Source organism: Pantoea endophytica, from assembly GCF_002858935.1.
Classification (GTDB): Bacteria; Pseudomonadota; Gammaproteobacteria; order Enterobacterales; family Enterobacteriaceae; genus Pantoea; species Pantoea leporis.
In genome coordinates this window covers 113,627-171,297 of record NZ_PJRT01000029.1, presented here as the reverse complement: position 1 = coordinate 171,297, position 57,671 = coordinate 113,627, and the positions used below count along the sequence as shown (strand labels likewise).

General features: G+C 54.3%; 46 protein-coding genes (1 of these 46 cut by a window edge). 16 read left to right on the top strand and 30 right to left on the bottom strand.

The features are described from left to right. Nucleotides 1-740 carry the 5' portion of an FAD:protein FMN transferase ApbE gene (apbE, locus tag PZBJ_RS18420; RefSeq protein WP_101763678.1) on the bottom strand. Its footprint begins 298 nt before the window's first position, so 740 of the gene's 1,038 nt are visible here — the first part of the coding sequence; its start codon is at nt 738-740; its stop codon lies off the left edge, out of view. 402 nt (nt 741-1,142) lie between these two features. Between apbE and PZBJ_RS24240 the strand changes: the two genes are divergently transcribed. Continuing rightward, entirely contained in the window at nt 1,143-1,301 is a 159-nt protein-coding gene (locus PZBJ_RS24240) for a hypothetical protein (protein ID WP_167391201.1), read from the top strand. Between the two features lie 3 nt (nt 1,302-1,304). Here PZBJ_RS24240 and PZBJ_RS18415 read toward each other — a convergent pair whose 3' ends face one another. Beyond that, on the bottom strand, nt 1,305-1,760 hold the full coding sequence (locus PZBJ_RS18415) for a nuclear transport factor 2 family protein (RefSeq protein WP_101763677.1): 456 nt from the start codon (nt 1,758-1,760) through the stop codon (nt 1,305-1,307). A gap of 93 nt (nt 1,761-1,853) precedes the next feature. On the opposite strand from PZBJ_RS18415, the gene PZBJ_RS18410 reads away from it, so the two are divergent. Then, a complete protein-coding gene (locus PZBJ_RS18410; protein WP_101763676.1) occupies nt 1,854-2,417 on the top strand; it encodes a TetR/AcrR family transcriptional regulator in 564 nt (187 codons plus the stop codon). A gap of 24 nt (nt 2,418-2,441) precedes the next feature. On the opposite strand, the gene ompC is transcribed toward PZBJ_RS18410, so the two are convergent. The 4 genes from ompC to PZBJ_RS18390 all read right to left on the bottom strand — a co-directional run bounded on the left by ompC (nt 2,442) and on the right by PZBJ_RS18390 (nt 9,319). Continuing rightward, entirely contained in the window at nt 2,442-3,566 is a 1,125-nt protein-coding gene (gene ompC, locus PZBJ_RS18405; RefSeq protein WP_101763675.1) for a porin OmpC, read from the bottom strand. Between the two features lie 598 nt (nt 3,567-4,164). Continuing rightward, nucleotides 4,165-5,334, bottom strand: coding sequence for a beta-barrel domain-containing protein (locus tag PZBJ_RS18400; protein WP_101763674.1), 1,170 nt, complete (start codon nt 5,332-5,334; stop codon nt 4,165-4,167). Further along, the gene (locus tag PZBJ_RS18395; protein ID WP_101763673.1) at nt 5,331-7,463 is read right to left on the bottom strand and encodes a type I secretion system permease/ATPase; all 2,133 of its coding nucleotides are present in this window, start codon (nt 7,461-7,463) and stop codon (nt 5,331-5,333) included. Before PZBJ_RS18395 ends, PZBJ_RS18400 begins: the two co-directional genes overlap by 4 nt. Nucleotides 7,464-7,534: 71 nt before the next feature. Next, nucleotides 7,535-9,319 (bottom strand): Ig-like domain-containing protein, encoded by a 1,785-nt coding sequence (locus tag PZBJ_RS18390; RefSeq protein ID WP_101763672.1) that lies wholly within the window; start codon nt 9,317-9,319, stop codon nt 7,535-7,537. Between the two features lie 562 nt (nt 9,320-9,881). On the opposite strand from PZBJ_RS18390, the gene PZBJ_RS18380 reads away from it, so the two are divergent. From PZBJ_RS18380 to rcsB, 3 genes are read left to right on the top strand one after another with little or no spacing between them, the layout of a single operon-like run. Next, the gene (locus PZBJ_RS18380) at nt 9,882-11,036 is read left to right on the top strand and encodes an MFS transporter (RefSeq protein ID WP_101763670.1); all 1,155 of its coding nucleotides are present in this window, start codon (nt 9,882-9,884) and stop codon (nt 11,034-11,036) included. A gap of 23 nt (nt 11,037-11,059) precedes the next feature. Next, entirely contained in the window at nt 11,060-13,723 is a 2,664-nt protein-coding gene (rcsD, locus tag PZBJ_RS18375; protein WP_101763721.1) for a phosphotransferase RcsD, read from the top strand. Nucleotide 13,724: 1 nt separating this feature from the next. Then, the gene (rcsB, locus tag PZBJ_RS18370; RefSeq protein ID WP_007889370.1) at nt 13,725-14,375 is read left to right on the top strand and encodes a response regulator transcription factor RcsB; all 651 of its coding nucleotides are present in this window, start codon (nt 13,725-13,727) and stop codon (nt 14,373-14,375) included. Nucleotides 14,376-14,423: 48 nt separating this feature from the next. Here the strand turns inward: rcsB and rcsC are convergent, their stop codons facing one another. Both rcsC and gyrA read right to left on the bottom strand, forming a co-directional pair. Continuing rightward, complete coding sequence (gene rcsC, locus PZBJ_RS18365) at nt 14,424-17,279, bottom strand: two-component system sensor histidine kinase RcsC (protein WP_101763669.1); 2,856 nt, start codon at nt 17,277-17,279, stop codon at nt 14,424-14,426. Between the two features lie 164 nt (nt 17,280-17,443). Next, complete coding sequence (gyrA, locus tag PZBJ_RS18360; protein WP_101763668.1) at nt 17,444-20,083, bottom strand: DNA topoisomerase (ATP-hydrolyzing) subunit A; 2,640 nt, start codon at nt 20,081-20,083, stop codon at nt 17,444-17,446. A gap of 176 nt (nt 20,084-20,259) precedes the next feature. On the opposite strand from gyrA, the gene ubiG reads away from it, so the two are divergent. The 4 genes from ubiG (at nt 20,260) to yfaE (ending at nt 25,560) form a co-directional block, all read left to right on the top strand. Beyond that, the gene (ubiG, locus tag PZBJ_RS18355) at nt 20,260-20,985 is read left to right on the top strand and encodes a bifunctional 2-polyprenyl-6-hydroxyphenol methylase/3-demethylubiquinol 3-O-methyltransferase UbiG (protein ID WP_101763667.1); all 726 of its coding nucleotides are present in this window, start codon (nt 20,260-20,262) and stop codon (nt 20,983-20,985) included. Nucleotides 20,986-21,827: 842 nt separating this feature from the next. After that, nucleotides 21,828-24,113 (top strand): class 1a ribonucleoside-diphosphate reductase subunit alpha, encoded by a 2,286-nt coding sequence (gene nrdA / locus PZBJ_RS18345; protein ID WP_101763666.1) that lies wholly within the window; start codon nt 21,828-21,830, stop codon nt 24,111-24,113. A 53-nt stretch (nt 24,114-24,166) separates the two neighbouring features. Then, nucleotides 24,167-25,297 (top strand): class Ia ribonucleoside-diphosphate reductase subunit beta, encoded by a 1,131-nt coding sequence (nrdB, locus tag PZBJ_RS18340; RefSeq protein ID WP_101763665.1) that lies wholly within the window; start codon nt 24,167-24,169, stop codon nt 25,295-25,297. Nucleotides 25,298-25,299: 2 nt separating this feature from the next. Then, entirely contained in the window at nt 25,300-25,560 is a 261-nt protein-coding gene (gene yfaE, locus PZBJ_RS18335) for a class I ribonucleotide reductase maintenance protein YfaE (RefSeq protein WP_061717835.1), read from the top strand. 37 nt (nt 25,561-25,597) lie between these two features. Here the strand turns inward: yfaE and PZBJ_RS18330 are convergent, their stop codons facing one another. Continuing rightward, nucleotides 25,598-26,794: a nicotinamide mononucleotide deamidase-related protein YfaY gene (locus PZBJ_RS18330; protein ID WP_101763664.1), complete on the bottom strand. Its 1,197-nt coding sequence runs from the start codon at nt 26,792-26,794 to the stop codon at nt 25,598-25,600. Between the two features lie 144 nt (nt 26,795-26,938). Beyond that, a complete protein-coding gene (gene elaB, locus PZBJ_RS18325) occupies nt 26,939-27,247 on the bottom strand; it encodes a stress response protein ElaB (RefSeq protein WP_101763663.1) in 309 nt (102 codons plus the stop codon). Nucleotides 27,248-27,538: 291 nt separating this feature from the next. Here elaB and PZBJ_RS18320 point away from each other — a divergent pair, with 291 nt between their 5' ends. Then, a complete protein-coding gene (locus tag PZBJ_RS18320; protein WP_101763662.1) occupies nt 27,539-29,197 on the top strand; it encodes a glucan biosynthesis protein D in 1,659 nt (552 codons plus the stop codon). A gap of 29 nt (nt 29,198-29,226) precedes the next feature. Here PZBJ_RS18320 and PZBJ_RS18315 read toward each other — a convergent pair whose 3' ends face one another. The 15 genes from PZBJ_RS18315 to lrhA all read right to left on the bottom strand — a co-directional run bounded on the left by PZBJ_RS18315 (nt 29,227) and on the right by lrhA (nt 46,486). Then, nucleotides 29,227-29,679, bottom strand: a complete 453-nt coding sequence (locus PZBJ_RS18315; protein WP_101763661.1) for a GNAT family N-acetyltransferase — start codon at nt 29,677-29,679, stop codon at nt 29,227-29,229. A 189-nt stretch (nt 29,680-29,868) separates the two neighbouring features. Then, complete coding sequence (gene nuoN / locus PZBJ_RS18310; RefSeq protein WP_008105131.1) at nt 29,869-31,326, bottom strand: NADH-quinone oxidoreductase subunit NuoN; 1,458 nt, start codon at nt 31,324-31,326, stop codon at nt 29,869-29,871. 6 nt (nt 31,327-31,332) lie between these two features. Further along, nucleotides 31,333-32,853: an NADH-quinone oxidoreductase subunit M gene (nuoM, locus tag PZBJ_RS18305; protein WP_101763660.1), complete on the bottom strand. Its 1,521-nt coding sequence runs from the start codon at nt 32,851-32,853 to the stop codon at nt 31,333-31,335. 84 nt (nt 32,854-32,937) lie between these two features. Then, entirely contained in the window at nt 32,938-34,773 is a 1,836-nt protein-coding gene (nuoL, locus tag PZBJ_RS18300; RefSeq protein WP_101763659.1) for an NADH-quinone oxidoreductase subunit L, read from the bottom strand. Continuing rightward, nucleotides 34,770-35,072, bottom strand: coding sequence for an NADH-quinone oxidoreductase subunit NuoK (nuoK, locus tag PZBJ_RS18295; protein ID WP_007889334.1), 303 nt, complete (start codon nt 35,070-35,072; stop codon nt 34,770-34,772). The genes nuoL and nuoK overlap by 4 nt, the downstream gene beginning before the upstream one ends. Next, nucleotides 35,069-35,620 carry an NADH-quinone oxidoreductase subunit J gene (gene nuoJ / locus PZBJ_RS18290; protein WP_101763658.1) on the bottom strand — a complete coding sequence of 184 codons (552 nt, stop codon included), beginning with the start codon at nt 35,618-35,620 and terminating at the stop codon, nt 35,069-35,071. Before nuoJ ends, nuoK begins: the two co-directional genes overlap by 4 nt. A gap of 10 nt (nt 35,621-35,630) precedes the next feature. Continuing rightward, on the bottom strand, nt 35,631-36,173 hold the full coding sequence (gene nuoI, locus PZBJ_RS18285) for an NADH-quinone oxidoreductase subunit NuoI (protein WP_101763657.1): 543 nt from the start codon (nt 36,171-36,173) through the stop codon (nt 35,631-35,633). 11 nt (nt 36,174-36,184) lie between these two features. Next, complete coding sequence (gene nuoH, locus PZBJ_RS18280; RefSeq protein WP_008105140.1) at nt 36,185-37,162, bottom strand: NADH-quinone oxidoreductase subunit NuoH; 978 nt, start codon at nt 37,160-37,162, stop codon at nt 36,185-36,187. Further along, nucleotides 37,159-39,882 (bottom strand): NADH-quinone oxidoreductase subunit NuoG, encoded by a 2,724-nt coding sequence (gene nuoG / locus PZBJ_RS18275; protein WP_101763656.1) that lies wholly within the window; start codon nt 39,880-39,882, stop codon nt 37,159-37,161. The genes nuoH and nuoG overlap by 4 nt, the downstream gene beginning before the upstream one ends. A gap of 103 nt (nt 39,883-39,985) precedes the next feature. Further along, complete coding sequence (gene nuoF / locus PZBJ_RS18270; protein WP_176519213.1) at nt 39,986-41,326, bottom strand: NADH-quinone oxidoreductase subunit NuoF; 1,341 nt, start codon at nt 41,324-41,326, stop codon at nt 39,986-39,988. 2 nt (nt 41,327-41,328) lie between these two features. Continuing rightward, nucleotides 41,329-41,844, bottom strand: a complete 516-nt coding sequence (gene nuoE, locus PZBJ_RS18265; protein ID WP_101763655.1) for an NADH-quinone oxidoreductase subunit NuoE — start codon at nt 41,842-41,844, stop codon at nt 41,329-41,331. A gap of 2 nt (nt 41,845-41,846) precedes the next feature. Continuing rightward, entirely contained in the window at nt 41,847-43,646 is a 1,800-nt protein-coding gene (gene nuoC / locus PZBJ_RS18260) for an NADH-quinone oxidoreductase subunit C/D (RefSeq protein WP_101763654.1), read from the bottom strand. A 116-nt stretch (nt 43,647-43,762) separates the two neighbouring features. Continuing rightward, complete coding sequence (locus PZBJ_RS18255) at nt 43,763-44,443, bottom strand: NuoB/complex I 20 kDa subunit family protein (protein WP_008105151.1); 681 nt, start codon at nt 44,441-44,443, stop codon at nt 43,763-43,765. A 15-nt stretch (nt 44,444-44,458) separates the two neighbouring features. Further along, nucleotides 44,459-44,902 (bottom strand): NADH-quinone oxidoreductase subunit A, encoded by a 444-nt coding sequence (locus PZBJ_RS18250; RefSeq protein ID WP_007889316.1) that lies wholly within the window; start codon nt 44,900-44,902, stop codon nt 44,459-44,461. Nucleotides 44,903-45,562: 660 nt separating this feature from the next. Further along, complete coding sequence (lrhA, locus tag PZBJ_RS18245) at nt 45,563-46,486, bottom strand: transcriptional regulator LrhA (protein ID WP_021509211.1); 924 nt, start codon at nt 46,484-46,486, stop codon at nt 45,563-45,565. A gap of 796 nt (nt 46,487-47,282) precedes the next feature. Here lrhA and PZBJ_RS24155 point away from each other — a divergent pair. The 3 genes from PZBJ_RS24155 (at nt 47,283) to yfbR (ending at nt 49,342) form a co-directional block, all read left to right on the top strand. Then, nucleotides 47,283-47,471, top strand: coding sequence for a hypothetical protein (locus PZBJ_RS24155; protein WP_158238614.1), 189 nt, complete (start codon nt 47,283-47,285; stop codon nt 47,469-47,471). Continuing rightward, a complete protein-coding gene (locus PZBJ_RS18240; RefSeq protein WP_008105154.1) occupies nt 47,455-48,672 on the top strand; it encodes a pyridoxal phosphate-dependent aminotransferase in 1,218 nt (405 codons plus the stop codon). Before PZBJ_RS24155 ends, PZBJ_RS18240 begins: the two co-directional genes overlap by 17 nt. A 70-nt stretch (nt 48,673-48,742) precedes the next feature. After that, nucleotides 48,743-49,342, top strand: coding sequence for a 5'-deoxynucleotidase (gene yfbR, locus PZBJ_RS18235; RefSeq protein ID WP_101763653.1), 600 nt, complete (start codon nt 48,743-48,745; stop codon nt 49,340-49,342). A 27-nt stretch (nt 49,343-49,369) separates the two neighbouring features. Here yfbR and PZBJ_RS18230 read toward each other — a convergent pair whose 3' ends face one another. From PZBJ_RS18230 to yfbV, 3 genes are all read right to left on the bottom strand, one after another. Beyond that, a complete protein-coding gene (locus PZBJ_RS18230) occupies nt 49,370-50,029 on the bottom strand; it encodes a sugar phosphatase (RefSeq protein WP_101763652.1) in 660 nt (219 codons plus the stop codon). Nucleotides 50,030-50,043: 14 nt separating this feature from the next. Then, nucleotides 50,044-50,538, bottom strand: coding sequence for a YfbU family protein (locus tag PZBJ_RS18225; protein ID WP_101763651.1), 495 nt, complete (start codon nt 50,536-50,538; stop codon nt 50,044-50,046). 150 nt (nt 50,539-50,688) lie between these two features. Continuing rightward, nucleotides 50,689-51,141: a terminus macrodomain insulation protein YfbV gene (gene yfbV / locus PZBJ_RS18220; protein WP_101763650.1), complete on the bottom strand. Its 453-nt coding sequence runs from the start codon at nt 51,139-51,141 to the stop codon at nt 50,689-50,691. Between the two features lie 339 nt (nt 51,142-51,480). Between yfbV and ackA the strand changes: the two genes are divergently transcribed. The 3 genes from ackA to PZBJ_RS18205 all read left to right on the top strand — a co-directional run bounded on the left by ackA (nt 51,481) and on the right by PZBJ_RS18205 (nt 56,290). Continuing rightward, nucleotides 51,481-52,683 (top strand): acetate kinase, encoded by a 1,203-nt coding sequence (ackA, locus tag PZBJ_RS18215; protein WP_101763649.1) that lies wholly within the window; start codon nt 51,481-51,483, stop codon nt 52,681-52,683. 73 nt (nt 52,684-52,756) lie between these two features. Next, nucleotides 52,757-54,901, top strand: a complete 2,145-nt coding sequence (gene pta, locus PZBJ_RS18210; protein ID WP_176971183.1) for a phosphate acetyltransferase — start codon at nt 52,757-52,759, stop codon at nt 54,899-54,901. Nucleotides 54,902-55,030: 129 nt separating this feature from the next. Further along, complete coding sequence (locus tag PZBJ_RS18205) at nt 55,031-56,290, top strand: 4-aminobutyrate--2-oxoglutarate transaminase (protein ID WP_101763647.1); 1,260 nt, start codon at nt 55,031-55,033, stop codon at nt 56,288-56,290. Nucleotides 56,291-56,336: 46 nt separating this feature from the next. Here the strand turns inward: PZBJ_RS18205 and yfcD are convergent, their stop codons facing one another. Both yfcD and yfcF read right to left on the bottom strand, forming a co-directional pair. Next, nucleotides 56,337-56,882, bottom strand: coding sequence for an NUDIX hydrolase YfcD (gene yfcD, locus PZBJ_RS18200; protein ID WP_007889295.1), 546 nt, complete (start codon nt 56,880-56,882; stop codon nt 56,337-56,339). A 111-nt stretch (nt 56,883-56,993) separates the two neighbouring features. Continuing rightward, a complete protein-coding gene (yfcF, locus tag PZBJ_RS18195; protein WP_008105173.1) occupies nt 56,994-57,635 on the bottom strand; it encodes a glutathione transferase in 642 nt (213 codons plus the stop codon). Between the last annotated feature and the right edge of the window lie 36 nt (nt 57,636-57,671).

The window sequence follows — 57,671 nt, the reverse complement described above, 5'->3', positions numbered from 1 at the left end:
GTGCTAATGCCGTGTCCTTGCAGATCGACGCGCGCTTCCACCGCATTTTCGCGATCGGTGGGTTTCTGGATCGCCACGCGCCACGGCTGCTGATTAGCATTGACGCCACGGCTCAATACTGCGCCGCCCACTGAAACCACATAATCAGTGATGCCTTGCTGCTCCATCAGACGCGCCAGATGATCGGTGGCATAGCCTTCGCCCATGGTGGAGAGATCGACATACAAGCCGGGCAGATCTTTCTGCAGCCATTGACCGTTAACGCCCTGAATCACGCGCAGATGCTGCAAACCGGTCCGCGCTTTAGCAGCGGCGATTTCTGCCTCGCTGGGGGTATGCGCCGGTTGCTTCGTCGGGCCAAAACCCCACAGATTGACCAGCGGGCCCACGGTGATATCCATCGCACCCGACGTTTTATGCCCGATTTGCAGCGCTTCAGTGACGATGTCCGCCATGTCAGCGCTTACCGGCTGCGGTGCGTTGCCTTGATACTGATTAAAGTGCGACAGCACCGAATCGCTTTTCCACGTCGAGAGTTCGCCGTCATCGCGATCCAGCTGTTGCTGGATCAGCTGTTGCAACGCCGCTTTACGCTGCGGATCAACGCCGGCGACGCTGACGCGCCACACGGTGCCCATGGTTTTGCCTTCCAGCACCATCGCGGGTTGGCTGCTGTTTTTTTCGCAACCGCTGAGTCCTAATGCCAGCAGGCTAATTAGCAGAATGTTCTGAAAACGCATCAATTCCTCATCTGTAACCCATTACTACAGCCAATTACAAAGCATAACTCGCTTGTAAAGCAGTCTAAAGCTGCTTGATGTTCGATAAACGCTGACACAGGATAACCGGTTCCTGCAACGTTATGCCTACAGGAGCATCAGATGATTTATATGATTATTGCCGTAACCGCCGGGCTGTTTATTTATGGCAGTTTCAAATGTTGGCAGACGTACCGCCATCGCCTGATTCAGCACTATCCTGCACGCCGACGTTAAATTATTGCACCAGAAAATCACCCTTCTGCACCGCTTCAGCGCTGGCGCAGTGTAGCAAAGTCGCTGCAAGCCGCGTGGCGCTGAGAGCGGTGCGCTGGCATGAATGCTGCATTGTTGAAGATGAGTTGAACTTCAGCGAGGTGCAGAATGGAAAATAGCAAAACACAAAACAGTAAATGGCAGCACTGGCTGAGCTTCTCGGCCTTTACGCTGGCGGGTGTCGCGATGGAAGGTAGCCTGAGCGCCATCACCAACCCGCCGCCGCAACCGGCGCCCAAAGCCAAAAAATGGCGCGGTATCCAGTAATCCTTACAGTCCCAACTCACTCAGGCCCGGATGATCGTCCGGGCGCGTGCCGGCTGGCCAGTGGAAAAGACGCTGATCTGCGCTGATCGGCAGATCGTTGATGCAGGCAAATCGCTGAATCATCAAACCATCGGCACCAAAGTGCCAGTTCTCATTGCCATAGCTGCGAAAGCAGTTACCGCTGTCATCATGCCATTCATAGGCAAAGCGCACCGCCAGCTTATCTTCATGCCACGCCCATAACTCCTTGATCAGTCGATAATCCAACTCTTTGATCCACTTACGCTGCAGGAAGGTCACGACTTCTGCGCGTCCATTGACGAATTCACTGCGATTGCGCCAGCGCGTATCTTCGCTGTACACCCGCGAAACACGCTGCGCATCGCAGCTGTTCCAGGCATCTTCCGCCATGCGGACTTTCTGTAATGCGGTTTGTTGATTGAACGGTGGCACCAGCATGTTATTTCTCCCTATTATGTAGACAGGTCTGTCTACTTGATCCATCCTGCCGTATGTAGACAATTCTGTCTACATGCAAACACAGGAATTTTTATGCTTGAGCCTCTGATCTTTGATGCCACCGCCTCCGCGCGCGATCGTATCTTGCTATGCGCGCAACAGCTGTTTTACCAACAAGGCATTCGCGCCACCGGTGTGGATAAGGTGATTGCGCAAGCGGGGGTGACCAAAGTGACTTTCTATCGTCACTTTCCGGCGAAGAATGCGCTGGTGCTGGCGTTTTTACAGCAGCGCCATCAGCGCTGGATGCTGGCGTTTCGCCATGCGCTGAATCAGCATGCGGCATTGATCGATGCGCTGCCCGCGGCGTTACTGAGCTGGTTCAGGGATGACGATTATCGCGGCTGTGCGTTTATCAATACCGCCGCGGAGCTGGGCGACACGTTAGCGGAAGCCAGCGAACTGATTCGTCAACATAAGCGTGAGATGGCGCAGGCGATCAGCGACAAGTTGATGCCCGCTCAGCAGGTCAAAACGGCGCAGATTGTGTTGCTGGTTGAGGGCGCGATTGTGCAGGTACAGATTGGCGAGGAGGCGGAACGGGTGGTCGAGGTGCTGCGTGCCGCGCTGGAGGCGCTGCTGAAAACGGGAGCGTGACCGGCAAGTCACGCTCCATCACCCTTAGAACTGGTAAACCAAGCCCAGTGCTACGACGTCATCGGTATTGATACCGGCTGCGTCGGTGAAGTTGTTGTCGTCCAGCAGGTTGATCTGGTAATCAACGTAGGTCGACATGTTTTTGTTGAAGTAGTAAGTTGCGCCTACATCAATGTATTTCTTCAGGTTCTGGCTGCCGTAACCTTCGATGTCAGAGCCGCGAGAAGAGACAAACGCCAGAGATGGACGCAGGCCGAAGTCGAACTGGTACTGTGCCACCAATTCCCAGTTATCCGCTTTGTTGGCGTAACCGTAAACGGTGCCGCTATCGCTGGCGCCGAAACGCGTTGCGTTGTATGAACGGCTGTACATTGCGGCCAGGTAAACGTTGTTAGCGTCATACTTCAGCGCGCCGCTGTAAGCTTCGGCTTTATCACCGCGACCCAGGATGTTGGCGGTACGTGGATTGTTACCGTTCTGGTTATTGGTACGGTCAGACTGGAACATCGCTGCACCAATACCGAAACCTGAACCCAGATCGTAAGTGGTGCTCAGGCCGTAGCCGTCACCGTTCTCGCCCAACACATCACGACCAGAGCCAGTAGATTCGGTTGGGTTATCGTTTTTGCCTTGATACTGAACCGCGAAGTTCCAGCCATCGACTAAACCGAAGAAGTTGGTATTACGATAGGTTGCGAGGCCGTTGCTGCGCTGGAACAGGAAGTTGTCCGCGCCGTAGGTATCGCCACCGAACTCTGGCAGAACGTCAGTCCATGCGCCGAGATCGTACATCACGCCGTAGTTACGGCCGTAATCGAATGAACCCGCATCACCAAATTTCAGACCGGCAAAACCAACACGCGTATAGCTGTTAGCGGTGCCTTCGCTTTCTGCGGTGTTCAGTGCAGCCTGGTATTCCCACTGGCCGTAACCGGTCAGCTGATCGGTCACCTGAGTTTCACCTTTGAAGCCAAAACGCAGGTAAGACTGGTCACCGTCTGAGCCAGAGTTGTCAGAAAAATAATGCAGACCGTCCACTTTGCCGTAGAGGTCTAATTTGTTGCCATCTTTATTGTAAATTTCAGCTGCGCTTGCTGATCCTGCCACCAGCAATGCAGGAATCATCAGGGAGAGAACGCGACGTTTCATTTTTATTACCCTCTTTAATGTGCCTTTATTTTTGCCACTGCGAACTGAATGATTAAAAATTCAGCCGGCAAGCCATTGTTATTTTATGTTGGGCAATAATCTATCACGAAAATGCTACTAAATTTCCAAAACTGTTTCAGTGTATTAAATAGTTATTTCAGGATGTAAATTCAGGGGAACTAATAACCAGCACAGATAGGTAAAAAATATAGCACTTTTTGACAACATATATTTTAATTGTTTAAAAACATCAAATTACATGATTTACATTTCCGCACTGAATGACAAAACTCAAACCCATCCAGAGCATACAATTATCTCCGCTATCATCATTTATTTCATTATTACCTTCATTCACCCCGAATGTTTTGATTTACCCTAATTTCCCGCCGGACCAGATGGTCCGGCATTTTTTTGCCCGCAATTCAGATATCGCCTTATATTGCGTAAAGTTAATTACGCGAGTTAAATTAACCACAATAACTGCCGCGCATTATTTGTCTCTTTTCGCACATTTTGTTCAATTCATAGCCTTAAATCGGCAATGTTAATTTCGGCACGTAACAAAGATCGCTGCAATAATAGCCGGTGCATATTGTTAACGCTCACGCAGTGATTCCCTGGCTTTATTCAGCGGCTTAAGCAAATAATCCATCACGGTTTTCTGACCGGTTTTAATCTCAACATTCGCCACCATGCCGGGCATGATGGCGAACCTGCGGCCGCTTTTATTGGTCAGCTCGGCTTTTTGCGTGCGTACATAGACGCGATAGTAAAACTCGTCGTGCCGCACTTCGTCCTGCAGCGTATCAGGCGATACGGTTTCGACTTCCCCGTGCAGATCGCCATAAATCGACGCGTCGTAGGCGGTGATCTTCACCACCGCGGGTAAACCCGGCCGGATATAGCCGATATCGCGTGGATTGATGCGCGTCTCAATCAGCAATTGATCCTCCAGCGGTACAATCTCCATCAGCTTGCCACCCGGCTCCAGCACGCCGCCCACGGTGGTGACGCGCACATCCTTCACAATGCCGCGCACCGGCGAACTCAGCGTAGTGCGCGTCAGCAGATCCTGCTTGCCTGCCGCCACCTGCAGCTGCGCATCCAGCTCACCGTTGTTCTTCACCTGCTCTTCATGGGCGCGCACGTAATAATCGTTGCGCGCTTCGTCGATTTTGCCGCGCAGATCGCTAACCTGGCGACGCAGGCGAATCACATCCACCTTACCCGCCGCGCCGCGCAGCATCAGCGGCTCCGTCACGTTGAGTTCTGCCTGCACCAGCGCAAGGGATTGCTGCAAATTGCCGATGGTCTCGACAAAATTCTGCCGCCGCGCCTGATAGAGCTGGGTTTCGCGCGCCACCAGTTCGGGATGTTGCAGGATATCGGCGCTGAACCTCAGCGGCGTGTCGCTGAGCTCGGCCTGTAAACGTTCAGAGGAGGCACGCAGCGTGCGCACCCGCGCAATCGCCTCACCAAAGTTGGTTTGAAAGCGCGTGGGATCGAGTGTTGCCAGCACCTCGCCGCGCTGCACGATATTGCCTTCGTGCACATTGAGCTGTTTGACGATGCCGCCATCAAGGCTATCAATGATCTGCGCGCGGCTGGAAGGCGTGACTTTGCCGATGCCGACCGTGACTTCGTCCAGCACCGCAAAGTACGCCCACAGTAGAAACAGCAGCAGCGCCACCACGCACAGCCAGATGATCGCCGAGGTGCGACGTTCACGCCGCGTCAGATCTTTATCCAACAGCACCACGCTCATGCCGCATCTCCTTTTTTACTGGCGGCGTGGCGCAGAATCTCGTCGCGCGCGCCATCGGCCACGATGCGGCCGTTATCCATCACAATGATGCGATCAACCATGCGCAGCAGCGCGGGACGATGCGTGACCAGTACCAGCGTGCGCCCGGTGACCCATTGCGCCAGCTGACGAATCACCTGAGCTTCCAGCTGTTCATCCATCGCCGCGGTCGGTTCGTCCAGCAAAACCACCTGCGGCTGGCGCAGAATCAACCGGCTGAGCAGCACCATTTGCCGCTGGCCGCCGGACAAGCCGCGTCCGCCTTCGTGAATAATGCGATCGAGGCTGGCGGCATCCTGCTGCACCAAAGCTAACGCGCCGCTAATGCGCAGCGCCTGCAGCATCTCCTGCTCGCTGGCGTGCGGATTACCGAGCAGCAGGTTCTGGCGCAGCGTGCCGAAAAACAGCCGCGCATCCTGCGACAGCCAGCCAAGCTGACGCCGCAGATCGACCGGATCGATGCAGGTGAGATCGACGCCGTCCACCAGCACTTTGCCCTGGCTGGCGCGCGCCTGACCGGCCAGCATCTTCAGCAGCGTCGATTTGCCCGCGCCGACTTTACCGAGAATCGCCACGCGTTCGCCGGGCGTGATCTGCAATTGCGGAATGTTGAGCACGCTATTACCGCTCTCCTCTTCGTAGCGGTAATGCACATTTTGCAGCAGATAGTGGCCGCTGAGCACCGGACAGTGCGCCAGCGTGCCGTGATCGGGTTGGTCGAGCGGCTTCTTTAACAGTTCATCCAGCCCTTTCATCGCCGATTTCGCATGCTGCCAGCGCGAAAACACCATGGTGAGCTGCATCAGCGGCGCGATGGTGCGTGATGAGAGCAAGCTGCACGCCACCAGCGTGCCGGTGGTGATCTGATTGTCGAGCACCAGATAGACGCCGAACACCAACATGCCGGCATAGGTGAGCTGCTGCACGCTAGCCGACCAACCGGTGAGGCGCGCGCCCCACAAACGTTGCTGATTGCTGATGGCCGCGCTAACTTCGTGTGTTTGCTCCCACTGGCGTTGAAAATAGGGTTCCGCTTGCAGCGCTTTGATATCCTCTACACCTTCTAAGGTTTCCACCAGCACCGCCTGACGCAGCGCGCTTTCCCGCAACCCTTCCTGCGCCAGCCGCGCCATCGGGATCTGCACCAGCAAGCCAGGAATGACGATCAGCGGAATCGCCAGTAACGGAATCAGCACCAGCCAGCCGCCAATCGACGCCATGATCAGCAGAAACAGCAGCACAAACGGCAGGTCGGCAGCGGCATTCACCGTGGTGGACGTCAGCAGTTCGCGTACCTGGTCAATTTCACGCAATTGGGCAATAAAGGAGCCGGTGGAACGCGGACGCGCTTCGTTGCGGATGTTCATCGCCCGCGCGAACAGCATGGCGGATATTTTCAGGTCGATGCGTTTGCCCATCAGGTCAGAAACCTGGGTGCGCATCAGACGAATCAGATACTCAATGGCGGCCGCCAGCACCACGCCGGCGAACAACACCCACAACGTTGGCAGCGACTGCGCCGGAATCACCCGATCGTACACCTGCATAGAAAACAGAATGCCCGCCAGCGCCAGCACGTTGCCGACCAGCGAGGCCAGGCTGATTTCCGCAATGCGCCGCTTCATGCCACGAAAGTGATGCCAAAACCAGTGCGGCTGATACGGCTGCACAAACTCATCGATGCGCGCATCACGCGCCCGCGCCGCCACACCAACGACGCCGACCTGCATGTCGGCCTGCATGAGCAAATCCTGCAGCTGACCTGCGCGCACCACATCGCCACTTTCACTCAGCCAGTAACGTACGCCACCGTTACTATCCACCTCTTCTATCAACGCCACGCTGCCGTTTTCCAGCAGCAGCAATACCGGCACAATTTCCTGCCGCCAGCGCAGTTTGCTGTGCGGCACCAGCATCAAATGCAGGCCGAGCAGCCCGGCTAAACGTTCTAATTGTTGCGTTGGGGCCAGATGTTGAAACCAGCGCATCTGCTGGCGCAGCGTGCTGCCGTCCGCCGGTTTACCGAAGCGTGCCGCCACGCGCAGCATCGCCGCGATGCCGTTGTCGCTGTTGAAGGGTTGTGCTGTCATCCCTGTTGTCCCGTGAGCAATGAGAGTGGGCTGGCAACCGCTAGCCGATGTTGCTAGCGGTTGATGGCGGATTACGCCAGGTTCTGAACCTGATGTTGCTGCAGATGGTCGCCGAGGGTGTAACTGCTATCGCTGGCGTTGTAGTGACTCTCCGTGGCGCGCGCATCGCTGGGTTGAGCGGCGGCGCTGTCGCCTGCGTCGACCAGTTGCGTATTCAGTGGCTCGCTGCTGACGCTGGCGGCCGCCTCATGGCTATCGATGGTCACCGGCTGCGTCGCCGTCGCCACATTGCCTGCTTTGTCCTGCGCGCTGACCTTCATTTGGTAGCTGCCATCATCCAGCGGTGCCAGCTGACCCGCCAAAATGGTCAGCGCCCAGTTGCCGTCGGCTTTAACCGTGGCGGTGTAACTCTGATCGCCCAGCGTCAACGTCACAAGGCTGCCCTGATCGAGATGGCTACTGCTGCCCTGAATCAGATGCCAGCTATTCAGCTCCGCCGCATCCAGCACCCCGTCGCCAAACGGTTGATTCAGCGTAATGGTCGGCACCTGATGCGTGGCAACGTTGAACAGGTTCTCAATAATCTGAGTGTCGTGGTTGCCGTACTCATCCCAGCGCGTGGCCAGCGCCGACACTTCGCCATCCGGCAGCGCCTGCAGATCTTCGGCGCTGATGGTGACCATGCCGTTGACCGGCGTGTAGTTTTTGCCGTTGAGCGTCAGCTCCTTCACGCCTTCAAGATAGAAACTGAGATCGTGCTGCGCTTCCTGCTGATTCAGCGTGGTATCGCCGCCAATATTGATTTCGTAATAGATGTCTGGCAGTTGGGTGACCACGTTCAGTTCCAGCATTGCGTCAGTGCTGTTGCCAGCGCCATCCTGCGCATAAACGCGGATTTCGCCCAGTGCAATAAAGCTCGCCACTTCACTGGCCGGAATCGTCACCTGCCAGTGACCGTCGCTGCTAATCTGCGCGTGATAAACCGCATCTCCACTGCACAGCAACAGCTGCTGGCCCGGCACCACCACCGAAAGATCGCCGCTAAAGGTGAGATCGTTTTGGCTCTCTTCTTTATTGATCACGTTGTCTGCCGTGACCTTATCGAAACTGATGTGCGGCAGGCTGCTAACGTGGGTAATTAAGGTGACATCCTGCAGATAAGCGGTGGTTTTGCCGTTGGGATCGGTAGCGCTGACTTTCAGGCTGTAGACGCCATCCTGTAACGCCTGAAGATCCTGTGAAGGAATAGCGGCGGTCCATTCGCCTTTATCGTTAACGCCGCCAGAGTATTTTTTCCCGGCTAAAATCACCGTGATATGGCTGTTCGCCGGCATGTGCGTAACACTGCCGTGCACCTCCACGCCGTAAATGCCTTCTGCCACGCTGACCGCGTTATCACCGCTGATCGGATCCACCGTCAGCGTAGGCTTGATGGTTTTATCCACGTAAACCCCAAAGCCCACCTGCGTATCGGTGCTATTACCGGCTTTGTCGGTGAGGGTTAGCGTCAGCGAATAAACACCGTCGGACAATCCGTTGAGCACCGACGGCGGCATCGAAGCATTCCAGTAACCCCATTTATTTACCGTGCTGTGCCAGACTTCGCCGTTAAAGGTCAGCGTTACGGTGGCGCCTGGCTCAGATTCGGCGCGACCGCGCAGGTGAATATTCCTGCCGGATTCCCATGCGGCAATCACGCCATCTTGTGCAATAGGTTCATAAGGACGTAACGGCGCGGGCGGCGTAGTATCCACGCTGCGCGTTTGCAAAGATGATGTGTCGTCTGCCAGCGGATAAAGAGTGACCGCAGAGTGCAGAATCGCCGCTAATTGTTGTTCGGATTGACGTGAAGACATAGGTAACCTCGTTACAGGGAAGGTATTGCAACGGTCATTAAGCTTATTAATGTTTTAAGCGTACCGGTGCGCCATACAGGCCATTAATCAATGGCCCGCTTCGCCTGATGAAAACGGGTTACCCGCAGGTAACAAGGACTAAAATAAGGCACAGCAAAATTCTCCCAAAGGGGGAGAAATAATCTCGATCTCGCTATATTCCGCATCGGGAGCTGATGGGATGACTAACATATCGGTTTTACGTGGTCGCTGCCTATTGGCGAAAATCCGGAAATGCATGCTTTGCGACAGCGCCAAAAAATTGACGTCCAGGCCGCATGTGGCGCGGAATCTTTCATCAGTATACTGCATCATTCGGCAGAAAAAATTTTACTTAAGTCACTCCAGTAATCATTGGCACATGCCAGGAAAGTTCTGGAAAAGCGCAGCGATGCGTAAAAAATCAGTAATATGCCTGTTTCTGGCGTTTAATCGCTGCCATCTGATAGGGTCTGATGCGCGGTGTGACATGCGCTTTGATGCTAAACTTCGTCGCTTCACCCGCTAATGAAAACTACTCTTTATGACAGCACTGGACGCCGCGCCGCAAAATAAATTGCATCACCGTGTCAACCTCGGGACACGTATCGTTTTCCTCATCGCTGGATTGGGCATGTCCGCATGGGCACCGCTGGTGCCGTTCGCCAGCCAGCGTCTGGCATTGAGCGGCGCATCATTGGGTGGTTTGCTGCTGTGTCTGGGAATTGGCTCGCTGGCGGCGATGCCGATTACCGGCGGTTTGATTGCGCGCTTCGGTGGTCGTCGGGTGATGTTGTGCTCCACGCTGGTGGTGCTGGCGATGTTACCGCTGCTGGCGACGCTTGATGTGATGTGGCTGATGGCCGCCACTTTAATGGTGTTTGGTGCCGGACTCGGCATGCTGGATGTCGCGATGAACGTGCAGGCTGTCGAAGTGGAAAAAGCCGCACGCAAGCCGATGATGTCCGGTTTCCACGGCTTCTTTAGCCTCGGCGGGATTATCGGCGCCGGCTCCGTCAGCCTGTTACTCGGCAGCGGCCTGACGCCGTTGCAAGCGGTTGGCGCGGTGATGGCGCTGATTGTGCTGCTGCTGGTGTGGAGCCTGCCAACGCTGATGACCGAACGCCTGCATCAGCCCGATCAGCCGTGGCTGGTTATTCCGCGCGGTTGGGTGGCATTCCTCGGTTTACTCTGCTTTATTCTGTTTCTTGCCGAAGGTGCGGTGCTGGATTGGGGCGCGCTGTTGCTGCTGCAAAGCCCGGAGATGAGTCCGGCGCACGCTGGTTTAGGTTATGCGGTGTTCTCGGTGGCAATGACCATTGGTCGTCTGACCGGCGATAAAGTGATTCAGCGCTTCGGCCGTTATCCGGTGATGTTGACCGGTGCGTTAGCCGCTGCCGCAGGCATGACGCTGGCGGTGTTGCTGCCGTGGCCGCAAATTGCGCTGCTGGCTTTCCTGCTGGTGGGTTTTGGCCTCGCCAATACGGTGCCGATGTTGTTCAATGCTGCCGGGAATCAACACGATATGCCGTCGAATCTGGCGATTTCGGCCATGACAACGTTAGGCTATGCAGGTATTCTTTCAGGTCCGGCTTTAATCGGATTAATTTCCCAGTGGATCAGCCTGAGTGGTGCATTTTTGCTTATCGCTCTGCTGCTGCTGGCCGTCGCTGCCAGTGCCCGACGGGTTGCGCGCTAATTCCATGATCCTGAGACACTATGCTGCCTTATAAATTTCCTCTGACATCCGGCAATGTAACGCGCTTTTTCGTGGTGTTTAACCTGGTGCTTTTTCTGGCGCTCGGCGCGATGGTGCACAACAGCGTGAATGCCTGGATGACAGAGAAGCGCTATGCGATGACCGATTTGGCGCGTGCGATGCAGAAACGCATCGATGCGTCGCGCTTCGCTACGTGGCAGATCTATGAGAACCTGGCCACCAGCGCCGCCGGTTCGTCGCCGAACAGTAATCTTCAGGAAACCCGCCTGCGCCCGGATGTCTATTATCTGGAAAAAACCCGCCGCAAAACCGAAGCACTGATTTTCGGTTCGCACGATAGCAGCACGCTGGATATGACCATGCGCATGTCCAACTATCTCGATACGCTGTGGGGCGCGGAAAATCCGACCTGGTCGATGTACTTCCTCAATGGTCAGGATAACAGCCTGATTATGATCTCCACGCTGCCGCTGAAAGACATGGCGACACGTTATAAAGAGAGTGCGATCAATTCGCTGGTTGATAGCCGCCGCGCCGAGATGCTGCAGCAGGCCAATGCGCTGGATGAGCGCGAAAGCTTCTCGCCGCTGCGTCACTTCGCCTGGCAGAACGATCACTACTTTACCCTGCGCACCACTTTCAATCAGCCGGGCCATTTAGCCACCGTGGTGGCATTTGATTTGCCGGTTAACGATCTGATTCCGCGTAATATGCCGCTGGAGAACTTCCAACTGCGTCAGGACGCGACGCAAACGTCGACCACCACCACCACCAGCGACGATACCAGCAGCGAAAGCACGCACGTGGCGCTGGTAAACCCGAATCTGGAGATCGCCGCCTCGCTGCCTAGCACTTCGCTGCAGCTGGTGTATCGCGTGCCGCTCACCAGCCTGGCGCTGGATACGCTGCATAATCTGATGTGGCCGCTGCTGATCAACCTTGTGCTGTTTTTATTGTCGATTGCGGGCATTACGCTGCTGCGTCAGCAATCGCTGCGCCCGAACGAGAATCAGAGCGCCGAGCTGGATTCGCTGCGCATGCTTAACGAAGAGATCGTCGCCAGTTTGCCGGTCGGCTTGCTGGTGTACGACTTCGCCACTAACCGCACGCTGCTCAGCAATAAAATCGCTGAACATCTATTGCCGCACCTGAATCTGCAGAAAATCATCAATATGTCCGATCAACATCAGGGCGTATTGCAGGCGACCATCAATAATGAAGTGTATGAAATTCGCCACGCGCGCAGCGTGCTGTCGCCGCATACTCAGCTATTTATGATGCGCGATCAGGACCGCGAATTACTGGTAAATAAGAAGTTGCAGAAGGCACAACAGGTGCTGGATCGTAATCACCAGATGCGTCAGCAGTTAATGCATAACCTCGGTCACGCCCTCAATGGTCCACTGCAAAGCATGGTTAAGCAACTAGTACAACTTAGCCAGCGTGACGATGACGAAAGCGTGCTCGATCTGCTCGACGAGAGCCAGGGTTTGGCGCGCCTGGTGGATGACATTGTGCTGCTTAATCGCCTGGAAGCGCATGACTGGTCGCCTGATGCCAGCGTGTTCAACCTGCAGGATATGCTGGACGAAATCGCGCTGGAAAGCCTGCCGCTGCTGCGTCGTAAAGGTTTAGCGCTGGTGGTGAATAACCATTTAGCCAATGACGAGATGCGTTTTGGCGATCGTCGTGCGCTGCGTAAAGTGCTGACCACGCTGATGCACTATTCGCTGACCACCACGCGCTGGGGCAAGATTTCGCTGGAGATCAAAACCAGTGAAGACAAGCCCAATCAGGTCTTACTGCAGCTGGTGGATACCGGCTCCGGCTTGAGCGTCGATGAACTGGCGAATGTCGATTTCCCCTATCTCGGCGACACCACGCAAGATCGTTTTGGCCAGGCGTCCGGCATGGCATTTTTCCTCTGTAAGCAGCTGTGCAAACAGATGGGCGGCCAGCTGGAGATCATCGCTAAACCCGATATCGGCACACGCTACAATATTCAGCTGCCGCTGGCGTTAGAGCAGCAAGGCGAGCAGGAAGAGAAACTGCTGGAAGGCGTGACCGCGTTGGTGGATATCGCCGTAGAAGACGTACACAAGATCGTTTGTCGCCACCTCGAAAACTGGGGAGCGAAATGCCTGACCTCGGATGAGCGTTTAACTGGTCAGGATCATGATGTGCTGGTGACCGACGATCCGGCGCGCCTGACCGGCTGGGCGCTGCTGCTGGCCGGTGACGAAATGGGTCATCACGCGTTGAACGATCAGCAATTCCGGGTCAACTTCAATCTCAGTAATGCACTGCTTGATGCGCTGCTGGCCCTGATTGAAAAGCAACTTTCTCATGATTTGTTAGAGGAGAGTCGCGAAGATGAAGAAGCCACGCCGCTAATGAGCGGAGGCTATTTCCAGCTGTTTACCGAGACAGTACCGCCAGATGTGAAGAGACTGTATACTGAAGCGGCGGAAAAGGATTATCCCTCGCTTGCTCAGACAGCACATCGCCTGAAAGGCGTGTTTGCCATGCTCAATCTGGGTTCAGGTAAACAGCTTTGTGAAGCGTTAGAACAACACATTAAAGTATGTGACGATTTAACCATTAAAAATACCACCAGTGAAATTGACGCTTACGTCAGCCAACTGCTGCAGCAAGGTAACCAATAAGATGAATAACTTGAACGTAATTATTGCCGATGACCATCCGATCGTTCTGTTCGGTATCCGTAAGTCACTGGAACAGATTGAATGGGTTAACGTTGTAGGTGAGTTTGAAGACTCAACAGCACTGGTAAACAGCTTGCCCAAACTGGACGCTAATGTCCTGATTACCGACCTCTCCATGCCAGGCGAGAAGTACGGTGACGGTATCACCCTGATTAAATACATCAAACGTCACTATCCGGACCTCTCGATTATCGTTCTGACCATGAACAATAACCCAGCGATCCTGAGCGCGGTGTTGGATCTGGATATCGAAGGGATCGTACTGAAGCAAGGCGCACCAACCGATCTGCCAAAAGCACTCGCGGCTCTGCAGAAAGGCAAAAAATATACGCCGGAAAGCGTGGCAAAACTGCTGGAGCGCATCAGCGCCGGTGGTTACGGTGACAAACGTCTGTCGCCGAAAGAGAGTGAAGTACTGCGTCTGTTCGCAGAAGGTTTCCTGGTGACTGAGATCGCTAAGAAACTTAACCGCAGTATCAAAACCATCAGTAGCCAGAAGAAATCAGCCATGATGAAACTGGGCGTGGAAAACGATATCGCGCTGCTGAACTATCTCTCTTCTGTCAGCGCCACTCAGGTCGACAAAGAGTAATACGAATGGGCGGCGTCTTCTGACACCGCCCATTTTTTAGTATCCGCTTTACGCCTCTACCCTGCCCTTTCTGACGCGTTCCGCATACACCGCCAGCGTGCTTTTCAACACATCCAGCGTGACCGGCTTCGACAAACAGTTATCCATACCCGCATCCATACAGCGCTGCTTCTCTTCCGCTAACGCATTTGCCGTGACGCCAATCACCGGGAAAGTATGTCCCAGCTGACGCAGACGTTGCGTCAGGCGATAACCATCCATGTTCGGCATGTTCACGTCGCTCAGCACGATATCGATATGGTTGCGACTCAGCACGTTCAGCGCATCAACGCCATCCTGCGCGGTTTTGGTTTGATAGCCGACGGTGCCGAGCTGTTCTGATAGCAGCATGCGGTTGATCGGATGGTCATCAACAATCAGCACGATAATATCCTCGAAGGTCGCGGCGGCTTTTGGCGCGGTTAACGGCAGCGGCGTGGCGGTTTGGCTATTAATGTTGATGCGGTAGATGCGGCCCAGCAGCTGCGGCAGATCGTGGAGCATCGCGCTGCTCTGAATCCATTGCCCCGGCGCGGTTTCGTGCGGCATATCGATGTGCTCACCACAGATACGAATATGTGCGCGTCCAGTTTGCGCGGCAGGCTCATCGTGATCGCTGATGATCACATCATCAGCCGCCGCCTGGCCGTGGTAATACGCTGCCTGAATACCCTGCTGTTGCAGCAGACGCAGCAGGAAGCTGGCGAGATACTCATTACGCATATCCAGCCAGATGGCTTTTTCCTGCAAGCCGTCGAGCAGCGGTGGCGCCGCCAGCTGACCGGAATAGATCGGAATACGCACGATAAACTGGCTGCCCATACCCGGTTCGGAATCGACTTCGATGTCGCCGTCCATCATGTTGATCAGCTTTTCACAAATCGCCAGCCCTAAGCCGGTGCCCTGGAAGTTACGCTGCACGCCAGAACCCACCTGGAAGAACGGATCGAACAGGCGCGTTACCTCTTTGGCCGGAATACCGACGCCGGTATCGCGTACGCGGAATGCCAGATAACCCTCTTTGACGTAAGCATGCAGAATGATGCAGCCGGTATGCGTGAATTTAATGGCGTTGTTAAGCAGGTTGGATATCACCTGCTGCAGACGCATGGCGTCGCCATCCATAATCAGCGGCACATCGTTTTCGATAAACACATACAGCGCCAGGCGCTTACGCACCACCAGCGAGAGATAGTTGCTGGCAATGTGATTGACCACTTCACGCGGCGAGAACGGATGCGGTTCAATTTTCAGCTGTTCGGATTCAATCTTCGAGAAGTCGAGGATGTCGCTGATGATCTTCAGCAGCAGGCTCGACGAGTTGTTCATCGCCGTCACCAGTGAATCGACGCCTTTCGGCAGCACTTTGGTTTGCAGCAGATCGAGGTTACCGATAATGCCGTACAGCGGCGTGCGCAGTTCATGGCTGACGGTGGCGAGGAACATTGATTTCGACTGGCTGGCTTGCTCGGCCGAGTGCGCCATCTCCTGCAGCGACTGCTCCATACGCACGCGCGCCGAAACATCCACCAGCACGCAAATCGCCACGTTTTCATTACGATAACGCGAATGTACAAAGCTGATTTGCAGGTTGGTGTTGCTGCCGGTCAGCACATCGACAAAGTTGACCTGCTGACCGCCAATGATTTCATTCAGACGCTGGCGATCTTCCTGCGTCAGCAGCGTCAGATAGTTATGCGCCAGTTCGTTACTCAGAATGTTGGTGCCGTCGCTGGTGCGCAGGATACAGATGCCGACCGGCGCCGAGGCGACAATCTTGCGGTTGAACTGCTCGTGCTCCTCCAGCCGATGCGCATTCTCCTCGGCCGGCAGGAACATGCGGCGCTCAAAAATCCACGCCAGCGTGAACAAAATCACCGCGGTTAAGATATTGAGTAGCAGCGCGTTGATCAGCATCAGCTTGAGCTGATCGGTTAACACGTCGGTGGAAAGCGACCACACCACATTGAGATTCGACGGCGGCAGCGGCTTTTTCAGCACCAGCTGGCGATAGCTGTCGAGATAGCCGAACCAGGTGCTGTTATCCGGCAGATCGTCGAGCGAGTAGCCCGGCCCGCCGCGACGCGAACTGATCAGCGGACGGTAGTTTTCATCGGTGATGGTGGCCACCAGCGGCAAACCGCCCGGCTGAATAAACTCATCAAGGCGAATATTCTGCTCCACGCCCAGCAACGCCTGCAGCTTGTTCGCCACATATACCGGCATCACCATATAGAAGTTGCCGACGCCCGGCTGCGCGCTGCTAGTGATCCAATACATCGGCTGACGGCGCTCTTCTTCATTGCCGTTGCGATAATGCAGCACGCGTTCGCGCAGCGCTTTTAGGCTACGTTCACGATCGACCGAATTGTTGCTGCCGATAGTGAAATCAGCCAGACACTGATTCTCTCCGCCGATGAAGAACACGCGGTTCAATTCATACGCCGAGGCAAAATTGCTTTTCCAGTAATTGATGTAGTAGCTGAGCGAGTCCAGCGAGTTACGCCAGGTATTGCTCATTGACGTGCAGTCGCCATCGGAAAACAGCGGCGTGAACTGCGGCAACGCACCTTTGCCCGGCGGCAAACCGTTGAGCACATCCAGACCATTAGCGCTGCTGCTCAGGCGATTTTCGGTGATGTATTTCAGCTCGCGCATCACATCCGCCGAATGGCGCACGTACCACTCAGCCTGACCATAATTGGCGGCAAACTCCTGACGCACCGCGTTCTCTTTCTCGTGCAGCACGTTGATGATGTAGAAAGTGGTCAGCAGCGCACCCAGCGCCCAGAGCAGCAACGCCAGCGCACGAAACAGATAGCGCGAAATTCGAAGCGTAGTGCGAAAGGAGACGAGATATTTCAAATGAGGCTCACTGGCGGTAAGAGGTTATCAGGATGTTGAAAAGCTTCCATACACTAGCTTTATCGGCCCTAAAAAGCCAGCTAGCCCGCGCCTTTAGGGGAAAACTCAGATAAAAAAACGGCAGGCCAGTTTCCTGACCTGCCGCTTATTAAAGCCGTTACGAATTACTCTTCGTCGTCAGCTTCTGGTGCATCGTCGTCGCTGTCCACTTCCGGCGCGATATCCTCCTCGCCTTCCGCTACGCTACCGTCGATGGCGTCGAGTTCTTCCTCTTCCACCGGCTCCGCGACGCGTTGCAGACCCACCACGTTTTCATCTTCCGCTGTACGGATCAGAATCACGCCCTGAGTATTACGGCCTACCACGCTGACTTCCGATACGCGAGTACGCACCAGCGTACCGGCATCGGTGATCATCATGATCTGATCGCCATCCACCACCTGTACCGCGCCGATAACCGGTCCGTTACGTTCGGTGACTTTAATCGAGATCACGCCCTGCGTCGCACGCGACTTGGTTGGATACTCGCTGTTGGCAGTACGTTTACCGTAACCGTTCTGCGTCACGGTGAGGATCGCGCCCTCTTCGCGTGGCACAATCAGCGACACCACTTTGTCGCTTTCAGCCAGCTTGATACCGCGAACGCCCGAAGCCGAACGGCCCATCGCACGTACCGCCGTTTCAGCGAAGCGCACCACTTTACCGGCGGCAGAGAACAGCATCGCTTCGTCGCTACCGTTGGTCAGCGCCACGCCAATCAGCTCGTCATCCTCACGCAGGTTGATGGCGATGATGCCCGCGCTACGCGGACGGCTGAACTCCTGCAGCGCGGTTTTCTTCACGGTACCGCTCGCGGTAGCCATGAAGATGTTGAAGCCCTCGGTGTATTCACGCACCGGCAGAATGGCGGTGATACGTTCGTTGGCTTCCAGAGGCAACAGGTTGACGATTGGACGACCGCGCGCACCACGGCTGGCTTCCGGCAGCTGATAGACCTTCATCCAGTAGAGACGGCCGCGGCTGGAGAAGCACAGAATGGTGTCGTGGGTGTTGGCCACCAGCAGACGATCGATAAAGTCTTCTTCTTTAATACGTGCGGCGGATTTGCCTTTACCACCGCGGCGCTGGGCTTCATAGTCGGTCAGCGGTTGGTATTTGACATAACCCTGATGCGACAGCGTCACCACAACGTCTTCCTGATTGATCAGGTCTTCGATGTTGATGTCTGCACTGTTCGCCGTAATTTCAGTACGACGTGCGTCGCCGAACTGATCGCGCATCAGCTCCAGCTCTTCACGGATTACTTCCATCAGGCGCTCAGCGCTTTGCAGGATGTGCAGCAGCTCAGCAATCTGATCCAGCAGCTCTTTGTATTCGTCGAGCAGCTTTTCGTGCTCGAGGCCGGTCAGTTTCTGCAGACGCAGATCCAGAATCGCCTGCGCTTGCTGTTCAGTCAGATAATATTGACCATCGCGAATACCGAACTCGGCTTCCAGCCATTCCGGACGTGCAGCGTCATTACCGGCACGTTCCAGCATCGCGGCAACGTTACCCAGATCCCACGACTGCGCCAGCAGGCCCAGTTTCGCTTCGGCTGGCGTTGGTGCACGACGAATCAGTTCGATGATCGGATCGATGTTGGCCAACGCAATCGCCAGGCCTTCAAGGATGTGAGCACGATCGCGCGCTTTACGCAGTTCGAAAATGGTACGACGCGTAACCACTTCACGACGGTGACGCACGAAGGCTTCGATGATGCCTTTCAGCGTCATGATCTTCGGCTGGCCCTGATGCAGCGCCACCATGTTGATGCCGAAAGAGACCTGCAGCTGTGTCAGCGAGTAGAGGTTGTTGAGAACCACTTCACCCACCGCATCGCGTTTGATCTCAATGACAACACGCATGCCGTCTTTATCAGATTCGTCACGTAGTGCGCTGATGCCTTCCACGCGCTTCTCTTTCACCAGCTCGGCGATCTTCTCGATCAGACGCGCTTTGTTCACCTGATACGGCAGTTCGTGCACGATGATGGTTTCACGGCCGGTCTTGGCATCGGTTTCCACTTCGCCACGTGCGCGAATGTAAATCTTACCGCGCCCGGTGCGATAGGCTTCTTCAATACCACGACGACCATTGATGAAGGCCGCCGTCGGGAAGTCTGGCCCGGTGATGTGCTCCATTAGGCCTTCAACGGTGATGTCTTCATCTTCGATAAACGCCAGACAGCCGTTGATCACTTCCGTCAGGTTGTGCGGTGGAATGTTGGTTGCCATACCAACGGCGATACCGGAAGAACCGTTTACCAGCAGGTTAGGAATTTTAGTTGGCAGGACTTCAGGGATCTGCTCGGTGCCGTCATAGTTCGGCACGAAATCGACGGTTTCCTTTTCCAGGTCAGCCAGCAGCTCCGAAGAGATCTTTGCCATGCGGACTTCGGTATAACGCATCGCTGCGGCGGAGTCGCCGTCGACCGAACCAAAGTTACCCTGACCGTCAACCAGCATGTAGCGCAGGGAGAATGGCTGGGCCATACGCACGATACTTTCGTATACCGCGGAATCGCCGTGCGGGTGATATTTACCGATGACGTCACCGACCACACGGGCGGATTTTTTATAGGGTTTATTCCAGTCGTTGCCCAGTTCGCTCATGGCAAAAAGCACACGGCGGTGTACCGGCTTCAGACCATCACGCACATCGGGTAAGGCTCGGCCAACAATGACCGACATGGCGTAATCGAGGTAGGAGTTTTTCAACTCTTCTTCGATATTGACCGGTGTAATTTCTCTCGCAAGGTCGCTCATGGAGCCGCTATCCCTCTACATAATCCCGGATTTAAAGGTGCGAAAGTATATCACATTGCTTCCCTTCGGTGAACGTTAACCAGGCCTTAATCCCGCTTTTCCTTGAGCGTGAGAGATGCGTTCGCGTGAGTTAAGCGTTTATACTGAGGGAATATTTTGTCTGGAGTGATGATTCAATGAGTGAACAACCGCAGGAAAGCCGCCAGAACGTCGACCACGCCGAGATCGCCAAGTTTGAGGCCGTGGCATCCCGCTGGTGGGATTTAGAGGGTGAATTTAAGCCGTTGCACCGTATTAACCCCCTGCGACTTGGCTGGATAGCGCAGCATAGTAATGGCCTGTTCGGCAAGAAAGTGCTCGATGTCGGCTGCGGCGGCGGCATTCTGGCGGAGAGCATGGCGCGTGAAGGCGCTGAGGTTACCGGCCTGGATATGGGCGCTGAGCCGCTGGAAGTGGCGCGTCTGCATGCGCTGGAGAGCGGCGTTAGCGTTAATTACGTGCAGCAAACCGTGGAAGATCACGCCGCAAGTCACCCCGGGCATTATGATGTGGTGACCTGCATGGAGATGCTGGAGCATGTGCCGGATCCGCGCTCGGTAGTCTTAGCCTGCGCGCAGCTGGTGAAGCCCGGCGGCGAAGTGTTTTTCTCCACCATCAACCGCAATCCAAAAGCCTGGCTGCTGGCGGTATTTGGTGCCGAGTATATGCTGCGCATGGTGCCGCGCGGGACGCACGACGTGAAGAAATTCATCCGTCCCGCCGAGTTGCTGAACTGGGTGGATGAAACCCCGCTGCGTGAAAGAAATATGATTGGCCTGCACTACAATCCGCTGACCAACCAGTTCCGTCTGGGTCGCGGTGTCGATGTGAACTACATGATTCATACGCATCGTCAGGAGTGATGACTGCCAGCTTAGATTTCAGAAAGTACGTTCATCATACGTGCGGGCCCTTGCACATCTGCTTCACGGGCAAATGAGCCCTTTTCAACAACACGCACTGGAGCTTACGAGCAGGCCGGGACCACTTTTGGTCCGGCAATCCGCAGCGCTGAACGAAGCGAGGAAGCCAGGAGAGCCCGCAGGACGCGGGCGAAAGGCGGAGCCGGGACATGGAAGTCCCGTCTCCGCCGGTCCGTCAGGCAGACGAACGAAGTGAAGGTACCGCGCTAGCGGCGCGAGGACCGCCGGCCCAAAAGTGGCCCCGGCCAGCGCACTCGTCGTTGGCTTAACTAACAAACATTACGTCATTCATGGCGACCTCTTATACCCTAATTTTGGCCCTATCCAGATCAATTTCCTTTTAGACGCGTACCAGCCTTTTTTATAGGCTAAGCAAGTCACAAAAAATTCATAAGCACTTTTAGATAAGTTCGCTGCTGGCGGCCTTGTCGGGGCTTTTTTTGTCTAAGAAAATTCCTGAAGCGTGGTGGTTGAGCAAGAAACACGCGTCCGATCATAAAGTGAAAAAAAAGTGTTGAGCGGTTGACACTAAGTGCAGGCCTTGCGGCATGCGGATCCAGGATTTTAGCCAGCCGGTAATGACGATTTTTTAGTGAAAATCAACTCTTGTTAAGAAGAGATTGCTGACTAGAATACTCACCATATTGTTGTTCAAACTTCCCGCACCCCCTATATATAGTGTTTATCCACAGGCTTACTCACAACGAGCGGCTTGTGCATAAACCTTGTGCATAGATGGGGGATAAATACGTCATTCATGCATGGACAGGTAAAAACGCGACATGAACCAAAGTCTGCTCGTTACTAAACGCGATGGCCGCCAGGAGCGCATTGATCTCGACAAAATTCATCGTGTACTGGATTGGGCAGCCGAAGGGCTGAACAATGTTTCAGTTTCACAGGTTGAACTGCGCTCACACATTCAGTTCTACGATGGCATCAGAACTTCTGACATTCATGAGACCATCATCAAGGCTGCCGCAGACCTGATCTCGCGTGATGCGCCGGATTACCAATACCTGGCTGCGCGTCTGGCTATCTTCCACCTGCGTAAAAAAGCCTACGGCCAGTTTGAGCCGCCGAAGCTGTACGATCAGGTGGTGAAAATGGTTGAGATGGGCAAATACGACCGCCATCTGCTGGAAGATTACAGCACCGAAGAGTTCGAGCAGATGGACGCGTTTATCGACCATTGGCGCGACATGAATTTCTCCTACGCAGCGGTTAAGCAGCTGGAAGGGAAATATCTGGTGCAGAACCGCGTCAGCGGCGAAATCTACGAAAGCGCCCAGTTCCTCTACATTCTGGTGGCGGCGTGCCTGTTCTCTGGCTATCCGCGCGAAACCCGTATGGATTACGTGAAGCGTTTCTACGATGCGATCTCAACCTTCAAAATCTCGCTGCCAACGCCAATCATGTCCGGCGTGCGTACCCCAACGCGTCAGTTCAGCTCTTGCGTACTGATCGAGTGCGGCGACAGCCTCGACTCTATCAACGCCACCTCCAGCGCCATTGTGAAATACGTTTCTCAGCGCGCCGGTATCGGCATCAACGCCGGCCGCATTCGTGCGCTGGGTAGCCCGATTCGCGGTGGCGAAGCGTTCCACACCGGTTGTATTCCGTTCTACAAACATTTCCAGACTGCCGTGAAGTCCTGCTCACAAGGCGGCGTACGTGGCGGCGCAGCGACGCTGTTCTACCCAATGTGGCATCTGGAAGTTGAAAGCCTGCTGGTGCTGAAAAACAACCGCGGTGTTGAAGGCAACCGCGTGCGTCACATGGATTACGGCGTACAGATCAACAAACTGATGTACACCCGCCTGCTGAAAGGTGAAGACATCACGCTGTTCAGCCCGTCTGACGTGCCTGGCCTGTACGATGCGTTCTTCGCCGATCAGGACGAGTTCGAGCGTCTGTACACCAAATACGAGAAAGATGACAGCATCCGCAAACAGCGCGTGAAAGCCGTTGAGCTGTTCTCACTGATGATGCAGGAGCGTGCGTCAACTGGCCGTATCTACATTCAGAACGTCGATCACTGCAACACGCACAGCCCGTTCGATCCAAGCATCGCGCCAGTTCGTCAGTCGAATCTGTGCCTCGAGATCGCACTGCCGACCAAACCGCTGAACGACGTCAATGACGAAAGCGGCGAAATCGCCCTGTGTACGCTGTCTGCCTTTAACCTGGGCGCGATTAACAGCCTTGACGATCTGGAAGAGCTGGCCACCCTTGCGGTGCGTGCGCTTGATGCACTGCTGGATTATCAGGATTACCCCATTCCGGCAGCACAACGCGGCGCCATGGGCCGCCGTACGCTGGGTATTGGCGTGATCAACTACGCGTATTACCTGGCGAAAAACGGCGTGCGTTACTCTGATGGCAGCGCCAATAATCTGACGCACAAAACTTTCGAAGCCATTCAGTACTACTTGCTGAAAGCCTCGAACGAATTGGCGAAAGAGCAAGGTGCGTGCCCGTGGTTTAAAGAGACCACTTACTCGCAGGGCATTCTGCCGATCGATACCTATAAAAAGGATCTCGACGCGGTGTGCAACGAGCCGCTGCATCTGGATTGGGAAGGCCTGCGTAAGTCAATCACCACGCACGGTCTGCGCAACTCAACGCTCTCTGCGCTGATGCCGTCTGAAACCTCTTCGCAGATTTCGAACGCCACCAACGGCATTGAGCCGCCGCGCGGACACATCAGCATCAAAGCATCGAAAGACGGCATTCTGCGTCAGGTGGTGCCAGAGTATGAGCGTCTGAAAGACCAGTACGAACTGCTGTGGGAAATGCCGTCCAACGACGGTTATCTGCAGCTGGTTGGCGTGATGCAGAAGTTCATCGATCAGGCGATTTCGTCGAACACCAACTACGATCCGAGCCGCTTTGCGAATGGCAAAGTGCCGATGAAACAGCTGCTGAAAGACCTGCTGACCGCGTACAAGTTCGGCGTGAAAACCCTGTACTATCAAAACACCCGCGACGGTGCAGAAGATGCACAGGACGATCTGGCACCTTCCATTCAGGATGATGGCTGCGAAAGCGGCGCATGTAAGATCTAATCTCATCTTGTCAGGGCCGACATTGGTCGGCCCTCTTCACATTTGGACTCAAAATGGCTTACACCACATTCTCGCAGAACAAAAATGACCAGCTGAAAGAGCCGATGTTCTTTGGCCAGTCCGTCAACGTTGCCCGTTTCGATCAGCAGAAATATGACATCTTTGAAAAGCTGATTGAGAAGCAGCTCTCCTTCTTCTGGCGTCCGGAAGAAGTGGACGTCTCGCGCGATCGCATCGATTACCAGGCGCTGCCGGAGCATGAAAAGCACATCTTCATCAGCAACCTGAAGTATCAAACGCTGCTGGACTCGATTCAGGGCCGTAGCCCGAACGTGGCGCTGCTGCCGTTGATTTCCATCCCTGAGCTGGAAACCTGGATTGAAACCTGGGCGTTCTCCGAGACCATTCACTCGCGCTCCTACACGCACATCATCCGTAACATCGTTAACGATCCGGCGGTGGTGTTTGACGATATCGTCACCAACGAGCAGATTCTGGCGCGCGCCGAAGATATCTCGAAGTACTACGATGACCTGATCGAGATGACCAGTTACTGGCATCTGCTGGGTGAAGGTACGCATCAGGTCAACGGTAAAACCGTTACCGTTAACCTGCGCGATCTGAAAAAGCAGCTCTATATCTGCCTGATGAGCGTCAACGCGCTGGAAGCCATTCGCTTCTACGTCAGCTTCGCCTGTTCATTTGCTTTCGCCGAGCGCGAGCTGATGGAAGGCAACGCCAAAATCATCAAGCTGATTGCACGCGATGAAGCGCTGCATCTGACCGGCACCCAGCATATGCTGAACCTGCTGCGCACCGGTGAAGACGATCCAGAGATGAAAGCCATCGCCGCGGAGTGTCGTGATGAATGCTTCGATCTGTTCAAGAAGGCAGCCGAGCAGGAAAAGGAGTGGGCAGAATACCTGTTCAGCGGCGGCTCGATGATTGGCCTGAACAAAGACATTCTGTGCCAGTATATCGAGTACATCACCAACATCCGTATGCAGGCGGTGGGTCTCGATCTGCCGTTCCAGACGCGTTCCAACCCCATTCCATGGATCAACTCGTGGCTGGTGTCGGACAACGTACAGGTTGCACCGCAGGAAGTTGAAGTGAGCTCGTATTTGGTCGGTCAGATTGATTCTGAAGTGGGCGAAGACGATTTCGACGGCTTCCAGCTGTAAGCATGAGCCGCTCTGTTGTTATTCTGCGTAGCTCCGGCTCCCGGCTGGAGTGCGCAGAAGATCACCCCAATCTGCTGGCGACGCTGGAAGCTAATAATCTGTGCGTTGAGTTTCAGTGTCGCGAAGGCTACTGCGGCTCTTGCCGCATGCGTTTGCTAAAAGGCGAAGTGGATTATGCCGAAACCCCGTTGGCGTTTGTGCAGCAAGGCGAGATTTTGCCGTGCTGCTGTCGCGCCAAAGGGGAGATTGAGATCGAGCTGTGATTGACCAGGCCGCCATTTATGGCGACCTGGTGATCAATCAGCTTTTCACCGTTTCCAGCACATCAATCCAACCGTGACCGGTGCTGACTTCACTGCCGTGTAGCCAGCGACGCAACATGTTCATCGCCATCATTGCCACCACTTTCTGCCGCGTTTCCACGTTATGACGTCCATGAGTGAACTTTACGCGTTGGCCCCAGCTGGCTTCCGGCGTATGCAATGCAATCGATACTTCGCCTTCTACTAAATTTCCCACCGACAACGCCAGCGCCACGCCCTGCTGTTTCGCCCAGTCACGCGTGCGCGCAACCTGCGCTTCCAGATCTTCATCCTGCGGCGGCAGAATCTCTGCTTTGCTGAGCGCCACGTCCGCAGCGGCCAGCTGCCAGTTAAGTAAGCCGGCGGTGAACTGCTCGCTCAGCGCCAAATGGAAGCCACGCTGCTGCAACTCGCGCGCCAGCAGCGCCGGTAAACCTTCGGTGCCCTCAAAGATGGTGCATTCAGCCAGCAACAGTTTTACCTGCTGCCACACTTGCTCCATCGCCACGCGTTGGCTGGCGGGTCCGGTGAGTTTGATTTCAATAATCGGCATCGATGAGCGATAGCCCATCACTACGCCTTCCGGCAGCGGGAGCGGCTCCAGCTCGGCGGCAATGTCACTTTCCCCACGTCCAAAGGTGGTGAGGCGCAAACACAATGGTGGCTCAGGCAGTTCAAAGCGTGCTTTGAGGCGCGGAATAATCTCCTGCTCAACCATCACTTTAAATTCCGACGGCACGCCAGGGGTGAAGAAAATCCAGCAGCGATTGAGCTGCAGCGCGAAGCCGCATGCGGTGCCGACCGGATTATCGAGCATCTCAGCTATGGCGGGGATTTCTGCCTGCTTGCGGTTGCTCGGTGCCATCACACGTCCGCGGCTGGCGAACCAGGCTTCCATTTTTTCCAGCCAGGGTTGCTGGATAACTAACTCGCTGCCGCTGGCAATGGCTGCGGCCTGCGCGCTGAGATCGTCACTGGTCGGTCCTAAACCGCCATTCACGATCAGCACGTCAGCAATCTGGCTGCGGCTCTGCAGCGCCTCCACCAGCGAGGTCATTGCATCACCGACGGTGCTACGGCTGGTCATCGGCAAACCGTGCTGGAACAGCACATTGGCCAGCCACGCGGCGTTGGTATCGACAATCTGCCCATGTAACACTTCATCGCCCGTTGAGAGCATTTCTACACGTATCACGTTGCGTTCTCCTTTTCCCTGTCGCTTTACTGTAGGAAGCGCGCAGGCGAAACACAATCGCGGATGATGCGAAACAGGGATTTAGCGGGAAAAGCGGCGAGGCAATCAGGAAGCGGGCGCGAAGCGTGTCGCGCCCGTTGGAACTTAACGTCGAGCCAGCAGTAAACCGACAAACAGGCCAGCGGCGGCACCGATGCCAATCCCCTGCCACGGTTTTTCATGCACATAATCATCGGCGCGATAGGCCGCGTTTTTGGCACGATAGTAATAGCTGTCTGACGCATGGCTAACGCGCGATTTCACGTCTTCCAGCGCTTGTTCAGCTTTGAGTTTCAGCTCGATATATTTCTGATCGGCCGGATCGCCTGATGCCCGTAACACTTCTTCCAGCGTTTCCGTTAGCAGCGCCAGGTCGTCGTCAAGGTGCGTTTCAAATTGATCTGAAGATGACACTATGTAGTTCCTCCATGTTCCTTGCTCGTTGTGGTTTAACTATAGTCATAAATTGCAGATTTGCTGGGTGGCGACTGCAAGGTTTTCACCGAGTTTCATCCACCGCAGTGCAAAGTTGTGTCATGTACGCTGCCGCTACGCGAATTCTGCTTCGCTTATTTGATTAATCTGATAAATTTTCCGCAGACTGAATTATTTATTTTCACGACTGTCGTAACCCCCTGTAGTCAGACGCTTCTCGTCTTACGAGAGTCAAAATACACCCGAGCAGCTAAGGATTAGATTTCCGGCATGAATCGTAGAAAATTTATGAAAGCGTCCATGGCCCTCTCCGCTGTTAGCGGCATGACGGGTCTCTCCACGCTGTTTGCACAATCCGCCTGGGCCGATGATGGTATCGCCGACGGTACCGCGGTTCGCTTCGATTTCGACTCACTGAAAAAGAAAGCCTCCGCGCTGGCAAAACAGCCCTGGGGCGGCGCCCCCGGCCCCTTGCCCGACACCCTGGCCAATCTCACTCCACAGGCCTATAACGAAATTCAGTACGACGCCAACCACTCGCTGTGGAATAACATCCCCGATCGTCAGCTGGACGTGCAATTCTTCCACGTCGGTATGGGCTTCAAGCGCCGCATCCGCATGTTCTCGGTCGATGCCCAGAGCCGTGAAGCGCGTGAGATCCACTTCCGTCCGGAGCTGTTCAATTATCACAACGCCAACGTTGATACCAGGCAGCTGGTTGGTAAAACCGATCTCGGCTTTGCCGGTTTCCGTGCGTTTAAGAAGCCTGAACTGGCGCGCCGCGATATCGTCTCTTTCCTTGGCGCCAGCTATTTCCGTGCGGTTGATGAAACCTTCCAGTACGGCCTCTCCGCGCGCGGCGTGGCGGTCAACACCTTCAGCAACGGCAAAGAAGAGTTCCCGGACTTCACCGCGTTCTGGTTCGAAACACCAAAAGCGGATGACACTACTTTCGTGGTCTACGCCCTGCTGGATGGCGCGAGCGTCACCGGTGCCTACAAGTTCACCATTCACTGCGAGGAGAAACGCGTCGTGATGGAGGTGGAAAACCACCTGTTTGCGCGTAACGACATTCGCCAGCTTGGCATTGCGCCAATGACCAGCATGTTCAGTTGTGGCACCAACGAGCGCCGCATGTGTAACACTTACCATCCACAAATCCACGACTCCGATCGTCTGGCGATGTGGACCGGTGAAGGCGAATGGATTGCACGTCCGCTGAACAACCCGCAGCGTTTGCAGTTCAACGCCTATCAGGACGAAAACCCGCGTGGTTTTGGCCTGTTGCAGCTCGATCATGACTTCAAAAATTATCAGGATGTGATTGGCTGGTACGACAAACGTCCAAGCCTGTGGGTAGAACCGATTGGTAAATGGGGCAAAGGCGCCATTAACGTGATGGAGATTCCTACCACCGGGGAAACGCTGGATAACGTGGTGTGCTTCTGGCAGCCGTCAGAACCGGTGAAAGCCGGTAGCGAGTTCAGCTTCCAGTACAAACTCTACTGGAGCCAGTTGCCACCAGTGCGCAGTGGTTTGGCGCGTGTCGATGCCACGCGCACCGGTATCGGCGGATTCCCGGAAGGTTGGGCGCCAGGCGAACACTTCCCGGATACCTGGTCACGTCGCTTTGCCATTGATTTTGTTGGTGGCGATCTGAAAGCCGCAGCGCCGAAAGGTATTGAGCCGGTGATTACCGTTTCAGAAGGCACATTTAAGCAGGTTGAGATTCTCTACGTCGAGCCACTCAACGGTTACCGCATTCTGTTTGACTGGTATCCAAACAGCGACTCGACCAAACCGGTTGATATGCGCCTGTTCCTACGTACCAAAGATGAAACGCTGAGTGAAACCTGGCTTTATCAGTACTTCCCGCCGCCGCCAGATCAACGTAAATACGTTGATGACCGGCAGATGACGCCAGGCTGATGATTGACGGCGAGGAGCAATCCTCGCCGTTATGCTTTTTGCATGCCGATGTGCGGAATGTCATCTTCCATGTAGACTTCAGTCACCGCTTTAAAGCCCAGACGACCGTAGAACCCTTCCAGATGTGCCTGCGCAGAGAGATAAATAGCGCGCTGCGACCAATACTTTTCACAGCTCTCCAGCGCCTTCTCCATCAAGCGATAGCCCAGCTTCAAACCGCGTGCTTCTTCAGAAACAATCACACGACCAATCATTACCGGCGCAGAGTCTAGCGCTGGCGTTAACACGCGCGCATAGGCCAGCAGCTTACCGTCGAGAAATCCGAGAATGTGGCGGTTTTCGGCAGCTAAATCCTGGCCATCAATATCCTGATAAGGACAGTTTTGTTCCACGATGAAGACATGATTGCGCAGTGCCAGCAAAGTGTAGAGTTGTTGCGCTGTCAGTTCACTGTGGTGGCAATCAAGCCAAAGCATTTCCATGGTGCTTCCTTGTCTGAGCGAAAAAAGGGATCCGATGAGAATATCACACCGGCTACGCCAAACGCAGTGAGCAGCAGCGGCAGCTGAAAACCTCGTGGTGACTCTGTGCTCAACCTCTCACTACGCTGTGAACTGCAGGCAAAAAAAATCAGGCCCGCAGGCCTGATTCAGTGGTTTCGTAAATCTGAATTACATCAGTGGCTGAGCCATCTGCACCAGTGTAATCAGCGGCTGCGGATAAACACCGAGCAGCAGCACCAGAATCGCAGAGATCAGTACCACAACGCCGCCGGCAGTAAATGCCCAATTGGCTTGCGTATCGCGGTTGTGCAGTTCCGGCGGGCTGAGATACAGACTCACCGTCACACGCAGATAGTAATAAAGCCCAATCGCACTACCCGCTACCACCGCACCACTCAACCACCACAGATGTGCGTTCACACTCGAGGCGATAACGTAGAACTTACCGATGAAGCCGAGCGTCATTGGGATACCCGCCAGTGACAACATCATCACCGTCATTACTGCAGACAGAATCGGACGATGCCAGAACAGACCACGATAGGAATAGAGCGTATCGGCATCCGGACCGCGATAAGGGCTCGACATCAGACTCACTACGCCGAACGCGCCAAGGCTGCTGAACAGGTAACCGGCCAGATAAACGCCTGCGGTTTCCAGCGACAGCTGATGGGTTTTCACCGCAATCAGCGCCACCAACAGATAACCAAGGTGCGCGATAGAGGAGTAACCGAGCAGACGCTTGATGTTGCTCTGGGAAATCGCCATCAGGTTGCCGAACAGAATCGACGCAAACGCAATGATGCCCAGCACGGTACGCACCGCTTCGCTGTCAGTGACGGGCGCGTACATGAACAGGCGCATAATCACACCAAAGATGGCGATCTTGCTGGCGGTAGCGAGGAAGGTTGAAACCGGCGCTGGCGCACCCTGATAAACATCTGGCGTCCACAGGTGGAAAGGAACCAGCGACAGTTTAAAGCCCAGTCCGATAATCATCATGCCCAGACCGAGCAGCAACAGCGGCTCCTGAATCATGCTATCGCTCAGACTTTTGCCCAGCTGCACAAAGCTCAGGCTGCCGGAATCAGCATAAATCAGCGCGATACCGAACAGCAGGAACGATGAGGCCGCCGCCGACAGAATGGTATATTTCAGCGACGCTTCCAGCGAACGTTTCTGGCGGAAAGCATAACCAATCAAACCAAACAGCGGCAGTGACAGCAGTTCGATACCGATGAACAGCGCTGCCAGATGATTGGCGCTCGCCAGCACGATCCCGCCGAGTGCTGCAATCAGCACCAGCAGATAGAACTCATCTTTGTTATCCGGGAAACCGGCCAGCCACGGATAAGCGAAGGTGCAGGTGGCTAAACTCGCCAGCACCACCAGCGCGGTGTAGAACATCGAATAGCCATCAACACGCAGCAGCGGCGTGACGTCCATCGCTCCCGCCTGGCCTACAAACCACAGAGAAAATAGCGCAATGTTAAGTCCGATCACCGTCAGCGTGGCATTAACAAAGTGATTGCGTCGCCACGCAATGGACAGCATCACCACCACCACCGTCAATCCGACGATTAACAGCGGCAGTAACGCGATCAGATGTTGAGGAGTTATTGTCATGGCGAATTACGGCCTTGTAGTTGAAATTGAAGCGGTAAACCACTGCTGAATATTACTCATCGCAGCATGGGATGTGTCGAGGATCGGCTGAGGATAAATCCCCAGCAGTACCAGCAACACCACCAATACGCCGATAGTCATGAACTCACGCGGTGACATGCCTGGCAGCGGATCTTTCGACTTTGCTTCGCCGAAGTAAGCGCGCTGCATCATGATCAGGGAGTAAACCGAAGCAAACACCAGACCAAAGGTTGCAATGACGATAATCACCGGTACCACCTGGAAGCTGCCGGTCAGAATCATAAATTCGCCAACAAAGTTACCGGTGCCCGGCATACCGAGGTTTGCAACCGCGAAGAACAGTGACAGACCCGGAATCCATTTGATACGTGACCACAAGCCGCCCATCTGACGAAGGTCGCGGGTATGCAGACGCTCATACAGCTGACCACACAAGATGAACAGTGCCGCAGCAGAGAGACCGTGCGCAATCATCTGAATCACCGCGCCCTGGAAGGCCAGCTGGCTGCCAGTGTAGATGGCGATGAGCACGAAGCCCATATGCGAAATAGAGGTGTAAGCGATCAGTCGCTTGATATCAGTTTGTGAGAATGCCATCCACGCACCGTAGAAGATGCCGATGATACCCAGCCACATGGCAATCGGTGCGAACTCTGCTGACGCATTCGGGAACAGCGGCAGGCTAAAGCGCAGCAAACCGTAAGCCGCAGTTTTTAGCAAGATACCTGCGAGGTCAACTGAACCAGCGGTTGGTGCCTGGCTATGCGCATCGGGTAACCAACCGTGTAATGGCACCACCGGCATTTTCACCGCAAAGGCAATAAAGAAGCCAAGCATCAGCAGATATTCAACGGTGTGCGACATCGGAGTTTTCAGCAGCTCTTCGTAGCTGAAAGTCCATACGCCGGTGGCGTTGTAATGGACAAAGACCAGCGCCAGAATCGCCACCAACATGATCAGACCCGATGCCTGGGTGTAGATGAAGAACTTGGTCGCCGCGCTGATACGCGTTTTACCGTCGGATGCTTTATGGCCCCACAGTGCGATGAGGAAATACATCGGCACCAGCATCATTTCCCAGAAGAAGAAGAACAGGAACATATCGATGGAGAGGAACACGCCAATCACACCACCGAGAATCCACATCAGGTTGAGGTGGAAAAAGCCCTGATATTTCTCAATTTCGTTCCAGGAACACAGCACCGCCATCAAACCGAGCAGTCCGGTCAGCACCACCATCAGCAGCGACAGACCATCAATTGCCAGATGGAAGTTGATGCCAAAGCGCGGAATCCACGGTACGGAGAAAGTCGATTGCCATTGCGGAATGCCCGCAGCCTGCGTCAGTGAATAGCCTCCCTGCAACCACAGCTGCAGACCAAGCGCTAGCGTCAGGCCCATGGTGATCATGGCAATCCAGCGCGGAACTTTCGCGCCAAGACGCTCCGCAAGCCAGCAGAGCAAGCCACCGACAAAAGGTATGATAATTAGCCAAGGTAATAACACGGCAAACTTCCCTTTTTATTGCCTTACTTCAGGCAATTTTTGACATTCTAATTGGGCGAGCGAACCCGCCCCGCTCATCAATCTTTAAATCACCAGCAGCAGCGCCAGCACCACAACGGCACCCACACTCATCGAGGCCACGTACCAGCGCAGATAACCGTTTTCGCTCACCACCAAACCTTTGTTACCAACACGCGACAGCAGCGCAGGCAGGTTCATCAGTGAGTTAAGCGGATCGCGCTTCAGCAACCAGGCAATGCCGAGATAAGGTTTTACAAACAGCTTGTCATACAGCCAGTCGAAGCCCCAGGCCGCGAACCACCAGGTGCCGAAGAAACGACCCGGCGCGCTGTTAGCAATACTGGTCACCAGTTGACGTTTACCCAGCCACAGAGCTGCTGCGATCAGGATACCGACAATGGCCACCACGCCTGAGGTGATTTCCAGCATCACTTTGCCGCCTTCACCAAACTCGTTCTGCGGCAGAACACCCGCCAGAGGAGGCGTGATCAGCGCACCAATAAAGGTGGAGAGCACCATCAGAACAATCAGCGGCAGGTGATGCGTAATGCCTTTACCGGCGTGAGCATGAATTTTCTCTTCACCGTGGAACACGATAAAGATCATGCGGAAGGTGTAGATCGAAGTGAGGAATGCACCCACCAGACCCGCCACCATCAGATTGATGTGACCATTCGCCATCGCACCAAACAGGATTTCATCTTTACTGTAGAAACCTGCGGTGATCAGCGGCAGCGCAGCCAAGGCGGCACCGCCCACCAGGAAGCAGATATACACCAGCGGGATGCTCTTACGCAGGCCGCCCATTTTGAAAATATTCTGCTCGTGATGGCAGGCCAGAATGACCGAGCCTGAAGAGAGGAACAGCAAGGCTTTGAAGAATGCATGCGTCATCAGGTGGAAAATCGCCGCGTCCCATGCCTGCACGCCAAGCGCGAGGAACATGTAGCCGATCTGACTCATGGTGGAGTAAGCCAGCACGCGTTTGATGTCGGTTTGCACCAGCGCAGCAAAACCTGCCAGCACCAGAGTAATCGCACCAATGATACCCACCAGATGCAGCACTTCCGGCGTCAACAGGAACAGACCGTGGGTACGTGCAATCAGATAAACACCGGCGGTTACCATGGTCGCGGCGTGAATCAGTGCCGAAACCGGAGTTGGACCGGCCATCGCATCCGCCAGCCAGGTTTGTAATGGCAGCTGTGCCGATTTACCAACCGCGCCACCCAACAGCATCAGGGTTGCCCACTGCAGCATGTGGTTGTCTGCAGCGAAGTGCGCGGGTGCCAGTTCCACCAGTTCGCGGAAGTTCAGCGTGCCCAGCTCGTTGTAGAGGATGAACAAGGCGAAAGCGAGGAACACATCACCGACACGGGTGATGATAAAGGCTTTCATCGCCGCTTTGCCGTTCTCTGGATTGCTGTAATAGAAGCCAATCAGCAGATAGGAGCACAGGCCCACGCCTTCCCAGCCGAGATACATCAGCAGCAGGTTATCGGCCAGCACCAACACCACCATGCTCGCGATGAACAGGTTGGTGTAAGCGAAGAAGCGCGAATAACCCTCTTCACCACGCATGTACCATGAAGCGAACATGTGGATGAAGAAGCCAACGCCGGTGACGACGGACAGCATGGTCAGAGAAAGACCATCCAGCACCAGATTCACTTTAATGTCAAAGTTGCCGACGTGAATCCAGGTCCACAGCGCCTGAGTGAACGGCTGCTGCCCCTGATTGAAGAAGTCGAAACCGGCATAAATAGTGGTTAATGCGGCAAGACCAACAGAACCCATACCGATTGCTGCCGACAGGTTCTCCGACCAGCGACCGCGTGAAAACGCCAATAGCAGGAAGCCAATCAGCGGAAATAATACGGTTAAATAGAGAAGATTCATCCGCGCATCTCGCTCACTGTGTCAATGTTCAGCGTCTGACGACGACGATAGAGCTGGAGCAACAGCGCCAGACCAATACTCGCTTCCGCCGCCGCAAGGCTGATCGCCAGGATGTACATCACCTGACCATCAGCTTGTCCCCAATAGCTGCCTGCTACCACCAGCGCTAACGCGGAGGCATTGATCATGATTTCCAGACCAATCAGCATAAACAGGATGTTACGACGCAGCACCACGGAGGTCAGGCCGAGAACAAACAGCACAGCGGCCAGCATCAGGCCGTGTTGTAACGGGATCATGCGTGATCCTCCTTATTTGCTTGCGCATCAGCTTGACGATTGCTCAACACTTCGCCGTGACGCTCTTCACGTCCAATATGGAAGGCCACGACCAGACCCGCGAGCAGCAGCATCGATGCCAACTCAACCGCCAGAACATAGGGACCAAATAAGCTGATACCGACTGCTTTCGCGTCGATGACGGTGCCATCAATACCCTGATCGGTTGCCGTGCTAATCGCGTAAATCATCACTGCCAGCAGCAGTAAAGAGACGATGCCCGGGCCAATCCACAGCGAAGGTTTGAGCCACTCGCGCTCTTGATCCTGCTGAGTTTTGCCGACGTTCAGCATCATCACCACAAAGACGAACAGCACCATGATGGCACCCGCGTAGACGATGATTTCCAGTGCACCGGCAAAGTAGGCGCCCATTGAGAAGAACACGCCGGCAATCGACAGCAGCGAAACGATCAGGTACAGCAGCGCATGTACCGGATTGGTGTGGGTGATGACGCGCAGCGTCGTCAGCACCGCCACCAGTCCGCAAAGATAAAACGCAAATTCCATACCTGGCTCCTTAAGGTAATAACCCTTTGACGTCGATCGGCTTGGCTTCGTTTTCCGCTTCGCCCTTCTCTTTTCCGTTGATCGCCATACCAGCCATACGATAGAAGTTGTACTCCGGATATTTACCCGGACCGGAAATCAGCAAGTCTTCTTTCTCATACACCAGATCCTGACGCTTAAACTCACCCAGTTCGAAATCGGGTGTCAGCTGAATCGCGGTGGTTGGGCAAGCCTCTTCACACAGGCCGCAGAAGATGCAGCGTGAGAAGTTGATGCGGAAGAACTCAGGATACCAACGTCCATCCTGCGTCTCGGCTTTCTGCAGCGAGATACAGCCGACAGGACAAGCTACCGCGCACAAGTTACAGGCAACGCAACGCTCTGCGCCGTCCGGATCGCGCGTCAGCACGATACGGCCACGGTAACGCGGCGGCAGATAAACCGGCTCTTCCGGATACATTTGGGTTTCGCGCTTGGCGAAGGCATGCATGCCTATCATCCAGATACTGCGCACTGTCGTGCCGAAGCCAACGACAATATCTTTTAAAGTCATCTCAATGTCCCTTACTGCGCGGTGTACAGAATCACTGCGGCGGTCGCCAGCAGGTTCAACAGCGTCAACGGCAGACACACTTTCCAGCCGAACGACAGCACCTGGTCATAGCGTGGACGCGGCAGCGCAGCACGAATCAGGATAAACATCACCATAAAGAACGCTGTTTTCAGAGCGAACCAGATGAATGGCGGCAGGAACGGGCCGTGCCAGCCACCAAAGAACAGCGTCACGATCAGCGCTGAAACGGTGGTGATCGCCACGTATTCACCGACGAAGAACAGGCCGAACTTCATACCGGCGTATTCGATGTGGTAACCGTCCGCCAGTTCCTGCTCCGCTTCTGGTTGGTCAAACGGATGACGGTGACATACCGCTACGCCCGCGATGCAGAAGGTAAGGAAGCCGAAGAACTGAGGAATGATGTTCCACAGATGCGCCTGGCTTTCGACAATGGCATTCATATTGAACGAGCCGGCTTGCGCCACCACGCCCATCAGTGAAAGACCAAGGAACACTTCGTAGCTCAGCGTCTGCGCCGATGCACGCATCGCACCCAACAGTGAGTATTTGTTGTTACTCGACCAGCCAGCGAACAGCACTGCATACACCGCCAGACCCGCCATCATCAGGAAGAACAGCAGACCGATGTTCAGGTCGGTGACCATCCAGGTCGGCGAAACTGGCACAATGGCGAAAGCCAGCAGCAGCGATACGAAGGCGATAACCGGTGCCAGCGTAAAGATGAAGCGGTCGGTAAACGGCGGAACCCAGTCCTCTTTAAAGAACATTTTGATCATGTCAGCAGCCAGCTGCAGCGAGCCGCCCCAGCCAACACGGTTTGGTCCATAACGGTTCTGCCACAGGCCGAGCAGACGACGCTCGGCGAAACTCATGAAAGCGCCGCAACCGACAACCACCAATAAGATGACCAGCGCTTTGCCGATGTTGATCAGGATTTCAATAACGTCCGGTGTCAGCCAACTCATTGCGCGGCCTCCTGCAGTTTGTCAATTTGCGCACCTGAGAGGAACGGCGGCACGCCCGGCATACCGAGCGGTAAACCAACCTGCCCTGCTTGCAGCGACGCAGAGAAACGTACCGGCAAGCGCAGTGTTTCACCTGCACATACCAGCTCAACGGAAGCACCGCTATTAACACCCAGTTTCTCAGCATCAGCCGGGTTAATCACCAGCGTGGCCGGGGACATGCGTTTCTGGAAGGTGGTTGAACGCTGTGTCATCTCCTCGCTACCAAACAGCTGGTAGTAAGGTGCGACGCGCCACTGGCTGCCTTCAACGAAGCTTTCAGGAATCGCGGTAAACCACGGCAATGAACGATCGCTGGCTTCAAACAGACGCACGCCCGGATCGCCATGACGCAGTTTGCCGCCCACTTCAGCTTGGAACTTGTTCCATGCCTGCGGTGAGTTCCAGCCCGGCGCCCAGGCAAATGGAATCTGCGAACGCGGTGCGCTGGGCTGGTTGTTACCTTCCATCGAGAAGGCAAACATGGTGTCTTTATCTTGCGGCTGACGCGGTTCATGCACGCTGATATTGGCGCGCATCGCTGTACGGCCACTGTTGCGGTGCGGTGAACGTGCCAGTTTTTGACCGCGGATACGGAAGCTGGCGTCTGGCGCAGCATCCTTGATGCCTTTCAGCTGTGGCAGCGCCGCAACGGTGGCATCAATCACGTGATCCAGTTGAGTCCAGTCGATGTGACGGCTCTCAACGGCGCTGTGCAGAGAACGCAACCAGCGCCAGCTCTCCAGCATCACTACGCTGTCATCGTAATAAGCGGGATCGTAAACCTGGAAGAAGCGCTGCGCGCGGCCTTCGTGGTTGATTGATGTGCCATCGCTCTCCGCAAAGCTGGCGGTTGAAAGTACCAAACCGGCTTTTTCCAGCGTTGCGGTACGTTGATGATCGACCACAATCACGTTAGCGGTGGTATCGAGCGCCGCATCCACGTTGGCTTTCGGCGCATGACGATAGAGATCGTTTTCCAGCACCACCAGCGCATCGGCTTCGCCTTTGCTCAGCTGCTCCAGCGCGTTGTCCAGCGATTGACCGCCCATCAGGCCGAGGCCAAAGCTGTTCGCCGCACCCGCGAGGAAGGTAATACCGACATCGGCACCGCGCGCTTTCAGGGCTTTTGCCACGTTAGCAGCAGCTTCAATCATCGCGATGCTACCGGAATGGGTACCGGAGATAATCAGCGGTTTTTTCGCACCTGCCAGCGCCTGAACCACCACATCAACTTTGCCGTTCAGTTTGCTGTCGAAGCCGCTGACTGCCGGCGCGCTTTCATCCAGCGCATTGGCAATCGCGAAGCCGAGACGCGCCTGATCTTCCACCGGTGCGCGATAGCTCCACGCAGCGATATCATCCAGGCGGGTTTCGTCGACATTGGTTACGAACAGCGGATGTTTGGCATGCTGACCGATGTTAAGGATTGCCGCGATCTGCCAGTCAGCCACTTTCTGTGCCGCAGCCATCTCACGCGCTTTACCTTTTACTGCCTGACGTACAGACAACGCCACGCGCGCGCCAACCTGAGTCAAATCTTCACCCAGCACCAGCACCGCATCGTAGCTCTCAATTTCGCGCAGTGATGGCGTGTAGATGCCGCCGTCCTGCAGGACTTTCAGCATCAGCTCAACGCGAGCCTGCTCACCGGCTGGCATACCGGTTGAGAAGTTTTCTGCGCCAACCAGCTCACGCAACGCGAAGTTGCTTTCAATGCTGGCGCGCGGAGAACCGATACCAATGACTTTTTTCGCCCGACGCAACACATCCGCCGCCGCATTCACCGCTTGTTCAGCATTCAGGCTGACCCAATCGTTGCCGCGTTGCTGTACCGGATGACGTGGACGATCTTTGCGGTTGACGTAGCCGTAACCGAAACGACCACGATCGCACAGGAAATAGTGGTTTACGGTGCCGTTATAGCGGTTTTCGATACGACGCAATTCGCCATAGCGCTCGCCCGGGCTGGTGTTACAACCCACGCTGCACTGCTGACAGATGCTTGGTGCGAACTGCATATCCCATTTACGGTTATAGCGTTCGGAGTGTGTTTTATCGGTGAATACGCCGGTCGGACAGATTTCCACCAGGTTACCGGAGAATTCGCTTTCCAGCGTGCCATCTTCCGGACGACCAAAGTAGACGTTGTCGTGAGCACCATAAACGCCAAGATCTTTGCCGTCGGCATAATCTTTGTAGTAACGCACGCAGCGATAGCAGGCGATACAGCGGTTCATTTCATGCGAAATGAACGGGCCGAGATCCTGATTCTGGTGGGTACGTTTAGTGAAGCGATAACGACGGAAACTGTGTCCGGTCATTACCGTCATATCCTGCAGATGGCAGTTACCGCCCTCTTCGCACACCGGGCAGTCGTGCGGATGGTTGGTCATCAGCCATTCCACCACGCTTTCACGAAACTCTTTCGCTTCGCCATCGTCGATGGAGATAAAGGTGCCGTCCGACGCTGGTGTCATGCAGGACATGACAAGGCGACCGCGGGTATCTTCGGCATTCTGGAATTGCTTCACCGCGCACTGGCGGCAGGCCCCTACGCTTCCCAGCGCCGGATGCCAGCAAAAATAAGGAATATCAAGGCCCAGAGAGAGACACGCCTGTAGCAGGTTGTCCGCTCCGTTCACATCATATTCTTTACCGTCTACATGGATTGTAGCCATAGTGAACATGCTTCCGTAAGGCTCGCCCTAAGACGAGCGTTAAACATCTAATTCTTTCCCCACGCCATGTCGGCATGAGGTGAATTCCGTGTACGGCGGCTGATTACCAGCGCGCTTTCAGCAGGTTGGGCTGAATACCGCCGATGGCTCGGGTATTGCCAAACACCTGCGGCGCAATGCCAGCTTCAAACTCTTCACGGAAATATTTAATCGCGCTCTGCAATGGCTCGACGGCGCCCGGTGCGTGGGCACAGAAGGTTTTACCTGGGCCAAGCTGGCGGCAGAGTTGCTGCAGGGTTTCAATATCACCCGGCTGACCTTTCTTCTGCTCCAGCGCTCGCAGGATCTTCACGCTCCATGGCAATCCATCACGGCACGGCGTACACCAACCACAGGATTCGCGCGCAAAGAATTCTTCCAGGTTACGCACCAGTGAAACCATGTTGATTTCGTGATCGACCGCCATCGCCAGCGCAGTACCTAAACGGCTGCCAGCTTTACCAATACTGGCAAATTCCATCGGCAGATCGAGGTGCTGATCGGTGAGGAAGTCAGTTCCTGCACCGCCTGGCTGCCAGGCTTTGAATTTCAGGCCATCACGCATGCCACCGGCGTAATCCTCAAGGATTTCACGTGCGGTGGTGCCGAACGGCAATTCCCAGACGCCAGGATTTTTCACGCGACCGGAGAAGCCCATCATTTTGGTGCCGGTGTCTTCGCTGGTAGAGATGTTTTTGTACCAGTCAACGCCGTTAAGGAAGATGGCAGGCACGTTCGACAGCGTTTCCACGTTGTTCACGCAGGTCGGCTTGCCCCACACGCCGGCACTGGCCGGGAATGGCGGCTTAGAACGCGGGTTCGCACGACGTCCTTCCAGCGAGTTGATCAGCGCTGTTTCTTCACCGCAGATATAACGACCTGCGCCGGTGTGGACGATCAGCTCGAAATCAAAACCAGTACCAAGAATATTTTTGCCGAGATAGCCCGCTTCGGTGGCTTCAGCAATCGCGCGACGCAGATTAACGGCCGCTTCGATGTACTCACCACGTAAGAAGATATAGCCACGATAGGCTTTCAGCGCGAACGCACTGATCAGCATGCCTTCCACCAGCTGGTGCGGCAGTTGCTCCATCAGCAAGCGGTCTTTGTAAGTGCCCGGCTCCATTTCATCGGCATTACACAGCAGGTAACGGATGTTCATGGATTCGTCTTTCGGCATCAGGCTCCACTTCAGGCCGGTGTTAAAGCCTGCACCACCGCGGCCTTTCAGGCCGGAGTCTTTTACCGCCGCGACGATTTCGTCCTGGCTGAAATCTTTCAACGCTTTTTCTGCGCCGACATAACCGTTTTTACTGCGATATTCATCGATCCAGATCGGCTGCTTGTCGTCACGGAGACGCCAGGTCAGTGGATGCGTTTCGGCAGTACGAATGATCTGTTTAATGGTCATTGATACTGCTCCAGCAAGTTGGCGATGCCTTCAGGCGTCAGATGAACGTGGGTATCTTCATCCACCATCATGGTTGGCCCTTTATCGCAGTTACCCAGGCAGCAAGTTGGCAGCAGCGTAAAGCGTCCATCCGCCGTAGTCTGGCCCGGCTTGATGTTCAGATTTTGCTCCAGCGCATCCTGAATCCCCTGATAACCCGTGATGTGGCACACCACGCTGTCACAGTAGCGAATAACGTGACGGCCAACCGGCGTACGGTAGATTTGGCTATAGAAAGTCGCTACGCCTTCAACATCACTGGCTGGAATCCCTAGAACATCTGCGATGGCGTTAATCGCGCCGTCCGGCACCCAGCCACGCTGTTTCTGCACGATCTTCAACGCTTCGATCGAAGCGGCGCGTGCATCTTCGTAATGGTGTTTCTCGTGCTCGATAGCGTGGTGCTCGGCCTCGCTCAGCACGAAGACCTCAGTAGGGTCGATGGTGTGAATAGCAATTTTTTGATCGTGCATAATTAGCGGTCCACGTCTGACATAACAAAATCGATACTACCGAGGTAAACGATCAAGTCGGATACCAGGCTGCCGCGGATCACCGATGGGATCTGCTGCAGATGCGGGAAGCTCGGCGTACGCACGCGGGTGCGATAGCTCATGGTGCTGCCATCGCTGGTCAGGTAGTAACTGTTGATCCCTTTGGTCGCCTCAATCATCTGGAAGGATTCGTTGGCTGGCATGATTGGGCCCCACGAAACCTGCAGGAAGTGAGTGATCAGGGTTTCAATGTGCTGCAGCGTGCGCTCTTTCGGCGGCGGCGTTGTCAGCGGATGGTCCGCTTTGAACGGGCCTTCAGGCATGTTGTTCAGGCACTGTTCCAGAATGCGCAGTGACTGCCACATCTCTTCCATTTTCAGCTGCACGCGGGTATACGCATCACTGATGCCAGCGCCAACCGGAATTTCGAAATCGAAGTTTTCGTAACCTGAATATGGACGCCATTTGCGCACGTCAAAATCTAAACCAGTGGCGCGCAGACCTGCGCCGGTGGTGCCCCACGCCAGTGCTTCGTCCATGTTGTACGCCGCAACACCTTGCGAACGGCCCATCAACACGGTATTGCGCAGTGCGGCTTTGTCGTACTCTTTCAGACGCTTCGGCATCCAGTCGAGGAAGTCGCGCAGCAGACGTTCCCAGCCTTTCGGCAGGTCATGCGCGACGCCGCCGATGCGGAACCACGCCGGGTGCATACGGAAACCGGTAATCGCTTCCACCACATCATAGATTTTCTGACGATCGGTAAAGGCGAAGAACACCGGCGTCATCGCGCCGACGTCCTGAATAAAGGTGGAGATATAGAGCAGATGGCTGTTGATGCGGAACAGTTCAGACAGCATCACGCGGATCACATTGACGCGATCCGGCACGGTAATGCCCGCCAGTTTTTCCACCGCCAGCACGTAAGGCATTTCGTTCACGCAGCCGCCGAGGTACTCGATACGGTCGGTGTACGGAATGTAGCTGTGCCAGGATTGGCGCTCGCCCATCTTCTCCGCGCCACGATGGTGGTAGCCGACATCGGGAACGCAATCGACGATTTCTTCACCATCTAACTGCAGAATGATGCGGAAAGCACCGTGCGCAGAGGGGTGGTTCGGACCGAGGTTGAGGAACATGAAGTCCTCATTGGTGGTGCTGCGCTTCATGCCCCAATCTTCAGGCTTGAAGGTCAGCGCCTCCATCTCCAGATCTTCTTTCTGCCTGGTCAGCTCGAAGGGATCGAACTCGGTAGCGCGCGCCGGATAATCTTTACGCAGTGGATGGCCTTCCCACGTCTGCGGCATCATGATGCGCGTCAGGTGCGGGTGACCATTGAAAGTGATGCCAAACATCTCCCAGGTTTCGCGCTCATACCAGTTGGCGTTAGCGAAAATTTTGGTGATGGTTGGCACATTCAGATCGTTTTCAGATAAAGCGACCTTGAGCATGATGTCGCGGTTGCGTTCAATGGAAAGCAGGTGATAGAAAACGGAAAAATCCGCGGCGGGCAAACCGGCGCGGTTAGTGCGTAAACGCTCATCAAAACCGTGTAAGTCATACAGCATGACATAGGGCTTTGGCAGCTTGCGCAGGAATTCAACGATTTCTAATAGCTGTTCACGCTTTACCCAGACTACCGGAATCCCGGTGCGGGTAGCCTGAACGGTAAAGGCATCCGGCCCAAAACGGTTACGCAGCTCGCCGACCACTGGGTCATCCAGGTGATCGCGGGTTTGCCATGAAGGCTGAGCGAGATCTTGCGTGGTTAAATCAGTCATACGTTACTCACCATTCCGGCCTGTAATCAGGCGCTCAAAAGAAGGCGTCAGGATGGCGGCGCACATTAAATTGTGATGTTTTGCTGTGGCCGTGGCTCCATCCGTGTACGGGAAGCTTAAACTTCGTCTGGCGATCTCAGGTTGGTGACGGCAATACGCTCGCCACGCTTTCTTTCACGCTCTGGCTGCATATTGGCGCGATAAACACCCTGATCACCGACCACCCAAGACAGTGGACGACGCTCTTTGCCAATCGACTCGCGCAGCAGCAGCAATGCCTGCATATACGCTTCTGGACGTGGCGGGCAGCCAGGAATGTACACGTCAACCGGCAGGAATTTATCCACACCCTGCACCACCGAGTAGATGTCATACATGCCACCCGAGTTAGCGCATGCGCCCATGGAAATCACCCATTTCGGCTCTAGCATTTGGTCATATAAACGCTGAATAACCGGCGCCATTTTGGTAAATGGCGTACCGGCGATCACCATGAAGTCAGCCTGACGTGGCGAGGCGCGCATAACTTCGGCGCCAAAACGTGCCACGTCATGCACTGCGGTGAAGGATGTGGTCATTTCCACGTAGCAACAGGAAAGGCCGAAGTTATACGGCCAGAGTGAGTTTTTACGACCCCAGTTCACCATGTCATGCAGGGCGTGCTCGAGCTTGCCCATGTAGACGCTACGGTGAACGTGTTGCTCCAGCGGATCGGTAACCGTTTCCTGTTTCTGTAGAGGATAACGATCGTTATCGCCGCCCCCGTTCGGGTCTACGCGTGTCAGCGTGTAGTCCATCTTATTGCCTCGCTTTTACTGCTTATGAGGGTTGGTGTGGCTGTGACTGACCGGGACAGATTTGACCACTACGCGACGACGCGCAGGAGCCCAATCCAGCGCACCGATGCGCACCAGATAAACCAGGCCTGCCAAGAGCACCAAAATGAAAATTGCGGCTTCGACAAAGCCGACCCAACCGCTTTCGCGAATGGAAGTCGACCATGCGTATAAATAGAGGGCTTCGACGTCGAATATGACGAAAAACATCGCAACCAGATAGAATTTTGCAGAGAGGCGAATATGAGTGTCACCGACCGACTCAATACCCGATTCGAACGGGGTGTCCTTGTGTCGCGCACGCGCACGACCACCTAACAACCAGCCACCGGTCAACATAAAGGCACACAGGCCGAATGCGATAACGATAAAAACAATAAATGCCCAGTGATGAGCGATCACTTCTGTAGTTGTCGACATACTCTTTGCTTACTCATCAAAAGTGGTGATGGCATCCTGCGCTGTTGCAGCAAACACACCACATCGATTCAAGGGAAGGATAAAAAACCTTATAAATTTTGCTGTCATTAGCAATAAAGCAGCAATTTTATAGGGGTTTTTACTCCTTTCTATAACCTTTTGTCAACTTTGACAAAAGTATCCAAACATTATTTTACAGCTGCATCATATTATTAACATTCAACCCTCTGAGCGCCAGCTAAATCGCTTCAGTTTGTGAGGTTAATTTTAGTGTAGCGGGTATTCACATGCGTGGATCGTGCATTTAACAATCATATTTTGACAGGTCTCGCCCGAGATTCCCCCCCCTTATCAGGGGTATTTTTTTGATCTAAAGCACATAACTGGGTTTTATGCTGCAAAAAACAGCGGATTGGACGGGCAAATGACCTGGGAAAGTTGGCACGAATTGATAAAATCATTCCATGTGGTGCAAAAATGGAACACATTTCATTTTTAAGATGTCGAGTAAAATCTTGTTTGTGAAATCGCTTCAAAAATGACGCGTTAAACAGCATAAAAAAAGCCTTAGCGGGTAATTACCCAACTAAGGCTCATTTATATAGGTTTTAACAATTAACCGATATTCCATTTGCGAGGAATTACCAGTAACTGCAATCCTTACTCTTCGTCATCCAGCAACAAGGTACCGTCTGGATTAGCACTCAGATTATAAGGATCGTTGGTGGACTGCATGGCATTGAAGATCGCCAGCGCCAGTTCGTTATCGCTGTCTGGATTACGGCACAGCAGATACTGGGTATCAGGCAATACTGGCAAACCTTCTGCCGCGCCCATCACACGCAGTTCTGGACTCATCATCTCAACTGGACGCGCTGTCACACCCAAACCGGCTTTAACCGCTGCACGGACGGCAGCCAGCGTTGAAGCAACATAGGAGATGCGCCACGGAATGCCAGCCTCGTTGAGGTGATCAATGGCCATATCACGATACGGGCTTGGCTCATCCAACAGAACCAAAGGAATGGCCTCTCCACGCTGGAAGATATAATCTGCCGCGCAGTACCACAACGTTGGTGAAGTACGCAGTACCTGATAAGTAAAGTTTCCTGGGCTGGACGTGGTCACAACCAGATCGACTTCACCTTGATTAAGCATTTCCATCATGAACGGGTTGCGCTTAACACGCACATCAATGGCCAGCTTCGGATAGACCGACGTTACGCGGTTAAGCAGGAACGGCAGAATGGTATCTGAGGTATCATCTGAAGCGCCGATGGTCAGAACGCCCTGGATGTTGCTGTACATTAAAGAGGTGCAAGCTTCGTCATTAAAACGAAGGATTTTCCTGGCGTAACCCAGCAGTTGAATGCCATGCTCCGTCAGCAATTTATTACGTCCATGTCTGGCAAACAGCTCTTTACCTACCAATTGTTCCAGACGTTGCATCTGCTGGCTCACTGCGGACTGCGTTCTGCACACGGCGGCAGCGGCTGCTGCAAAAGTGTTCAGATCGGCAACGGCAACAAATGTACGCAGCAGATCGAGGTCGAGATTCAGTATCGGACGATTTGCATTAGTCATGTTTTTCTTCACTTATAAGATTTTTTAAAACTACTACCCTGGTGTATTACCCGACTTATCAAAGAGATAAGAGGCAATGGTGCTTAATGACAGCCCTGTGTGGAGCTGCCATGAAAAAAAATTTGTCAGGCGGATGCCGACGATCGCACCACTCTGAGATCAGAGCAGCGTCGTCATTATAGACAGCAGAACTTCTGGGCCGAAAACGTAAGTCGTACAGGTGCTGGAAGCTGCGTAGTTGTCTATGTCTCCCGCACAAAGTCCCTGCGGGTTAAAAAGAAATAACATCATGTTATGTAGATGCGAAGCGATAAAGTGCATCAAATAATAAATTATACTTAATCATTTTTACGCTATAAATGGAAATGTTTTTGTTCAAAACATCGCAATTTTTGACCAAAAGTCTTTTCGCACACATCCTGCCATAATGCTGCTCTTTTTTTAACCCCTCCAGGTTCTGAATCTCAAACACTTACGTTAAAGATACAGCGCAAATGCTATTTTACGCGTGTTTTACACTGAGTTGCAGCTGATGATGGTGCTTAATCCTGCCAATAAAAAGTGTATGAGAATGAACTCTATTTTGTGACGCCAAACAGTGCTTAATCATTACCAGACAATTTTCCGCCATCCAACAAGATTCATTTAACTATTTCGTCTGGTCGCTAATGTTTTTTTAAGCCAGTTTTGACTAAAAAATTTCTGAATAGTCTCGGATGTCGATTGAAGAAGGCATTTACACGTCAGGCACACCTTACCAGCGTTTAATATTAACATTCTTCACATTTGTGGACTAATGAACCAGATTAATCGATTTCCAATGACTTTTACGCCAAGTGAAGGGGGAAAAAATGGCAAACACGCCAAAACCAAGCGCTGCCCTTCTTTTGTTAAGGTGAGAAGAGTAAATTGGGCGAGTTTGATTTTTGGTGGCAGGTTAAAGGACTCTGCCCATAAAGGCGGTAACAATGAATTTTCAAATTGATAAATCCGGCAAGCTGGAAAATGTCTGTTATGACATCCGTGGTCCGGTACTGAAAGAAGCTAAACGTCTCGAAGAAGAAGGCAACAAAGTTCTCAAGCTGAACATCGGCAACCCTGCCCCGTTTGGTTTCGAAGCGCCTGATGAAATTCTGGTCGATGTCATTCGCAATCTGCCAAGCTCGCAGGGTTATTGCGATTCAAAAGGGCTGTATTCGGCGCGTAAAGCGATCATGCAGCATTACCAGGCGCGTGACATGCGCGATGTCACCGTCGAAGACATCTATATTGGTAACGGCGTATCCGAACTGATTGTGCAAGCGATGCAGGCATTGCTCAACAGCGGTGATGAAATGCTGGTGCCTGCGCCGGATTATCCGCTGTGGACCGCTGCCGTTTCATTGTCGAGCGGTAAAGCGGTGCATTATTTGTGCGATGAATCAGCAGGTTGGTTCCCTGACCTGGATGATATTCGCAGCAAGATCACCCCGCGCACGCGTGGCATTGTCATCATTAACCCGAATAACCCGACCGGCGCGGTTTACAGCAAAGAGTTGTTGCTTGAGATTGTTGAAATTGCGCGCCAGCACAATCTGATTATTTTCGCCGATGAAATCTACGACAAGATTCTCTACGACGAAGCACAACATCATTCGATTGCTGCGCTGGCACCCGATCTGCTGACGGTGACCTTCAACGGCTTGTCCAAAACCTATCGCGTGGCGGGTTTCCGTCAGGGCTGGATGGTTTTGAATGGTCCGAAGAAACACGCCAAAGGTTACATTGAAGGTCTGGAGATGCTGGCGTCGATGCGCCTGTGTGCCAACGTTCCTGCACAACACGCGATTCAGACCGCATTGGGTGGTTATCAAAGCATTAGTGAATTTATCGCGCCCGGCGGACGTTTGTATGAACAGCGCCAGCGTGCGTGGGAATTAATTAATGATATTCCTGGCGTCAGCTGTGTGAAGCCGCAAGGTGCGCTCTATATGTTCCCGCGTATTGACGCCAAGAAATTCAACATCTTCGACGATCAGAAGATGGTGCTGGATTTCCTGTTGCAGGAAAAAGTGCTGCTGGTTCAGGGCACCGCGTTCAACTGGCCGTGGCCGGATCACGTACGCATCGTTACGCTGCCGCGCGTGGACGATTTGGAAATGGCCGTCAGCAAGTTTGGTCGTTTCTTACAAGGGTATCGCCAGTAAATTGTGACGCGTATACTGTTCGCATTTCGGGGAAAAGATATCTTCCCCGCCGTGCGAACAGGAACCGTCCATGACTCGTAGCCATTTTTTCGCCCACCTCTCCCGTCTCAAACTGATTAACCGCTGGCCATTAATGCGCAATGTGCGCACTGAAAACGTTTCCGAGCATAGTCTGCAGGTGGCGATGGTTGCTCACGCGCTCGCCATCATCAAAAACAAAAAGTTTAACGGCAACCTCAACGCCGAGCGCATTGCCATGCTGGCGCTGTATCATGATGCCAGCGAAGTATTGACCGGGGATTTACCGACGCCGGTGAAGTACTACAACGCGCAAATTGCGCACGAATATAAAAAGATCGAGAAAATTGCCCAGCAGAAACTCATCAATATGCTGCCGCCCGAACTGCAGGACGCTTATCGGCCGCTGATAGATGAACACATGCATAGCGAAAGTGAACAATCCGTGGTAAAGCAAGCGGATGCACTTTGCGCCTATGTGAAGTGTCTGGAAGAGTTGTCGGCGGGTAATAACGAGTTTTTGCTGGCCAAAGCGCGCCTGGAGAAAACCCTGACGCAGCGGCGCTCGCCGGAAATGGATTATTTTGTTGAGGTGTTTATTCCCAGCTTTAGCCTGTCGCTGGATGAAATCTCACAGGATACGCCGCTGTAAAAAAACGGGCCGCAGCGGCCCGTTTTTTTATGCGGTGATAGAAAGGGTAAATTCACCGCTATCTTCTTTAGTGACATTTAACGGTTCAAGCGAAGCGACGCGGAAGGTGACTTCATCAATGCGCGGCGCATCGGCTGGCGCATTTATAGCGATCACCGCACTGCCCGCATCCAATCCTGAAATGATGCCCGCTGGCGCATCCTCAACCACCACGCATTGCGTCGCTGAAAGCCCCAAACGCTCGGCGCCCAGCAAATAAGGCTCGGGATTCGGCTTACCGTGCTTGATGTTCTCCGCGGTGATGAAAACCTCTGGCATGGGTAGATTGGCGGCTTTATGGCGCGCGTGGGCAACAGGAATCGAACCCGATGTGACAATCGCCCATGGGATCTGCAACTCGTTCAACGTTGACAGTAACGCTAATGCGCCCGGAATCGCCTGTACGCCATGCGTGTCTTCCGCTTCGAGGCGTTCAAGCCAGAGAAATTCCGCCTGAATCGCCTCTTCAGATTGTCCCGCCATGAAATGGCGCAGCGAGTTGATCGCAGGCTTCCCATGGATATAGCTCAGGACCTCTTCCGCAGACAAACCATGGCGCTCACCCCACAATGACCATGCGCGAATCACAGCAGGCAGTGAATCCACCAGCGTACCGTCTAAATCAAACAGAAAACCCCTGTACTTCACGCGTCGCTCCTTATTCAGGCATTGATAATCTGCGCGATCTCATTCGCGCTAAGATGATATTGACGCGGACAAGTGTGCCACACCGTAAGCATGCGTTGGTATTTTTCCCACATCGGCGTTTGGGCATTGAAGCCGTGTGTGCCGGAATCAAAATGGGTATAGCGCCCTTCTACGTTCACCATAAAACGCACGTAGCCGAGATAACGCGCTTCGGTGGCCGCATCAAAGCCGAGAAACGCCAGGCGACGCTCATCAATCGCGCTGCCATCTTTGAGGTTCGACCACGAAACATGCAGCGCATGATGCATTTCCATAATATCGATCAGTGAGCGACAGGTCGCTTCGGTTAGCTCGCCGAATTCCTTATCGAGTTCGCGTAACTGTAAGCCATAGCCGCGTTCAATAATGGTTTGATAACGACGATAGCGCTCGGCGTTATCGGGTTCCAGCATGGCCATCATTTTGTATTGATTGGAGAGGATCAATCGTTGTGCGTGGGTCATTTCCATGGTTTGCTCCCGGGCCAGGCGGCCGCTTAAGATTTAAACAATGAAGAAATGATTACACAAGGAGAGTGATGCGTGTATGTCCGCACCACTTTTCTTTGATTTGAACCGGGATTTGGCTCAAATTCTCTGGCAGGTAAAAGCGTCCGCGGATCAAAGATCGTCGAGGAAAGTGCGATCAAGCTGTTTAAACGCGCGCTTCAGCACATCGGCGAGCGACTGATATGTCGGCTTACCGTCAACGGGTGCAATCGCCTGCCCCGCTTCTTGCAGTTTGGTACGCACTTCATGGAACCACTGCAGCAGCGTCGGCGGCAACGGCGTTACCGAACGTTTACCTAACCACCATAATCCTTGCATCGGCAGGCTGCAGGCAAACAGCGCGGTGGCAATTGCTGGACCAAGTTGTCCCCCCATCGCGATTTGCCACGTTAGGGTGAAAATCGCCAGCGGCGGCATAAAGCGAATGGCAAAACGCGTTGCATTCACCACGCGATTTTCAGGAAATACCGGCGCCAGGCGCTTGTCTGCAGGCCAGGTCTTCATGTATCGCTGTCCGCGCTGGAACAAGCCGAACCAGCCGGGTTTGTCTGTCTCATTCGCCATGATAGACCTCAACTAAATCTGCAATATTTAAAATAAACCGATAACTACACAACTTTACGTGACATCCTTCAAAAGTTTTTGTCTTTGCGGGTGACAGTGAGTATTCTGACGCCGTTTGAGTAACATTACCGGAAGCTTTAGCTCAATAAAAGAGCGGCCAGAGCCATGTTTCGCTAAGTGCTTATCAAAAATAAGCGTAAAATCACCAAAATTTTTTGCATGTCACTGAATTTTTGACTAGCACATGATGTTTATCATTAACCTACCAGCTTTCATGGGCTACGCTGTTAGTCTGATTGCGTTTTTTTTAGCCACTATTTAACAAAAATAGGTACTTCCATGTCGACGAAGTTAGTTCTGGTTCTGAACTGCGGCAGTTCTTCACTTAAGTTTGCCATCCTTAACCCTGTTACCGGCGACGAATACCTCTCCGGTTTGGCTGAATGTTTCCATTTACCGGAAGCACGTATTAAGTGGAAACTGGACGGCAGCAAACAAGAAGCTCAGCTTGGCGCGGGTGCGGCACACAGCGAAGCACTGAATTTCATGGTCAAAACTATTCTGGCACAAAAACCAGAGCTTTCGGCACAAATCGCTGCAATCGGCCATCGTATTGTTCACGGCGGCGAGCAGCTGACCAAATCGGTCATCATCGACGAATCAGTTATTCAGGGCATCAAAGACGCCTCTTCTTTTGCGCCGCTGCACAATCCTGCGCATCTGATCGGTATAGATGAAGCGCTGAAAAATTTCCCGCATCTTTCTGATAAAAATGTCGCGGTTTTTGACACCGCATTCCATCAGACAATGCCGGAAGAGTCCTATCTCTATGCTCTGCCGTACAAATTGTATAAAGAGCACGGCGTTCGTCGCTACGGCGCACACGGCACCAGCCACTACTATGTGACGCAGGAAGCCGCGAAAATGCTGAACAAACCCGTTAGCGAACTGAACGTCATCACCTGCCACTTGGGTAATGGCGGTTCCGTTTCTGCTATTCGCAATGGTCAGTGTGTTGATACTTCCATGGGCCTGACGCCATTGGAAGGTTTGGTGATGGGCACGCGCAGTGGCGACATCGATCCTGCGATTATCTTCTTCCTGCATGATGCCCTGGGCATGAGCGTTGATGCCATCAATAAGTTGCTGACCAAAGAGTCTGGCCTGTTAGGTCTGACCGAAGTCACCAGCGACTGCCGCTATGTGGAAGACAACTACAGCACCAAAGAAGATGCTAAGCGTGCGATGGATGTGTTCTGCCACCGCCTGGCGAAATACATCGGCAGCTACACTGCGCTGATGGAAGGCCGTCTGGACGCCGTGGTCTTCACCGGTGGTATCGGTGAAAACGCGGCGATGGTGCGCGAGCTGGCGCTGCAGAAACTGGGTCTGCTCGGCTTCGAAGTCGATCACGAGCGCAACCTGGCAGCACGCTTCGGCAAATCGGGTTTCATCAACAAAGAAGGCACGCGCCCAGCCGTGGTGATCCCAACCAACGAAGAGTTGGTGATTGCTCAAGACGCCGCGCGTCTCACCGCTTAAAAACACTTCTCTCCGTCAGCTTAGGCTGACGGAGTTGTTTTAGACAGTCTGCAACACCTGAGAGGTTTCTATCGTGTCACGTACAATTATGCTCATTCCTACCGGCACCAGCGTCGGTCTGACCAGCGTCAGCCTCGGCGTGATCCGTGCCATGGAGCGCAAAGGCGTGCGCCTGAGCGTATTCAAGCCAATTGCCCAGCCACGTGCGGGTGGCGATGCGCCAGACCAAACCACCAGCATTATCCGTAAAAGCTCCGCGATTCCTGCCGCAGAACCGCTGCAGATGTCACGCGTTGAGTCGCTGCTTGGATCTAACCAGCAAGACGTGTTGATGGAAGAGATCATTGCCAACTATCACGCAAACGCTAAAGACGCGGAAGTAGTGCTGGTTGAAGGTCTGGTCCCCACGCGTAAACATCAGTTCGCATCTGCTCTGAACTATGAGATCGCTAAAACCCTGAACGCCGAAATCGTCTTCGTCATGGCGCTGGGCAACGATTCTCCGGCGCAGCTCAAAGAGCGTATCGAACTGACGCAAAGCAGCTTTGGCGGTAGCAAAAACAAAAACATCACTGGCGTGATCATCAACAAACTGAATGCGCCGGTGGATGAGCAAGGTCGTACGCGCCCGGATCTGTCAGAAATTTTTGATGACTCCTCTAAAGCCAGCATCGCCAACATCGATCCAAAGCAGCTGTTTGCCAACAGTCCGCTGCCGGTGCTGGGTTGTGTACCGTGGAGCTTTGATCTGATCGCCACTCGCGCCATCGATATGTGCCGTCACCTGAACGCCGATATCATCAACGAAGGTGAAATCCAGACGCGCCGTGTGAAATCTGTCACCTTCTGTGCGCGTAGCATTCCACACATGCTGGAGCACTTCCGTCCGGGTTCACTGCTGGTAACCTCCGCCGATCGTCCTGATGTACTGGTTGCCGCCTGTTTGGCCGCGATGAACGGCGTAGAAATAGGTGCAGTGCTGTTGACCGGTGGCTATCAGATTGAAGCGCCCATCGCACGCCTGTGCGAACGTGCGTTCCAGACCGGCCTGCCGGTGTTTATGGTGAAAACCAACACCTGGCAGACGTCGCTTAGCCTACAAAGCTTCAACCTCGAAGTCCCGACTGACGATACGCAGCGCATCGAGAAAGTGCAGGAGTACGTAGCTAGCTTCATTAACGAAGATTGGGTGGAATCGCTGACCGCCACGTCCGAGCGCAGCCGTCGCCTGTCTCCACCGGCATTCCGCTACCAACTCACCGAGCTGGCGCGCAAAGCCGGCAAACGCATCGTGCTGCCAGAAGGCGACGAGCCGCGTACCGTCAAAGCGGCAGCAATTTGCGCCGAACGCGGCATCGCTACCTGTGTGCTGCTCGGCAATCCGGAAGAGATTCAGCGTGTTGCGGCGGCGCAGGGTGTTGAACTTGGCACAGGCATCGTGATCGTGGATCCAGAAGTGGTACGCGAAAACTACGTGCCACGTTTGGTTGAGCTGCGTAAGAGCAAAGGCATGACCGAAGTGGTGGCGCAGGAGCAGCTGGAAGACAACGTGGTGCTCGGCACCATGATGCTGGAGAGCGGCGAAGTTGACGGTCTGGTCTCCGGCGCGGTTCACACCACTGCGAATACCATTCGTCCACCGCTACAGCTGATCAAAACCGCGCCAAACAGCTCGCTGGTGTCGTCGGTGTTCTTCATGCTGCTGCCGGAGCAGGTTCTGGTGTATGGCGACTGCGCCATCAACCCGGATCCCAATCCAGAACAGCTGGCAGAGATCGCGATTCAGTCTGCCGACTCAGCTAAAGCCTTCGGTATCGATCCACGCGTCGCGATGATCTCCTACTCAACCGGTAACTCCGGTGCCGGTAGCGACGTAGAGAAAGTACGTGAAGCCACGCGCATCGCGCAGGAAAAACGCCCGGATCTGGTGATCGATGGTCCGCTGCAGTACGACGCCGCGATTATGGAAGACGTCGCCAAATCCAAAGCGCCAAACTCTGCGGTTGCCGGCCGCGCTACCGTGTTCATCTTCCCGGATCTGAACACCGGTAACACCACTTACAAAGCGGTACAGCGTTCTGCCGATCTGATCTCCATCGGACCGATGCTGCAAGGCATGCGTAAGCCGGTGAACGACCTGTCGCGCGGCGCACTGGTGGATGATATCGTCTACACCATCGCATTGACGGCGATTCAATCGCAGCAGGCCGAAGGCTAATCCCCTTCCCCGCCCGCCAAAAAAGCATGCACTTCGGTGCGTGCTTTTTTTTTGCTCCGCACTTCACTGGCATAAACCTCACGCTGCGCTAACACTGATTGAAGTCTGCCGCTAATTGCGAGGTGAATAATGAGCAACAGTGATGTGCACCGCCGTCGTTTACAAGCCACGCCGCGCGGCGTAGGTGTGATGTGTGATTTCTATGCGGTGAAAGCCGAGAATGCCACGGTTTGGGATCAGCATGGCCGCGAATACACCGATTTTGCCGCAGGCATCGCGGTGCTTAACACCGGGCATCGTCACCCGAAAGTGATGGCTGCGGTGCAACAGCAGCTTGAATGCTTTACCCACACCGCATTTCAAATCATCCCTTATGAGAACTACATTCATCTCGCTGAGCGACTAAATGCGCTGGTGCCGATTAGCGGGCCGGTGAAAACCACCTTTTTCTCAACCGGTGCTGAAGCGGTCGAAAACGCGGTCAAAATCGCGCGTTCGGCCACCGGTCGGCCCGGCATCATCGCCTTCACCGGCGCGTTTCATGGCCGCACCAATATGACAATGTCGCTGACCGGGAAAGTGGTGCCATATAAAACCGGCTTCGGCCCCTTCGCCAGCCCGGTGTTTCACGCGCGCTATCCCAACGCGCTGCACAAGGTCAGCGTGAGCGATGCGCTCGACAGCCTGGAAGCGATTTTCCGCAGCGATATCAGCCCGCAGCAGGTGGCAGCCATTATCTTTGAACCGGTTCAGGGCGAAGGCGGTTTCTACGGTGCGCCGCCAGAGTTTGTCGTTGCGCTGCGGGAGTTGTGCGATCGCCACGGCATACTGCTGATCGCCGATGAGATCCAGAGCGGTTTCGCACGCACCGGCAAGCTGTTCGCCAGCAACTATTACGTCGTGCAGCCCGATATCATCACCATGGCGAAAAGTCTGGCCGGTGGTTTCCCGCTCTCGGCGGTATCGGGACGCGCAGAAGTCATGGATGCGCCAGAACCCGGCGGCCTGGGCGGAACCTATGCTGGCAGTCCACCGGCGATTGCGGCGGCGCTGGCGGTGTTAGACATTATCGAAGAAGAGGCGCTGTGCAGCCGCGCCAACCAGCTTGGCAGCCGATTAAAACAGACGTTGCAGCGAGCAGATTGTAAAGCGCTGGCGGAAATTCGTGGTTATGGCTCAATGATGGCGGCGGAATTCAATGATGCGGCGGGCAAGCCGTCGGCGGAGATTGCCAAAGCTATTCAGCAGCAGGCGCTGGAAAAAGGTTTGATTCTGCTAACCTGTGGCGTGTACGGCAACGTGATCCGCTTCCTCTATCCGCTGACTATTCCCGATGCGCAGTTCGAGGATGCGTTGGCACTGTTGGCGGGGATTCTGCGGGAACATTAACAATGTTGTGTATAAGGTCGCCAAAAATGGCGACCTTACGGCAAGATTACGCTTCGCTGCTCTGTTTACGACGTGCAGCATCACTGTTTCGGCTCAGCCACAGCGACAGCGCCTTAAGCGAATCATCGGTGAACTCGTCACAGCGCGCGGTGATCTCTTCCGGCGTCATCCAGAAGATCTCATCCACTTCCTCTTCCTGCATGGCAAACGGGCCATGGGAAACGCAGCTGAACAGCCCGCCCCATACGCGGCAATGCTGATCTTCAAAATAGAACTGGCCGTGTTCGGCGAATGGAACGGCCGCGATACCCAATTCCTCTTCCGCTTCACGACGCGCCGATTCCAGCAGGTCTTCCCCACTCTGCACCACGCCACCGGCAGTGGCGTCCAGCATACCCGGCATGAAGTCTTTGATTTCAGTACGACGCTGCACCAGAATTTTGCCCATACCATCGTGCACCACAATATAAGTAGCGCGATGACGCAGACACTGCGCACGCATCTGCGCACGGCTGGCCTGCGCAATGACTTCGTTCTCTTCGTTAACGATATCAACCCACTCGATACCGTCACCTGCCGTTTGATCCACCATCCGTAACCCTTTTCTGTTTTCGGCGTGCCCAGCACGCGCCTGTTTGCCATGCTTTATTAGAATGAGCGGTAAGGTAAAGCGTTCTTTTCGCCATCGCAAGGCGCATCGTGCTCAGCGGGTTTTACCCGATTCCGCTAACCAGAGTTGCACCGAAGCACGCTGCCACTGGAACTCCGCATAGTGTTGTAGCTTCACCGGCAGCGCATCGCCGTGCAGCGCCAGGCGATTAATCATCACGGCTAAATCGGTATCCGCAATCGACCATTCGCCAAACAGATTTTGCTGTCCATCAGGCAAAAGGCGCTGCACCGCAGCAATGAGTTTGTTGGCAGCTTGCTCACCCGCCGGCGTAAGCGGCGCAAAGCGTTCGCCAGCGAACAGCACTTCGGTTGGACGCTCCGAGCGTAGCGCCATTAAGTCGCTGCGCAGCCATGCCTGCACTTCGCGCGCATGCGCCCGTTTCTCACGATCGCGCGGATAGAGCCGCTCGAACTCTGGCGCCGGAAAACGCTCTTCCAGGTACTCAGCAATCGCTGAAGATTCCGTCAGCAGCACATCATCGATTTGCAGCGTCGGCACGCGGCAGGTCAGCGACAGCGCGCGGTATTCCTCATCCCACTGCGCATTCTGCGATAAATCGACGCGCTTAAGGGTGAAGGGAATGCCCTTCTCGGTGAGCGCAACATAAACCGACATGGCGTAAGGGCTGAAAAAGCAAGAATCTGACCACAAAGTAATGGTTGGATAATTCATTGGCTGCCTCAGAAAAGCGTCAGGTGTGCATCATGT

What these genes read in the sequence shown, in the direction of transcription:
- PZBJ_RS24240 (WP_167391201.1), top strand. Translation starts at nt 1,143, where the DNA reads ATGGAAAATAGCAAAACACAAAACAGTAAATGGCAGCACTGGCTGAGC.
- PZBJ_RS18415 (WP_101763677.1), bottom strand. Translation starts at nt 1,760, where the DNA reads ATGCTGGTGCCACCGTTCAATCAACAAACCGCATTACAGAAAGTCCGC.
- PZBJ_RS18410 (WP_101763676.1), top strand. Translation starts at nt 1,854, where the DNA reads ATGCTTGAGCCTCTGATCTTTGATGCCACCGCCTCCGCGCGCGATCGT.
- ompC (WP_101763675.1), bottom strand. Translation starts at nt 3,566, where the DNA reads ATGAAACGTCGCGTTCTCTCCCTGATGATTCCTGCATTGCTGGTGGCA.
- PZBJ_RS18400 (WP_101763674.1), bottom strand. Translation starts at nt 5,334, where the DNA reads ATGAGCGTGGTGCTGTTGGATAAAGATCTGACGCGGCGTGAACGTCGC.
- PZBJ_RS18395 (WP_101763673.1), bottom strand. Translation starts at nt 7,463, where the DNA reads ATGACAGCACAACCCTTCAACAGCGACAACGGCATCGCGGCGATGCTG.
- PZBJ_RS18390 (WP_101763672.1), bottom strand. Translation starts at nt 9,319, where the DNA reads ATGTCTTCACGTCAATCCGAACAACAATTAGCGGCGATTCTGCACTCT.
- PZBJ_RS18380 (WP_101763670.1), top strand. Translation starts at nt 9,882, where the DNA reads ATGACAGCACTGGACGCCGCGCCGCAAAATAAATTGCATCACCGTGTC.
- rcsB (WP_007889370.1), top strand. Translation starts at nt 13,725, where the DNA reads ATGAATAACTTGAACGTAATTATTGCCGATGACCATCCGATCGTTCTG.
- gyrA (WP_101763668.1), bottom strand. Translation starts at nt 20,083, where the DNA reads ATGAGCGACCTTGCGAGAGAAATTACACCGGTCAATATCGAAGAAGAG.
- ubiG (WP_101763667.1), top strand. Translation starts at nt 20,260, where the DNA reads ATGAGTGAACAACCGCAGGAAAGCCGCCAGAACGTCGACCACGCCGAG.
- nrdA (WP_101763666.1), top strand. Translation starts at nt 21,828, where the DNA reads ATGAACCAAAGTCTGCTCGTTACTAAACGCGATGGCCGCCAGGAGCGC.
- nrdB (WP_101763665.1), top strand. Translation starts at nt 24,167, where the DNA reads ATGGCTTACACCACATTCTCGCAGAACAAAAATGACCAGCTGAAAGAG.
- yfaE (WP_061717835.1), top strand. Translation starts at nt 25,300, where the DNA reads ATGAGCCGCTCTGTTGTTATTCTGCGTAGCTCCGGCTCCCGGCTGGAG.
- PZBJ_RS18320 (WP_101763662.1), top strand. Translation starts at nt 27,539, where the DNA reads ATGAATCGTAGAAAATTTATGAAAGCGTCCATGGCCCTCTCCGCTGTT.
- PZBJ_RS18315 (WP_101763661.1), bottom strand. Translation starts at nt 29,679, where the DNA reads ATGGAAATGCTTTGGCTTGATTGCCACCACAGTGAACTGACAGCGCAA.
- nuoN (WP_008105131.1), bottom strand. Translation starts at nt 31,326, where the DNA reads ATGACAATAACTCCTCAACATCTGATCGCGTTACTGCCGCTGTTAATC.
- nuoL (WP_101763659.1), bottom strand. Translation starts at nt 34,773, where the DNA reads ATGAATCTTCTCTATTTAACCGTATTATTTCCGCTGATTGGCTTCCTG.
- nuoK (WP_007889334.1), bottom strand. Translation starts at nt 35,072, where the DNA reads ATGATCCCGTTACAACACGGCCTGATGCTGGCCGCTGTGCTGTTTGTT.
- nuoJ (WP_101763658.1), bottom strand. Translation starts at nt 35,620, where the DNA reads ATGGAATTTGCGTTTTATCTTTGCGGACTGGTGGCGGTGCTGACGACG.
- nuoI (WP_101763657.1), bottom strand. Translation starts at nt 36,173, where the DNA reads ATGACTTTAAAAGATATTGTCGTTGGCTTCGGCACGACAGTGCGCAGT.
- nuoH (WP_008105140.1), bottom strand. Translation starts at nt 37,162, where the DNA reads ATGAGTTGGCTGACACCGGACGTTATTGAAATCCTGATCAACATCGGC.
- nuoG (WP_101763656.1), bottom strand. Translation starts at nt 39,882, where the DNA reads ATGGCTACAATCCATGTAGACGGTAAAGAATATGATGTGAACGGAGCG.
- nuoE (WP_101763655.1), bottom strand. Translation starts at nt 41,844, where the DNA reads ATGCACGATCAAAAAATTGCTATTCACACCATCGACCCTACTGAGGTC.
- nuoC (WP_101763654.1), bottom strand. Translation starts at nt 43,646, where the DNA reads ATGACTGATTTAACCACGCAAGATCTCGCTCAGCCTTCATGGCAAACC.
- PZBJ_RS18255 (WP_008105151.1), bottom strand. Translation starts at nt 44,443, where the DNA reads ATGGACTACACGCTGACACGCGTAGACCCGAACGGGGGCGGCGATAAC.
- PZBJ_RS18250 (WP_007889316.1), bottom strand. Translation starts at nt 44,902, where the DNA reads ATGTCGACAACTACAGAAGTGATCGCTCATCACTGGGCATTTATTGTT.
- lrhA (WP_021509211.1), bottom strand. Translation starts at nt 46,486, where the DNA reads ATGACTAATGCAAATCGTCCGATACTGAATCTCGACCTCGATCTGCTG.
- PZBJ_RS24155 (WP_158238614.1), top strand. Translation starts at nt 47,283, where the DNA reads ATGAACCAGATTAATCGATTTCCAATGACTTTTACGCCAAGTGAAGGG.
- PZBJ_RS18240 (WP_008105154.1), top strand. Translation starts at nt 47,455, where the DNA reads ATGAATTTTCAAATTGATAAATCCGGCAAGCTGGAAAATGTCTGTTAT.
- yfbR (WP_101763653.1), top strand. Translation starts at nt 48,743, where the DNA reads ATGACTCGTAGCCATTTTTTCGCCCACCTCTCCCGTCTCAAACTGATT.
- PZBJ_RS18225 (WP_101763651.1), bottom strand. Translation starts at nt 50,538, where the DNA reads ATGGAAATGACCCACGCACAACGATTGATCCTCTCCAATCAATACAAA.
- yfbV (WP_101763650.1), bottom strand. Translation starts at nt 51,141, where the DNA reads ATGGCGAATGAGACAGACAAACCCGGCTGGTTCGGCTTGTTCCAGCGC.
- ackA (WP_101763649.1), top strand. Translation starts at nt 51,481, where the DNA reads ATGTCGACGAAGTTAGTTCTGGTTCTGAACTGCGGCAGTTCTTCACTT.
- PZBJ_RS18205 (WP_101763647.1), top strand. Translation starts at nt 55,031, where the DNA reads ATGAGCAACAGTGATGTGCACCGCCGTCGTTTACAAGCCACGCCGCGC.
- yfcD (WP_007889295.1), bottom strand. Translation starts at nt 56,882, where the DNA reads ATGGTGGATCAAACGGCAGGTGACGGTATCGAGTGGGTTGATATCGTT.
- yfcF (WP_008105173.1), bottom strand. Translation starts at nt 57,635, where the DNA reads ATGAATTATCCAACCATTACTTTGTGGTCAGATTCTTGCTTTTTCAGC.